The sequence below is a fragment of the Spirillospora sp. NPDC127506 genome (genome assembly GCF_040302145.1).
In the GTDB taxonomy this organism is placed as follows: domain Bacteria; phylum Actinomycetota; class Actinomycetes; order Streptosporangiales; family Streptosporangiaceae; genus Spirillospora.
Genome location: NZ_JBEORG010000052.1, coordinates 1 through 42,385 on the forward strand (window position 1 = coordinate 1; position 42,385 = coordinate 42,385).

Annotated in this window: 38 protein-coding genes and 1 rRNA gene; 20 read left to right on the forward strand and 19 right to left on the reverse strand. The window is 73.8% G+C overall.

The window, feature by feature from the left end:
• A 5S ribosomal RNA gene (gene rrf, locus ABTW95_RS31640) occupies window positions 1-83 on the forward strand; the annotation flags it as partial.
• A 47-nt stretch (window positions 84-130) separates the two neighbouring features.
• Here rrf and ABTW95_RS31645 read toward each other — a convergent pair.
• Window positions 131-991, reverse strand: coding sequence for a hypothetical protein (locus tag ABTW95_RS31645; protein WP_500228238.1), 861 nt, complete (start codon window positions 989-991; stop codon window positions 131-133).
• A 72-nt stretch (window positions 992-1,063) separates the two neighbouring features.
• On the reverse strand, window positions 1,064-1,414 hold the full coding sequence (locus tag ABTW95_RS31650; RefSeq protein ID WP_396452101.1) for a peptidase inhibitor family I36 protein: 351 nt from the start codon (window positions 1,412-1,414) through the stop codon (window positions 1,064-1,066).
• 175 nt (window positions 1,415-1,589) lie between these two features.
• On the opposite strand from ABTW95_RS31650, the gene ABTW95_RS31655 reads away from it, so the two are divergent.
• Window positions 1,590-1,937: a DinB family protein gene (locus tag ABTW95_RS31655; protein WP_396454959.1), complete on the forward strand. Its 348-nt coding sequence runs from the start codon at window positions 1,590-1,592 to the stop codon at window positions 1,935-1,937.
• 106 nt (window positions 1,938-2,043) lie between these two features.
• On the forward strand, window positions 2,044-2,484 hold the full coding sequence (locus tag ABTW95_RS31660; RefSeq protein WP_396452105.1) for an SAM-dependent methyltransferase: 441 nt from the start codon (window positions 2,044-2,046) through the stop codon (window positions 2,482-2,484).
• Between the two features lie 22 nt (window positions 2,485-2,506).
• On the opposite strand, the gene ABTW95_RS31665 is transcribed toward ABTW95_RS31660, so the two are convergent.
• Window positions 2,507-3,115 carry a TetR/AcrR family transcriptional regulator gene (locus ABTW95_RS31665; RefSeq protein WP_396452107.1) on the reverse strand — a complete coding sequence of 203 codons (609 nt, stop codon included), beginning with the start codon at window positions 3,113-3,115 and terminating at the stop codon, window positions 2,507-2,509.
• 101 nt (window positions 3,116-3,216) lie between these two features.
• Between ABTW95_RS31665 and ABTW95_RS31670 the strand changes: the two genes are divergently transcribed.
• From ABTW95_RS31670 to ABTW95_RS31685, 4 genes are read left to right on the forward strand one after another with little or no spacing between them, the layout of a single operon-like run.
• A complete protein-coding gene (locus tag ABTW95_RS31670; RefSeq protein WP_396452108.1) occupies window positions 3,217-4,947 on the forward strand; it encodes an acyclic terpene utilization AtuA family protein in 1,731 nt (576 codons plus the stop codon).
• Window positions 4,944-6,536 carry an acyl-CoA carboxylase subunit beta gene (locus ABTW95_RS31675; protein WP_396452110.1) on the forward strand — a complete coding sequence of 531 codons (1,593 nt, stop codon included), beginning with the start codon at window positions 4,944-4,946 and terminating at the stop codon, window positions 6,534-6,536. Before ABTW95_RS31670 ends, ABTW95_RS31675 begins: the two co-directional genes overlap by 4 nt.
• Window positions 6,537-6,543: 7 nt before the next feature.
• Window positions 6,544-8,514 (forward strand): acetyl/propionyl/methylcrotonyl-CoA carboxylase subunit alpha, encoded by a 1,971-nt coding sequence (locus tag ABTW95_RS31680; protein WP_500228239.1) that lies wholly within the window; start codon window positions 6,544-6,546, stop codon window positions 8,512-8,514.
• Entirely contained in the window at window positions 8,511-9,665 is a 1,155-nt protein-coding gene (locus tag ABTW95_RS31685; RefSeq protein WP_396452113.1) for an acyl-CoA dehydrogenase family protein, read from the forward strand. Before ABTW95_RS31680 ends, ABTW95_RS31685 begins: the two co-directional genes overlap by 4 nt.
• A 15-nt stretch (window positions 9,666-9,680) precedes the next feature.
• Here ABTW95_RS31685 and ABTW95_RS31690 read toward each other — a convergent pair whose 3' ends face one another.
• From ABTW95_RS31690 to ABTW95_RS31705, 4 genes are all read right to left on the reverse strand, one after another.
• Complete coding sequence (locus tag ABTW95_RS31690; protein ID WP_396452115.1) at window positions 9,681-10,298, reverse strand: P-loop nucleotide/nucleoside kinase family protein; 618 nt, start codon at window positions 10,296-10,298, stop codon at window positions 9,681-9,683.
• On the reverse strand, window positions 10,295-11,359 hold the full coding sequence (locus ABTW95_RS31695; protein WP_396452117.1) for an enolase C-terminal domain-like protein: 1,065 nt from the start codon (window positions 11,357-11,359) through the stop codon (window positions 10,295-10,297). The genes ABTW95_RS31690 and ABTW95_RS31695 overlap by 4 nt, the downstream gene beginning before the upstream one ends.
• Window positions 11,360-11,411: 52 nt before the next feature.
• Window positions 11,412-12,821 carry an LCP family protein gene (locus ABTW95_RS31700; protein WP_500228240.1) on the reverse strand — a complete coding sequence of 470 codons (1,410 nt, stop codon included), beginning with the start codon at window positions 12,819-12,821 and terminating at the stop codon, window positions 11,412-11,414.
• A 290-nt stretch (window positions 12,822-13,111) separates the two neighbouring features.
• The gene (locus ABTW95_RS31705; RefSeq protein ID WP_396452120.1) at window positions 13,112-14,548 is read right to left on the reverse strand and encodes a GuaB1 family IMP dehydrogenase-related protein; all 1,437 of its coding nucleotides are present in this window, start codon (window positions 14,546-14,548) and stop codon (window positions 13,112-13,114) included.
• A gap of 816 nt (window positions 14,549-15,364) precedes the next feature.
• Between ABTW95_RS31705 and ABTW95_RS31710 the strand changes: the two genes are divergently transcribed.
• Complete coding sequence (locus ABTW95_RS31710; RefSeq protein ID WP_396450632.1) at window positions 15,365-16,279, forward strand: Lrp/AsnC family transcriptional regulator; 915 nt, start codon at window positions 15,365-15,367, stop codon at window positions 16,277-16,279.
• A gap of 66 nt (window positions 16,280-16,345) precedes the next feature.
• Here the strand turns inward: ABTW95_RS31710 and ABTW95_RS31715 are convergent, their stop codons facing one another.
• The 5 genes from ABTW95_RS31715 to gmd all read right to left on the reverse strand — a co-directional run bounded on the left by ABTW95_RS31715 (window position 16,346) and on the right by gmd (window position 21,830).
• Entirely contained in the window at window positions 16,346-17,938 is a 1,593-nt protein-coding gene (locus ABTW95_RS31715; protein WP_500228241.1) for a Na+/H+ antiporter, read from the reverse strand.
• Window positions 17,939-17,980: 42 nt separating this feature from the next.
• On the reverse strand, window positions 17,981-18,853 hold the full coding sequence (locus ABTW95_RS31720) for a LysR family transcriptional regulator (protein WP_396450636.1): 873 nt from the start codon (window positions 18,851-18,853) through the stop codon (window positions 17,981-17,983).
• A gap of 78 nt (window positions 18,854-18,931) precedes the next feature.
• Complete coding sequence (locus ABTW95_RS31725; protein ID WP_396450638.1) at window positions 18,932-20,503, reverse strand: MFS transporter; 1,572 nt, start codon at window positions 20,501-20,503, stop codon at window positions 18,932-18,934.
• Complete coding sequence (locus ABTW95_RS31730) at window positions 20,503-20,763, reverse strand: ubiquitin carboxyl-terminal hydrolase 14 (protein WP_396450640.1); 261 nt, start codon at window positions 20,761-20,763, stop codon at window positions 20,503-20,505. Before ABTW95_RS31730 ends, ABTW95_RS31725 begins: the two co-directional genes overlap by 1 nt.
• A 32-nt stretch (window positions 20,764-20,795) precedes the next feature.
• On the reverse strand, window positions 20,796-21,830 hold the full coding sequence (gene gmd, locus ABTW95_RS31735) for a GDP-mannose 4,6-dehydratase (protein WP_396450675.1): 1,035 nt from the start codon (window positions 21,828-21,830) through the stop codon (window positions 20,796-20,798).
• A 178-nt stretch (window positions 21,831-22,008) separates the two neighbouring features.
• Here gmd and folP point away from each other — a divergent pair, with 178 nt between their 5' ends.
• On the forward strand, window positions 22,009-22,848 hold the full coding sequence (gene folP / locus ABTW95_RS31740) for a dihydropteroate synthase (protein WP_396450641.1): 840 nt from the start codon (window positions 22,009-22,011) through the stop codon (window positions 22,846-22,848).
• Here the strand turns inward: folP and ABTW95_RS31745 are convergent.
• From ABTW95_RS31745 to ABTW95_RS31755, 3 genes are all read right to left on the reverse strand, one after another.
• Window positions 22,845-23,402 carry a CGNR zinc finger domain-containing protein gene (locus tag ABTW95_RS31745; protein WP_396450643.1) on the reverse strand — a complete coding sequence of 186 codons (558 nt, stop codon included), beginning with the start codon at window positions 23,400-23,402 and terminating at the stop codon, window positions 22,845-22,847. The genes folP and ABTW95_RS31745 overlap by 4 nt on opposite strands.
• 227 nt (window positions 23,403-23,629) lie before the next feature.
• Window positions 23,630-24,202 (reverse strand): hypothetical protein, encoded by a 573-nt coding sequence (locus ABTW95_RS31750; protein ID WP_396450645.1) that lies wholly within the window; start codon window positions 24,200-24,202, stop codon window positions 23,630-23,632.
• 423 nt (window positions 24,203-24,625) lie between these two features.
• A complete protein-coding gene (locus ABTW95_RS31755; protein ID WP_500228242.1) occupies window positions 24,626-25,963 on the reverse strand; it encodes a pyridoxal phosphate-dependent aminotransferase in 1,338 nt (445 codons plus the stop codon).
• Between the two features lie 142 nt (window positions 25,964-26,105).
• Here ABTW95_RS31755 and ABTW95_RS31760 point away from each other — a divergent pair, with 142 nt between their 5' ends.
• The 6 genes from ABTW95_RS31760 to ABTW95_RS31785 all read left to right on the forward strand — a co-directional run bounded on the left by ABTW95_RS31760 (window position 26,106) and on the right by ABTW95_RS31785 (window position 33,932).
• Window positions 26,106-27,035 carry a LysR family transcriptional regulator gene (locus tag ABTW95_RS31760; protein ID WP_396450648.1) on the forward strand — a complete coding sequence of 310 codons (930 nt, stop codon included), beginning with the start codon at window positions 26,106-26,108 and terminating at the stop codon, window positions 27,033-27,035.
• Between the two features lie 260 nt (window positions 27,036-27,295).
• The gene (locus ABTW95_RS31765; protein WP_396454688.1) at window positions 27,296-28,087 is read left to right on the forward strand and encodes a VC0807 family protein; all 792 of its coding nucleotides are present in this window, start codon (window positions 27,296-27,298) and stop codon (window positions 28,085-28,087) included.
• Between the two features lie 108 nt (window positions 28,088-28,195).
• The gene (locus tag ABTW95_RS31770; RefSeq protein ID WP_500228243.1) at window positions 28,196-29,365 is read left to right on the forward strand and encodes a L,D-transpeptidase; all 1,170 of its coding nucleotides are present in this window, start codon (window positions 28,196-28,198) and stop codon (window positions 29,363-29,365) included.
• A 175-nt stretch (window positions 29,366-29,540) separates the two neighbouring features.
• A complete protein-coding gene (locus tag ABTW95_RS31775; protein WP_396450654.1) occupies window positions 29,541-30,725 on the forward strand; it encodes a L,D-transpeptidase in 1,185 nt (394 codons plus the stop codon).
• 120 nt (window positions 30,726-30,845) lie between these two features.
• On the forward strand, window positions 30,846-32,168 hold the full coding sequence (locus tag ABTW95_RS31780) for a glycosyltransferase family 4 protein (RefSeq protein ID WP_396450655.1): 1,323 nt from the start codon (window positions 30,846-30,848) through the stop codon (window positions 32,166-32,168).
• 45 nt (window positions 32,169-32,213) lie between these two features.
• The gene (locus ABTW95_RS31785) at window positions 32,214-33,932 is read left to right on the forward strand and encodes a sensor histidine kinase (RefSeq protein ID WP_500228244.1); all 1,719 of its coding nucleotides are present in this window, start codon (window positions 32,214-32,216) and stop codon (window positions 33,930-33,932) included.
• Window positions 33,933-33,944: 12 nt separating this feature from the next.
• On the opposite strand, the gene ABTW95_RS31790 is transcribed toward ABTW95_RS31785, so the two are convergent.
• From ABTW95_RS31790 to ABTW95_RS31800, 3 genes are read right to left on the reverse strand one after another with little or no spacing between them, the layout of a single operon-like run.
• Entirely contained in the window at window positions 33,945-34,454 is a 510-nt protein-coding gene (locus ABTW95_RS31790; protein ID WP_500228245.1) for a mycothiol transferase, read from the reverse strand.
• Window positions 34,455-34,464: 10 nt separating this feature from the next.
• The gene (locus tag ABTW95_RS31795) at window positions 34,465-35,709 is read right to left on the reverse strand and encodes a sensor histidine kinase (RefSeq protein ID WP_500228246.1); all 1,245 of its coding nucleotides are present in this window, start codon (window positions 35,707-35,709) and stop codon (window positions 34,465-34,467) included.
• Window positions 35,706-36,362, reverse strand: a complete 657-nt coding sequence (locus ABTW95_RS31800; protein WP_396450662.1) for a response regulator transcription factor — start codon at window positions 36,360-36,362, stop codon at window positions 35,706-35,708. Before ABTW95_RS31800 ends, ABTW95_RS31795 begins: the two co-directional genes overlap by 4 nt.
• A 166-nt stretch (window positions 36,363-36,528) precedes the next feature.
• Between ABTW95_RS31800 and ABTW95_RS31805 the strand changes: the two genes are divergently transcribed.
• From ABTW95_RS31805 to ABTW95_RS31820, 4 genes are read left to right on the forward strand one after another with little or no spacing between them, the layout of a single operon-like run.
• Window positions 36,529-37,065: a hypothetical protein gene (locus ABTW95_RS31805; protein WP_500228247.1), complete on the forward strand. Its 537-nt coding sequence runs from the start codon at window positions 36,529-36,531 to the stop codon at window positions 37,063-37,065.
• Window positions 37,065-38,108 carry a peptidoglycan-binding protein gene (locus ABTW95_RS31810; RefSeq protein ID WP_500228248.1) on the forward strand — a complete coding sequence of 348 codons (1,044 nt, stop codon included), beginning with the start codon at window positions 37,065-37,067 and terminating at the stop codon, window positions 38,106-38,108. Before ABTW95_RS31805 ends, ABTW95_RS31810 begins: the two co-directional genes overlap by 1 nt.
• Window positions 38,105-38,794 carry an ABC transporter ATP-binding protein gene (locus ABTW95_RS31815; protein WP_396450668.1) on the forward strand — a complete coding sequence of 230 codons (690 nt, stop codon included), beginning with the start codon at window positions 38,105-38,107 and terminating at the stop codon, window positions 38,792-38,794. The genes ABTW95_RS31810 and ABTW95_RS31815 overlap by 4 nt, the downstream gene beginning before the upstream one ends.
• Entirely contained in the window at window positions 38,791-39,984 is a 1,194-nt protein-coding gene (locus tag ABTW95_RS31820) for an ABC transporter permease (RefSeq protein WP_500228249.1), read from the forward strand. The genes ABTW95_RS31815 and ABTW95_RS31820 overlap by 4 nt, the downstream gene beginning before the upstream one ends.
• On the opposite strand, the gene ABTW95_RS31825 is transcribed toward ABTW95_RS31820, so the two are convergent.
• Complete coding sequence (locus tag ABTW95_RS31825) at window positions 39,985-41,103, reverse strand: FAD-dependent oxidoreductase (protein ID WP_500228250.1); 1,119 nt, start codon at window positions 41,101-41,103, stop codon at window positions 39,985-39,987. It abuts the gene before it with no gap.
• A 64-nt stretch (window positions 41,104-41,167) separates the two neighbouring features.
• On the opposite strand from ABTW95_RS31825, the gene ABTW95_RS31830 reads away from it, so the two are divergent.
• Window positions 41,168-41,749, forward strand: a complete 582-nt coding sequence (locus tag ABTW95_RS31830) for a TetR/AcrR family transcriptional regulator (RefSeq protein WP_500228251.1) — start codon at window positions 41,168-41,170, stop codon at window positions 41,747-41,749.
• Window positions 41,750-42,385 lie beyond the last annotated feature (636 nt).

The following is a 42,385-nucleotide window of genomic DNA, read 5'->3' on the forward strand; positions in this document are numbered from 1 at the left end:
CCATTCCGAACCCGGAAGTTAAGCCCTTCAGCGCCGATGGTACTGCATGGGAGACTGTGTGGGAGAGTAGGACGCCGCCGGACTCATATTACGGGAAGGGCCTCGCCGATTGGCGGGGCCCTTTCTCATTTCATTTCAGGGGTCGGTGCAGTACCGAGTTCGCGGTGTCGATCCGGGTCTGGAGAGCTGCTCGGTCGCGCTCGAGTTCGGTCTTGTGACGGGCGATGAGACGTTTCTGATAAGCGGCCTCCACACTCGCCCAGATGTCGATGAGACGGACCTGCTGCTTGCAGCGCACATCGGCCACGGCGACAGCGGTCTCGGCCGGCCCGATGCGGTGCCCGGGACCGTCGATGAACCGCCGGTCGCGGTTGGCGTCCCTCGGCGTCGCATACGCATGGCCCGCCCGCCTCATGCAGACGCTCCACCGCGCGAACGCGGCGCGTACGCGGCGGTCCTTCTCCGACGCCTCCAGGGCGGTGAAGGCCAGCCGGTCCGCGAGCGTTCCGGCCGGCTCAGCACCCGCGTTCAGCGTCCGGCCGGCCTCCCCGACGCAGCCGCCTTCCGGCAGGTCCCGGCCGCGGATTTTCGCCGGCCCGTCGCCCCAGGCGGCCTTTCTCGCCTTCGTCGGCAGATCCGGCCGCGATGGGCGCTTGGTGATCTCGGGGGTGCTGTAGCCGAGCCTGCTCGCCCGCGCCTCGTCGGTGAGCCCGTAGCGGCGGGCGTTCTGCGAGAACGGCGGCGGTGCCGGATCGCCGAGGTCGACCGTTATGCCGAAACGGCGCAGGCATGCGGTCACGAGCTTCTTCTCCGCACGCTGGACCGTCCTTCGCTGGGCGGGACTCGTCCGGTAGGCGTCGAGGGGGAGGACGAGCGCGTCGACGTCGGCAACGTGCTGGATGCGGGCGGGAGGGACGTCCGGGCGCTGGGCCGTGCACCCCGCGAGGATGAGCGGGACGAGCATTGCGGCGGCCGCCCGCGCGGTGTTCACCGTGCGCCTCCTTCCGATGGCTTCGGTGGGTCCGGGCGGCGCGGGGTTCCACGCCCGGACCCTCTCGTCAGGTCAGGCCGCGTCGAAGGAACCGAGGTGGTCGTTGATGCCGGGGTTCAGGTTCCCGTCGGTCTCGTCTTCGAGTTCCTGCGACTGGCCGGTGAAGTTGGGCTCGCTGTAGACGACCTCGTTCCAGACGGTGTTGAGGTTCCGCCAGGAACTGGCCGTGTGCTGGACGCTGTGGCCGTTGGGGAAGCGCTGGCCGCCGAAGTCCTGGACGTTGTTCTCGTAGCAGCGGCTCGAACCCTGCTGGCCGGGGTCCTCCCAGAAGCAGCTCGTCGCCTGGGCGGGCGGGGCCGCCGCAAAGCAGGCCGCAGTGCTGACCGAGACGGCGGCCAGGACCCGCCATGTCCGTCTTGCCATGCGTAGGTCTCCTCTCATATGAGGCGCCACGGTGACGCCTCTCCGTGGTCAGACGAGCACACATTGTCATGACGGGAGATCGTGAGGAAGTCGGGCAGAGGTTGGACTGTCCTCTGCGTCAGGCGTTCCTGTCGGTGCAGATGTGGCTGTGCGGGCCGCATGCGGGAGGTGGCTCGTGACGCCTCTCGGGCACATCATCGCCGGAGTGCTCGGCGCGCGGGTCGCCGGGCAGTTCGGCGGGCCGCCCACCGACTACCGCAGCTTCCGGTACGCGGGCTCCGCCGACGAGGCGCTCGCCCAGCTCGACGCCGGTTACGCGGCGTGGACGGCAGGGGTCCGGAGCCTCGGCCCGGACGACTTCGCGCGCCCCTCCGGCCCCGCGGAGGCGCCCTACGAGGACATCTCCCTCGCCACGCTCGTCCTCCACATCAACCGCGAAGTCGTCCACCACGGGGCCGAGATCGCGCTGCTTCGCGACTTGTACCCGCACCGGAGCCCAGCGGCCCGGGCCAAAACCGAGTGAACGAGCCGGCGCAGGCCCATGGAGGCCATCATGCTCGCGCAATGCGGCGGCAGGCGACGTCCGCAACGGTGATCGGGGGAGAGGCGGTACTCACCGGGTAGGAGCGATGGATATCGTCGTGTCCATGCCGCCGCTCTCACCGCGCCTCGCGGAGATCGTGGACGCTCTGCCGCTCACTCCCGGCATGCGCGTCCTGGAGATCGGGTGCGGGCCGGGCGCCGCCGCGCGCGCCGTCGCGGCGCGGCTCGACGGCGGGCGCATTCTCGCGATCGACCGGTCCGCCAAGGCGATCGCGCAGGCGGCGTCGGCCGCGGCCGACGAGATCGCGTCCGGGCGGATGAGCGTCCGGTGCGCCGCCATCGAGGATTTCACGCCGGAACCCGGTGAAGCCCGCTTCGACCTGGTGTTCGCCGTCCGGGTCGGGGCGCTCGACGGCCGCCACCCGGAGGCCGGCCGCCGGGCCATGCCGCGCATCGCCGCGGTGCTGGCGCCCGGCGGGCGCCTCTTCGTCGACGGGGGCGACCCGTTGCGCGAGGTCCCCCTCTGACCGGGGCCCGGAGCGGGCCGCGTCAGCGGCCGAGGGCCCTGTCGAGGGTCACGGCCCACTGGTTCAGGAGGCGGGTGCGGCGGGCCGAGTCGTCGGTGAGCAGGTCGGCCAGGCCCAGGCCGCGGACCAGGTCGAGGGTCGCCTGGACGGTCTCGCGCACGCCGGGGACGCTCTCGTCCGCGCCGAGGGCCTCGACGGTGAGGCGGTGCGCCTCGCGTCCGACGCGGGCTTCCAGCGGGACGACCTGCGCGCGGAGCTGCTCGTCGGAACTGGCCGCGACCCAGAGCTGCAGCGCGGCGCGGAACAGCGGGCTCGTGTACATCTCGCCGAGCAGCGTCACGACGTCGAGGGTGGACGGGCGGTTGTCGGCGAGTGCGTCCAGGCGTTCGCGCATCTGCGTCATCCGCACCTCGGACCCGTAGTCGACCGCGGCCGTCACCAGCTCCTCGCGCGTCCGGAAGTGGTGCTGGGCCGCGCCCCGCGACACGCCCGCGCGCTCGGCGACGACGGCCACGGTCGTCCCCGCCCAGCCGACGGAGGCGAGGCAGTCGATGGCGGCCTCCAGGAGGCGCCGCCGGGTGGCGCGGCTGCGGTCCTGCTGCGGTTCGCGGGGAAGTGCCTGGGCGGTCATGGGTTCCTTGGCTCGGTGGGGTTCCCAGTCAACCAAATGGCCTCGGCAGAAAACAATCATGCACGATTGATTTTTTCGGGCGGGGCTGGCAGGGTTCAGCCATGAGCCAACCGCTGCGGATCGGGAACGCCTCGGGCTTCTACGGCGACCGCTTCTCCGCGGTGCGGGAGATGCTGGAGGGCGGGCCGCTGGACGTCCTCACCGGCGACTACCTCGCCGAGCTGACGATGCTGATCCTGGGCCGCGGCAGGATGAAGGACCCGGACGCCGGGTACGCCGCCACGTTCCTGCGGCAGATGGAGGAATCGCTCGGGCCGGCGGTGGAGCGCGGCACCGCGATCGTCACGAACGCCGGCGGGCTCAACCCGCGCGGGCTGGCGGAGCGGCTGCGCGAACTGGCCGCACGGCTCGGGATCGAGGTGCGGGTCGCCCATGTCGAGGGCGATGATCTGCTGGCGCGGGCCGAGGAGTTCGGCTTCGCCGATCCCCGCTACGGGCCGCCGCTCACCGCCAACGCCTATCTGGGCGCGTGGGGGATCGCCGAGTGCCTGCGGTCCGGCGCCGATGTGGTGGTGACCGGCCGCGTCACCGACGCCTCGCTGGTGGTCGGCCCGGCCGCCGCGCATTTCGGGTGGGCGCGGGACGACTGGGACGCGCTGGCGGGCGCGACCGTCGCCGGCCACGTCCTGGAGTGCGGGGCGCAGGCCACGGGCGGCAACTACGCGTTCTTTGAAGAAATCTACAACGTAAAGGCGCTGGGCTTTCCGATCGCCGAGATCCGCGCCGACGGCTCCAGCACCATCACCAAGCACGAGGGGACGGGCGGGGCCGTCACGACCGAGACGGTCACGGCGCAGCTGCTCTACGAGATCGGCGGGCCGTCCTATGCCGGACCGGACGTGACGACGCGCTTCGACACGATCGAGCTGGCGCAGGAGGGGCCCGACCGCGTGCGGATCAGCGGCGTCCGCGGGACGCCGCCCCCGCCGTCCGCGAAGGTGTGCCTGAACCATCTCGGCGGGCACCGGAACGAGATGACGTTCGTGCTGACCGGGCTCGGCATCGAGGCGAAGGCGGAGTCGGTGAAGGCCCACATGGCGGCGGTGTTCGGCGACGCGCCGCCGGCCCGCGTGGAGTGGACGCTCATCGGCGCGCCCGCCGCCGATCCCGCCACGCAGGGGGAGGCGACGGCGCTGCTCCGCTGCGCCGTCCTCGACCCCGACGCGAACAAGGTCGGCCGCGCCTTCAGCAACGCGGCGGTCGAGCTGGCCCTGGCCGGCTACCCGGGTTTCACGATGACGTCCCCGCCGGGCAAGGGCAGCCCGTACGGGGTGTACAAGCCCGCGTACGTCCCCAACGAGGCGGTCGAACACGTCGCCGTCACGCCCGGGGGTTCCCGCATCCCCATCCCACCTCCACCCGCCACGGCCACGCTTCCCACCGCCGACGCGAGCGCGGACGCACCCGGGAACGCGGATGACCGCCCCGGCGCCCAGGGCCCCGTCGTGCGGGCTCCGCTGGGACGCGTCGCCGGGGCGCGCAGCGGGGACAAGGGCGGGGACGCCAACATCGGGGTCTGGGCCCGCACGGACGCCCAATGGCGCTGGCTGGAGCCCTTCCTCACCGTCGAGCGGCTGAACGACCTGCTGCCCGAGACCCGGAACCACCGCGTCCATCGGCATCTCCTGCCCAACCTCCGCGCGGTCAACTTCGTCGTCGAAGGGCTGCTGCAGGAGGGCGTATCCGCCTCGACCCGGTTCGACCCCCAGGGCAAGGCCCTCGGGGAGTGGCTGCGGTCCCGCCTCGTCGACATCCCGGAGGCAGTCCTTTGACCCTCAAGAGCACGCTGGACACGCGGAGCCCCGAGTACCGGGAGCGCCGCGCGGCCATGCTGGAGAAGCTGGCGGCGCTGGACGCCGAGCACGCGAAGGCCCTCGAAGGCGGCGGCGAGAAGTACGTCGCCCGGCACCGCAAGCGCGGCAAGATGCTCGCGCGGGAGCGCATCGAACTGCTCCTCGACCCCGACTCGCCGTTCCTGGAGCTGAGCCCGCTCGCCGCGTGGGGGAGCGACTTCCCCGTCGGCGCGAGCGTCGTCACCGGGATCGGGGTCGTCGAGGGCGTCGAATGCGTGATCGTGGCGAACGATCCGACGGTGCGGGGCGGGTCCAGCAACCCGTGGACGGTGAAGAAGAGCTTCCGCGCGTCCGACATCGCGCTGGAGAACCGGCTGCCGCTCATCAACCTGGTCGAGTCGGGCGGCGCGGACCTGCCGACGCAGAAGGAGATCTTCATCCCGGGCGGGCGGATGTTCCGGGACCTCACCCGGCTGTCCGCGGCGGGCATCCCGACGATCGCGCTGGTGTTCGGCAACTCCACCGCCGGCGGCGCGTACGTCCCGGGCATGTGCGACTACGTCGTCATGGTGAAGGAGCGCGCGAAGGTGTTCCTCGGCGGGCCGCCGCTGGTGAAGATGGCGACCGGCGAGGAGGCCGGCGACGAGGAGCTCGGCGGCGCGGAGATGCACGCGCGCACGTCCGGCCTCGCCGACTACATGGCCGCGGACGAGGCGGACGCGCTGCGCCTCGGCCGGCAGATCGTCAAGAACCTCAACCACCGCAAGCTCGGCCCGCCGCCCGGCCCCGCGGAGGAGCCGCTGTACGACGCGGAGGAGCTGGCCGGCATCGTCCCCGAGGACCTGAAGGTCCCGTTCGACCCGCGCGAGGTCATCGCCCGGATCGCGGACGGCTCGCGGTTCGACGAGTTCAAGCCGCTCTACGGCACGAGCCTCGTCACCGGCTGGACGCGCGTGCACGGCTACCGGATCGGCGTCCTCGCCAACGCGCAGGGCGTCCTGTTCAGCGAGGAGTCGCAGAAGGCGGCGCAGTTCATCCAGCTCGCCAACCAGAGCGACACCCCGCTGCTGTTCCTGCACAACACGACCGGCTACATGGTCGGCAAGGACTACGAGCAGGGCGGGATCATCAAGCACGGCGCCCTGATGATCAACGCGGTGGCGAACAGCCGGGTCCCGCACATCTCGATCGTGATGGGCGCGTCCTACGGGGCGGGCAACTACGGCATGTGCGGCCGGGCCTACGACCCCCGGTTCCTGTTCACGTGGCCGTCGGCGAAGTCGGCGGTGATGGGGCCGCAGCAGCTCGCCGGCGTCCTGTCGATCGTGGCGCGGCAGGCGGCCGAGGCGCGCGGGCAGGTCTACGACGAAGAGCAGGACCGGGCCATGCGGGAGATGGTCGAGGCCCAGATCGAGGCCGAGTCGCTGCCGTTCTTCCTGTCCGGGCGGCTCTACGACGACGGGGTGATCGATCCGCGCGACACCCGCACCGTCCTCGGCCTGTGCCTGTCCGCCGTCCACAACGCGCCCGTGCGCGGAGCCGACGGCTTCGGCGTCTTCCGGATGTGAGTCGAACATGATCAACAGAGTGCTGGTCGCCAACCGCGGCGAGATCGCCCGCCGCGTCCTGCGGGCCTGCCGGAGCCTCGGCGTCGGGACCGTCGCCGTCTTCTCCGACCCCGACGCGGACGCCCCGCACGTCCGGGAGGCGGACACGGCCGGGCGGCTGCCCGGCGCGGCCCCGGCGGAGACGTACCTGTCGGCGGAGCGCCTCCTCGCGGTCGCGCGGAGCGCCGGCGCCGACGCGGTCCACCCCGGCTACGGGTTCCTGTCGGAGAACGCCGGCTTCGCCCGCGCCGTCCTCGACGCGGGCCTGACCTGGATCGGGCCGCCGCCGGACGCGATCGCCGCCATGGGCTCCAAGATCGAGGCCAAGAAGCTGATGGCCGCCGCGGACGTCCCCGTGCTGCCCGATCTCGACCCGGCCGGGCTCACCGACGAGGACTTCCCGCTGCTGGTCAAGGCGTCCGCGGGCGGCGGCGGGCGCGGCATGCGGATCGTGCGGTCGCCCGGCGCGCTCCGGGACGCCGTGGCGGGGGCGCGGCGCGAGGCCGAGTCGGCGTTCGGCGATCCCGCCGTGTTCTGCGAGCCGCTGCTGGAGAACGCCCGGCACATCGAGGTGCAGGTCCTCGCCGACGCGCACGGCGCCGTCTGGACGCTCGGCGAGCGCGAATGCTCGATCCAGCGCCGCCACCAGAAGATCGTCGAGGAGGCGCCGTCGCCCGCCGTCACCCCAGCGCTGCGCAAGGAGCTGTGCGAGGCGGCGGCGAACGCGGCCCGCGCCATCGGCTACACCGGCGCCGGGACGGTCGAGTTCATGCTCGCCCCGGACGGCCGCTTCTACTTCCTGGAGGTCAACACCCGCCTCCAGGTCGAGCATCCCGTCACCGAATGCGTGTACGGGGTGGACCTCGTCCGGCTGCAGATCGAGATCGCCGAAGGCGCGCGCCTGCCCGAGGACCCGCCGCGGCCGCGCGGCCACGCCATCGAGGTCCGGCTGTACGCGGAGGACCCCGCGCACGACTGGCGCCCCGCCGGCGGCACCCTGCACACCTTCGAGGTGCCGGACGTGGACGCCGAGTTCGCCGTCCCCGCGGCGTACGGTCTGCGGCTCGACAGCGGAGTGGAGAGCGGCGCCGAGGTCGGCGTCCACTACGACCCGATGCTCGCCAAGGTGATCGCGTGGGCGCCGTCCCGCGCCGCCGCCGCCCGCAGGCTCGCCGCCGCGCTGCGCGGCGCCCGTGTGCACGGCCTCACCACGAACCGCGACCTGCTCGTCCGGATCCTGGAGGAGCCGGGCTTCCTGGACGGCGACACCGACACCGGCTACCTCGACCGCGCCGGCCTCGGCGCCCTGTCCGCGCCGCTCGCCGGGGAGAGCGCCGTCCGCGTGTCCGCGCTGGCCGCCGCGCTCGCGCTGGCCGCCGCGAACCGGTCGGCCGCGCCGGTGCTCGGCGGGCTGCCGTCCGGGTGGCGCAACGTCCGGTCGCAGCCGCAGCGCAGGACGTTCGAGGGCCCCCACGGGACCGTCGAGGTCGACTACGAGCTGCGGAGGGACGGCCTGGTGTCCGAGCTGTGCCCCGGCACGTCCCTGGTGACCGCCGCGCCCGACCGGGTCGTCCTCGACCACGGCGGCCTCCGGGAGACCTTCGCCGTGGCCGCGGCCGGGGACGCGGTGCACGTCGACTCCCGCCTCGGCCCGGTGACGCTCACCGTCGTCCCGCGCTTCGCCGACCCGAGCGCCCAGATCGCCCCCGGCTCCCTCCTCGCGCCGATGCCCGGGACCGTCGTCCGCGTCGAGACGCGGGAGGGCGCGGAGGTCGCCGAGGGGGAGACCCTCGTCGTCCTGGAGGCGATGAAGATGGAGCACCGCATCGCCGCCCCGTCCGCCGGGACGGTCGCCGAGCTGAACGTCGCCGCGGGCCGGCAGGTCGAGTCGGGCGCGGTCCTGGCCGTCATCGAGCAGAGGAGACGAGACCCCGAATGAGCTTCGTCGAGAGCGAGGAGCGGCGGGCGCTGCGCGCGGCCGTCGCGGAGCTGGGCGCCGCGTACGGCGCGGCGTACTACGTGGAGAAGGCCAAGGCCGGGCAGAAGACCGACGAGCTGTGGGCCGAGGCCGGGCGGCTCGGCTACCTCGGCGTGAACGTCCCGGAGGAGTACGGCGGCGGGGGCGGCGGCATCGGCGACCTCGCCGCCGTGTGCGAGGAGCTGGCCGCCGCGGGCTGCCCGCTGCTGCTGATGGTCGTGTCCCCGGCGATCTGCGCGACGATCATCGCCCGGTCCGGCACCGCGGACCAGAAGAAGCACTGGCTGCCGCGGTTCGCCGACGGCTCGGTCAAGATGGCCTTCGCGATCACCGAGCCGGACGCGGGCTCCAACTCGCACCGGATCACGACCACCGCGCGCCGCGACGGCGACGGCTGGGTCCTCAACGGGCAGAAGACGTTCATCTCCGGCGTGGACGAGTCGGACGCCGTGCTGTTCGTGTCCCGCACCCAGGACCAGAAAGGCAACCTGCGGCCGTCGCTGTTCATCGTCCCGAGGGACGCCGAGGGCTTCACCTACACCCCCATCGACATGGAGATCGTGTCGCCGGAGAAGCAGTTCATCTGCCACCTCGACGACGTGCGCCTCCCGTACGACGCGCTCGTCGGGGACGAGGACGGCGGCCTGCTGCAGCTGTTCGCGGGCCTCAACCCCGAGCGGATCATGGCGTCCGCGATGGGCGCCGGGATCGGCCGGCTCGCCCTCGGCAAGGCCGCCGCCTACGCCAGGGAGCGGCAGGTGTTCAGGACGCCGATCGGGGCCCACCAGGGCCTCGCGCACCCGCTGGCCGCCGCCAAGATCGAGCTGGAGCTGGCGCGGCTGATGGCCCAGAAGGCCGCGTGGCTGTACGACGAGGGCGACGACATGGGCGCGGGCGAGGCCGCGAACATGGCGAAGTACGCGACGGCCGAGGCCGCGATCCACTGCGTCGACCAGGCCATCCAGACGCACGGCGGCAACGGCCTCACCACCGAGTACGGGGTCGGGATGCTCGCCGGCGTCGTCCGGCTGATGCGCATCGCCCCGGTCAGCCGCGAGATGATCCTCAACTTCGTCGCGCAGCACTCGCTGGGGCTGCCCAAGTCGTACTGACCCGCCCGCCGGCGGTCACGCGGACGGGCCGAGCAGGCGGTCCAGCCGGGTCTCCAGCGGCTCCGGCGCGGTCAGCCGGTTGTCCACGGCCGTGTGGGGGACCGGCGGCGGCTCGTCCGGGCGCATCCGGGCCGTGAACGCCTCGAACGCGGCCAGCTTCGCGGTGTCGCGGGGCGACCCGCGCTCCTCCAGGCGGTGCCGCAGCGTCACCGCGTCCGACCGGATCCAGACGAGCCGGACGGGCGGGCCGCCCAGCTCCTCCACCCATGCCGCCCAGCGGGACGCGTCCCGGATCTGCCCGGTGAACGGCCCGCTCAGCAGCACCGGGCACCCGTGCGACCGGATCTCCCGGGCCGTGGCCGTCATCCCCGCGTACTCGTGCCGCTTGACGTGCTCGTCGTACCAGGGGCCCTCGCGCTCGCCCGGGTCGCGGGAGGACGCCGCGAGCGTCGCCGCGACGAACGGCCCGTACATCGTGTCCTTGTCCAGCAGCGCGGGCACCGGCCGCAGCCGCCGCAGCAGCAGACCGGCCACGGTCGTCTTGCCGGAGCCGGGCGGGCCCGCCACCACCCAGACCGTCGCGGGCGCCGGCTCCCCGCCGGCCGCCGCGTCCTCCGCCGGGTCGTCCGTCACGTCGTCAGGCGCATGCGGCGGGTCGCCAGCCGCTCGATGCGCGCCTCGTCGACCTCGTGGCCGAGGCCGGGCTGGGTGAGCGGGACGCCGACGACCCCGCCGGACGACCGCACCGGCGGCGTCACGAACACCGGCCCGCCCGCCGGGTCCGACACGTCGCTCGGCAGCGTGCAGCCCGGCAGCGCGGCGAGCGCCACCGCCGCGGCCTGCCCCAGCCCGAACGCGCCGGTGCCGCTGCACCACACGTCCCAGCCCGCCGCGTACGCCAGGTCGTGCGCGCTGCGCGCCGCGGTCAGCCCGCCGAGCCGGTCCAGCCGCAGGTGCAGGGCGCGGCCCGCGTCCAGCGACAGCGCCGCGTCGAGGGCCTCCAGGTCGGCGACCGCCGGGGCGACCGCGGTGCCGATCCGCAGCTGCAGCCGGGCGTGCGCGGCGAGGTCCCCGGCCGGGAAGGGCCGCTCCAGCGCCGCGAGCCCGTAGGCGTCCAGCGCCTCCAGGACCGCCAGGTGCTCGGGCGACTCGGTGTAGTGGTGCCCCGCGTCGGCGACGAGCGCCAGCGCCGGGTACGCCTGCCGGATCGCCCGGACGGGCTCGACGTCCCAGCCGGGCCGGACGTCCAGGGTGACGCGGGTGTGGCCCGCTCCAACGGCCTTGTTCACGCGGGCCGTGATCGTGTCCAGCGCCGGCTCCGGGCTGATCCGCGCGCCCGTCACGATGGACGTGCGGGTGCCGCCGAGCGCGTGCGCGAGCGGCAGCCCCCGCGCCCGGCACCACAGGTCCCAGCAGGCGGTGTCGACGGCCGCGGCGGCCTCGCTGGCGCCGAGGTCGGCGGCGGCGGACACGTCCTCGGGCCGGTCCCAGTCGAGCCCGATCAGGGCCGGGGCCATCCGCCGCTCGATGTCCGCCCAGGCCGCGCCCGCGCCCGCCGCGCCGCCCGGCACGGCCATCTCGCCCCACCCGACCGCGTCGCCGCCGTCGAGCCTGACCAGCACGCTCTCCGGCCGCCGTCCGCGCGGCATCGCCACGTGGAAGGCGTCGCAGCCCTGGATCAGAGGCACCCTCACCCGCCCTTTCGCAGAGGTCGTCTCCCTCTATGATCCACCCGGAGCGGGACGGTCACGGGCAGGTGGCCTCCAGCGACACCGGCTTGGTGTCGGGCTTCGGCGACGCCGTCCCGTCCGGCGGGCCGGGGGACGGGCTCCGCGACGCGCCCGGCGACCCGCTCGCGCCGCCGCTGGGCGCGGCGCTCACCGCGTGCGGGTCGCTGTTGACGGCCTCCGACGCCAGCTTGCGGATCAGCTTGAAATCGGGGTTGCCCGTGTAGATCACCGGCGGCACGAACTGCAGACTGCGGATCTCCGCGCCGTTCTTGACCTTGTTCGACAGCTTCACCAGCGCGGGCAGCAGCTCCTGCGGGATGTCGGTGGACAGTGTCCGCTTGGCGGCCGCGGCGAGCTTGTCGAAGCTGGTCAGGACGGTCTGCGGGTCGGCCTGCTCGGCGATCGCGCGCATCAGGCACTTCTGCCGGCCCATCCGCACGTAGTCGCTGCTGTTGGTGCGGGAGCGCCCGTACCAGAGCGCCTCCTTGCCGTCCAGCGTCCGGTAGCCGGGCTGCAGGACGGCGCCCTCCAGCCCGTACGGGATCGGCTCGGTGACGTTGATCTTGACGCCGCCCATGGCGTCCACGATGTCGGCGAAGCCGAACATGTCGACGAGGATGTAGTAGTCGACGCGCAGCCCCAGGATCCCGGCGATGGTGGCCTTCAGCAGCTCCGGGCCGCGGCGGTTCTTCGGGACGCCGGGCACCACGTCCGGGTGCTGCTCGGCGTACTCGTACACCTCGTTCAGCAGGCCCGGGTTCAGCGGGCCGTCGCCGGTGAACCCGTAGGGGAACCGGTCGCGGGCCGGGCCGGGCGGCATCGGGAACCGCTCCAGGTTGCGCGGCAGGCTCAGCAGCACCGTGTCGCCGGTCTCGGTGTCCACGCTGGCGAGCGTCATGCTGTCGGTGCGCACCCCGGTGCGGTCGGCGGCGGAGTCGCCGCCGAGCAGCAGGATGTTGACGCGGGCCTGCCCGTTGAACGGGTCCTCGGTGTCGACCTTCTTGCCGTTCTCGGTACCGGTGCGGAAGATGCTGGTCAGCGCGTCGCGGTAGACGTAGGTGCTGTGCGCCGACCACGCCACCGGGACCCCGACGGCGAAGCACATCACCGCGACGGCGGCGGCGCCGAGCGTCTTCGCGCTGATCGACATCCGCAGCGGCCGCAGGATCTGGTACGAGCGGATCACGACCAGGACCCACACCAGCCCCAGCGCGACCAGCGCGGCGGACAGGCGCTGCAGCACGTCCGGCTGGACGGCGAGGTGCAGCAGATCCGAGCGGTACACCGTGGCGGCCGCCGCCACGGCGGCGGCGATCGCGACGTACAGGGCGAGCAGCAGCGAGCCGGCGATCCGGCGGCCGGTGACGAAGTGGGCGACGCCCCAGACGAGGGCGGACGCGAGGGTCAGCGCCAGGGCGCGGGGCAACCCCCGTGCTCCGCCGGGGGAACCGTCGCCGTCCCTCTCCCGGGCATGCCGCCTCGACCGACCCATGTACGCTCCGATTCCCACCCACGGTGATTTAAGCCCCGGCTCACATTATGGACGCGCCGAACCGGGCAAAGGTTGCGTGGGAGTCGCCGCATGCGAGCGGGTGTTGCCTCTGGGACTGCTGATGATCAGGATAGGGAATCCGGCCCGGTTCGGGGAACCCGTCCGGGATACCGCGGGCCGCCGGACCGGCCCCCGGGCCCGCCTCCGGGGCGGCCCGCCGGCCGCTACCAGCTGGTCGACAGCGGCATGCCCTCGGCGAAGCCGGACGGGTTCTGGATCCCGATCGTCGCCCGCTCGTGGAACTCCTCCAGCGTGCGGGCGCCCGCGTAGGTGCAGGCGCTGCGCAGCCCGGCCACGATCTGGTCGATCAGGTCCTCCACGCCGGGGCGCCGCGGGTCGAGGAACATGCGGGACGTGGAGATGCCCTCCTCGAACAGCGCCTTGCGCGCCCGGTCGAACGGGGAGTCCTCGGCGGTGCGCAGCCGCACGGCCCGCGCCGACGCCATCCCGAAGCTCTCCTTGTAGAGCCGGCCGTCGGCGGCGCGCTGCAGGTCGCCCGGAGACTCGTAGGTGCCGGCGAACCAGGACCCCACCATCACGTTCGCGGCGCCGGCCGCGAGGGCGAGGGCCACGTCGCGCGGGTGCCGGACGCCGCCGTCCGCCCACACGTGCCGGCCGAGCCGGCGCGCCTCGGCGGCGCACTCCAGCACGGCGGAGAACTGCGGGCGGCCCACCCCGGTCATCATCCGGGTGGTGCACATCGCGCCGGGGCCGACGCCGACCTTGACGATGTCGGCGCCCGCCTCGATCAGGTCGCGGGTGCCCTCCGCGGTCACCACGTTGCCCGCCACGACCGGGACCGCCGGGTCCAGGCCGCGGACGGCGGCGAGCGCGCTCAGCATCTTGTCCTGGTGGCCGTGCGCGGTGTCGACGACGAGCAGGTCGGCGCCCGCCTCCAGCAGCGCCTTGGCCTTGCCGGGGACGTCGCCGTTCACACCGACCGCCGCGGCGACCCGCAGCCGCCCCGCGGCGTCCACGGCGGGCTGGTACAGGGTGGCGCGGAGCGCGCCGGTGCGGGTCAGGACGCCCGCGAGCCGGCCGTCGGCGCCGACGACGGGGGCGAGCCGGTGCCCGCGCTCGTGCAGCCGGTCGAACGCCTCGCGCGGATCGACCCCGGCCGGCAGCGTCACCAGGTCGCGGGACATGATGTCGCGCAGCTGCGCGAACCGGTCGACGCCCTGGCAGTCGGCCTCGGTGACCACGCCCACCGGGCGCTCGTCCTCGACGACGATCACGGCGTTGTGCGCCCGCTTGGGCAGCAGCGCGAGCGCCTCCCCGGCGGTGCCGGACGGGCCGAGCGTGATCGGGGTGTCGACGACCAGGTCGCGGCCCTTGACCCACCCGATGACCTCGGCGACGACGTCGGCCGGGATGTCCTGCGGCAGCACCGCGATCGCGCCGCGCCGGGCGACGGTCTCGGCCATCCGGCGGCCGGACACGGCCGTCATGTTGGCGACCACGAGCGGGATCGTCGTCCCGCTGCCGTCCGAGGTGGCCAGGTCGACGTCCAGGCGCGACCCCACGTCGGAGCGGCCGGGGACCATGAACACGTCGTTGTAGGTCAGGTCGTGAGCGGGACGCTCACCGTTGAGCAGGTGCACGGCTGTACTACACACCAATCGCGGATCCGGAGTGGCTGGGCCACCGTACATTGTCGGCCATACCCGGCGGTGGTCCGGCCACGCTCGCTCCGCGAGCGGCCCGCGGCGCCGCACCCGGGGGTGATGTCCGTGTGTCCCCGGGGAGCGACCGGCCGATTCCCGCGAATCCTCCCGCCTTCGTCCAGGCATAACGAAAGTGAACCACCGGAGACGGTTGAAAACGGTGCAACGTGGGGCTTGGCTCTCTGTAAAGTTACCTCTTGACGTAACTGCGCCCAGGATGCACTTTTTTTACATGTGTCTCACGCGGACGGCGGACCCGCCGTAAGGGGCGTGACAGCAGAACACCGGGAGAAGCGCATGCAGGTCACGCACTTGAGCCCGGTCGGCCGTGCCCGCCTCCGCCGTGCGCGATCCGCTTGCGCCCGGTCCGCCTGTATCCGGTCCGCGTGCGCCCGATCGGGCCGCGCCGGCCCCCGCCGCGCGCGCTCGCGCCGCGCCCGCGCGGGCGCGGCGCCGCCCGGCCCGCGCCCCGCGCGCCGGGCCGGCCGCCGGAGTGACCAGTGCCACCCCGCCCGCCCGCCGCCGGCGCGGGCCCCGCCGTGCGCACCGGGCCGCCACCGGCGGCGTTTGCGCTGCCGGAGCGGTTTTCGCGGCGCCGGAAACGTCGCCGCGCCGAACCGGACGCCGACGCTTCGACGGCCGCCGGGCACGGCGAACACGAGCAAGATCAATATTTGACGTCGAACCGTCCTGAAATGGAATGATCTTGCAGTTGCCGACAAACCCATTCATCACATGTCGAGGAGGAGAGCCGTGCTGGATGCGGTCGACGCCGTGCTCGTCCGCGAGCTCCAGCGGGATGGCAGGGCGACGTTCCAGGCGCTCGCCGATCGCGTCGGGCTTTCCCGCACGGCCGTGCGGGCACGGGTGCAGCACCTTCTCGAAACGCAGGTCGTCCGCGTCGTCGGCATCGTGCACGCCGCCGTGGTCGGCGCGGAGGCCATCGGGCACGTGTCGGTCGCCGTGGACGGCGCCGCCCGCGAGGTGGCCGAGGCCGTCGCCGAGCGGCCCGCGGTCAGCTTCACCGCGCTGACCGCCGGCCCGTACGACCTGGTCGCGCAGGTGCGCACCCGCGACGACGCCGCGCTCGCGGCCGAGGTGGACCGGATCCGGTCCATCCCCGGCGTGCGCGCGGCGGAGGTGTTCCGGTCGGTGTCCACCGTGCGCGACAAGCACGCCGTGGTGCGCGAGCTCGGCGAGGTCAGCCTCGACGGCATCGACTGGCGGCTCCTGCACGAGCTGCAGCGGGACGGGCGCGCGCCCTACACCCGGCTCGCGCACGTCATCGGCCTGTCGCAGGCCGCCACCCGGGCCCGGGTGGTGCGGCTCATGCGCACCGGCGTGATCCAGGTCACCGGGCTGGCCGACCCGCTCGCCCTCGGCGCCGCCGAGCTCGGCGGGTTCGGCATCGTGGTGACCGGCGGGCTGCGCAAGGTCGCGGAGGCGGTCGCCGCCCAGGACGGCGTCCGCTACCTGGCCACCGGGTTCGGCCGCTACGACATCGTCGGTCAGGCCGAGGCCACGTCCCGCGCCGAGCTGGTGGCCGTGCTCGACGCCATCAGGTCCGTGCCCGGCGCGACGGTCCGGGAGTCCTGGCACCACCTGGACGTGGTGAAGGAGTCCTACGCCGTGGAGCTGCCCGAGCAACCCCTCAACGGGTCGTCCTGACCGGCCCCGGCGCCTCGGCCACGGTGCCCGCCGTGGCCGGGGCGGCACATCCGCCGGCCGGCCGCGCTAGGCGCGGTTGAGGGCGACCTCCTCCAGGTCCAGCTCGTGCATGACGCGGGCGAGGACCTCGTCGTCGATCCGGCGCTCGTCCCGCATCCGGACGAACACCTGGCGCTCGGCCAGCAGCATCTCCCGCCGCAGCCGCCGGTACGTCGCCGTCGGCACCTCCTCGCCCTCCGGGCCCGCCCCGCCGCCGAGCCGCTCCCAGGCGCGCAGCCGCCGGTCCTCGGCGAGCTGCCGGAGCCGCTCCACCACCGCCTCGTCCAGCCGCTCCGCGGCGTTCAGCTCCTCCAGCCGCTCCAGCGCCGCCTGCGCCGCCGCGTGCTGCGCCCCGGCCTCCGCCACGGTGTCGGCGTAGCGCTCGTGTTCGCCGCCGATGCCCAGGGCGCGGATCAGCGCCGGGAACGTCAGCCCCTGCACCAGCAGCGTCCCGAGGACGGTCGTGAACGTCAGGAAAAGGATCAGGTCGCGACCGGGGAACGGGGCGCCGGACGCGGTGAAGGGGACCGCGAACGCGGCGGCGAGCGACACCACCCCGCGCATCCCCGCCCACGACACCGCGGTCAGGCCGCGCCAGCCGGGGCTCTCCCTCGCCCGCTCCCGCCGCGACGCCAGCCGGTGGATCCGCGCGGCGGGGAACACCCAGGCGAAACGGGCGACGACGGTGACCGCGAAGACCGCGACCGCCCACCACGCGAGCTGCTGCCAGCTGCGCCCCGACAGCCCGTGCACGACCGGCGGCAGCTGCAGCCCGATCAGCAGGAAGACCACCGACTCCAGCAGGAAGACCATGACCTTCCAGAACGAGCCGCCGATCAGCCGGGTCACCGCCGCCGACTCGGTGGACCGGTGGCCGAGGTACAGGCCGCTGACGACCACGGCGATCACCCCGGAGGCGTGCGCGGTCTCGGCGAGCAGGTAGGCGGCGAACGGCGCCACCAGCGCGATGCCGTTCTCCACGAGCGGGTCGTGCATCCGGGTCCGCAGCCAGTGCAGCGGCGGGCCGAGCAGCAGCCCGATCGCCGCGCCGACGGCGGCGGCGAACAGGAACCGCCCGGCGCCCTCCAGGAACGTGAACCCGGCGCCCGCCGCCGCGATCAGCGCCACCCGGAACGCCGTCAGCGCCGTCGCGTCGTTGAACAGGCTCTCCCCGATCAGCACCGTCACCGTCCGGCGCGGCAGCCCGAGGCGCTGCGCGACGCTCACCGCCGCGACCGCGTCCGGCGGCGCCACGATCGCGCCGAGCACGAACGCCGCGGACAGCGGCAGGCCCGGGATGATCAGGTGCGCCGCGTACCCGACCGCGAGCGTGGTGAACAGCACCAGGCCCACCGACAGCATCCCGATCGACCAGGCGTTGTCGCGCAGGTTGCGGAACGAGCTCTGCCAGGCCGCCGCGAACAGCAGCGGCGGCAGGAACACGTAGAGGACGAACTCCGGGTCGAGCTCGAACTCCGGGACCCCGGGGGCGAACGAGAAGCCCAGCCCGGCGAGCACCAGGATCAGCGGCGCCGGCAGCCCGATGCGCCGCGCCCCCGCGGCCACCATCAGCGCTCCCACCGGCACGGCCAGCAGCCAGAGTGCGTGCGTCGTCTCCACCCGCCAGATCATGACATGACCGGCACGCCGGTGCGCGGCCCGTCAGTGTGTGTCGCGCCCCGCCTCCTTGGCGAAGGTCAGGAAGTCGCGGGCGGCCGGCGGCAGCCGGCGGTGCGCGTGGACGAGCCCGGTCATCCGGGTGATCGGCGGCATGAACGAGCGGACCGCCACCCCCTCGGTGTCGTCGATCTGGTTGCGGTACCACAGCAGGGAGCCCATCCCGGCGCGGACGCAGCCGAGCCACGCGCCCCGCTCGTCGGACTCCACCGCGGCGACCGGGGCGGCGCCGACCCGGCGCAGCAGCGCGTCGATCTCGGCGCGCAGCGCGGTGCCGCGGGCGGGCAGCACGAGCCGCATGCCGTCCAGCGCCGCCGGCGGCACCGGCTCGCGGACCTTCAGCGCGGGCGGCGAGACCAGCACCACCTCCCGCTGCTCGAACGGGTGCGCGGACATGTCGCCGGGGACGGGCAGGTCGGTGAGCGCGAGGTCGGCGCGGCCCGCGCGCACCGCCGCCGCGACGCGGTCGCGGTCCTCGCAGCGGACCACCCGGACCCGGACGGCCGGCTGGTGCCGGGCGAAGCGGGGGACGAGCCGCCCGGTCAGCTCCGGCTCCAGCGACGCGGTGACGGCGATGCGCAGCTCCGCGCCGCGCCCGTCGGCGCGGGCCACCGACAGCCCCTCGATCGCCTCGACGGCGTCCAGCGCGACGCGGGCCTGCCGGACGACCTGCTCGCCGACGGGGGTGAGGACGACGCCGCGGCCGGAGCGGGCGAACAGCTCGACGCCGAGCTCGCGTTCCAGCTCGCGCACGGCCCGCGAGAGCGCGGGCTGGGCCACGTAGAGAGCCTGGGCCGCCGACGTCATGGTGCCGTGGTCGGCGGTCGCCACGACATAGCGCAGCTGCCGCAGATTCATGTGCCGACCGTATGCCACCGAACCGCTGCGGTCCTGGACATAGCCGGAATCGGCCCCCGGAATCGGCTCGCCCCCCGGTCAGGGGCTCGTGCCCGGCGCCCTGCCCCCGGCGGTCTCGGCGGACGGGACGCTCTCCGGCTCCGGCTGCAGCTGGGGCGCGCCGACGGCGCAGTGCCTCATGCACTCGGGCGCCACCGTCTCCCCGGACGGGGTGCGCAGCGCGTCGTCGGCGATGGTGAAGAAGGTCAGCGCGGCGCCGGCGGCGAGCAGCACGGCGCACGCCGCCATCGAGACCCCGAACCCGCTGGAGAAGTCCTCCGGGTTCGCGAACGCGTCGCCGGTCAGCCCGGCCAGCGGCGGGATCGCCGCCACCGCCAACAGCCCCGCGGCGCGGGCCACCGCGTTGTTCACCCCGCTGGCCAGGCCCGCGTGGCGGGCGTCCGCGGTGGCGAGCACGGTCGCGGTGAGCGGCGCGACCGTCGCCGACAACCCGAGCCCGAACACCACCACGGCGGGCAGCACGTCCCGCAGGTAGGAGGCGTCCCGCCCGATCCGGGCGACGAGCAGCATCCCGGCGGCCGCCACCACCAGGCCCGCGGTCATCGGCAGCCGCGGCCCGATCTTCTGCGCGAGGGCGCCCGCCCGCGCCGACAGCAGCAGCATCAGCACGGTCACCGGCAGCAGCGCCGCCCCCGCCGCGACCGGCGAGAACCCCCCGACGACCTGCAGGTCGAGGACCAGCAGGAAGAACATCACGCCCATCCCGCCGTACATCAGGAACGTCACCACGTTGACGGCGGAGAACTGCCGGGAGGCGAACACGCCGAGCGGCAGCATCGGCTGCGGCACCTCCGGCCCGCGCCGCGCGCCGGGCAGCCGCCGGCCCTTCCCGCGCACCCGTTCGACCAGCACGAACGCCGCGGACGCCGCCAGGCCCAGCGCGGCGGCGGTCCCGATGACCGGCGGCGCGGCGGTCCCGCCCGGCGCCTCGGTGAGCGCGTACGTCGTCCCGGCCAGCCCCAGCGCCGCCAGCGCGGCGCCGAGCACGTCGAACCGCCCGTGGGCGTCGGGGTCGGCGCTCTCCGGGACGTGCCGCAGCGACACCGCCACCACGACCGCGGCGAACGGCACGTTCAGCAGGAACACCCACCGCCACCCGGCCGCCTCCACCAGCCAGCCGCCCGCGAACGGCCCGATCGCCGCCGCGACGCCGCCGAGGCCCGACCAGGCGCCGACCGCGCGGGGCCGGTCGTCGGGCGCGAACGACGACTGGATGATCGCCAGCGAGCCCGGCGTGAGCAGCGCCCCGCCGATTCCCTGCAGCGCCCGGGACATGATCAGCATCTCGATGTTCGCCGCCAGCCCGCACAGCACCGACGCGGCCGCGAACCACACCACGCCGATGACGAACACCCGGCGCCGGCCGAACCGGTCGCCGAGCGAACCGCCGAGCAGGATGAACCCGGCGAGCGTCAGCGTGTAGGCGTTGATGGTCCATTGCAGCCCGGCCATGTCGGCGTCCAGGTCGCGGGCCAGGCTGGGCAGCGCGACGTTCACGACCGTGGAGTCGAGCAGCGCCATGCCCGACCCGAGCACGGTCGCCAGCAGGATCCAGCGTCCGGGCCCGCTCCGCAGCGGGACGTCCGGCATCAGACGATCTGCTCGTCGACGAAGCACCAGCGCCAGTCTTCGCCCGGTTCGAACGACCGGACGATCGGGTGCCCCTCCTTCTGGAAGTGCGCCGTGGCATGCCGCATCGGGGAGGAGTCGCAGCAGCCCACATGCCCGCAGCCGAGGCACAGCCGCAGGTGCACCCACCGGGTGCCCTCCTCCAGGCACTCCTGGCACCCCTGCGTGTGGGGGGAGGGGTCTACCGCCGGAACCGACGCAACATGCTCACAAGTGGTCATATCTGCATCGTGCCACGCGGCGGGTAAGCGGATCACCAATGATCGGGGCTGAACGGCTCGTCCTCGGGCCGCGCGGACTCCGACAGCAGCCGCAGGTCCGACTCGACCATCATCGTCACCAGGCTCTCGAACGTGACCTCCGGCTCCCAGCCGAGCTGCTCGCGGGCCTTCTTCGGGTCCGCGCACAGCAGGTCGACCTCGGCGGGGCGGGTGTACTTCGCGTCCAGGACGACGTGGTCCTCCCAGTTCAGGCCCGCCGTGCGGAACGCGAACTCCACCAGCTCCCGCACCGACTGGGTCTGACCCGTTCCTATGACGTAGTCCTCGGGGGAGTCCTGGGCGAGCATCAGCCGCATCGCGCGGGCGTAGTCGCCGGCGTAGCCCCAGTCGCGCCGCGCGTCCAGGTTGCCGAGGCGCAGCTCCTGGGCCAGGCCCAGCTTGATGCGCGCCGCGCCCAGCGACACCTTCCGCGTCACGAACTCGGCGCCGCGGCGCGGAGACTCGTGGTTGAACAGGATCCCGCTGACCGCGAACATCCCGTAGGACTCGCGGTAGTTCTGCGTGATGTAGTGCCCGTAGCTCTTCGCGACCCCGTACGGGCTGCGCGGGTGGAACGGCGTCTTCTCGTTCTGCGGCGTCTCCCGCACCATCCCGAACATCTCCGACGAGGACGCCTGGTAGAAGCGGATCTGCTCGCGGCCCGGCGTGCGGGACGGGCTGATGCCCGACACCACGCGGATCGCCTCCAGCATCCGCAGCACGCCCATGCCGGTGACCTCGGCGGTGAGCTCGGCCTGCTGCCACGACATGGGGACGTAGGAGATCGCGCCCAGGTTGTAGACCTCGTCGGGCTGCACCCGCTCCACCGCCGAGATCAGGCTGCCCTGATCCAGCAGGTCGCCGGTGGTGATCTGCACGTCGCCGATGTGCTTGCGCAGCCGCGACACATGGGGGTTCGCCTGCCCCCGCACCAGGCCCCAGACCTCGTATCCCAGCTCAAGCAGATGCTCGGCCAGATACGAGCCGTCCTGTCCGGTGATGCCGGTGATGAGTGCTCGCCTGGACAGCGGATCCTCCATGGCTGAAATAAGTCCGATGCGGGGCTCACCACGGGTGAACCCGCAACGAGCGTGAAATATGAGATTACCGACCACGACGGGGGGATGACGAGGGAGGGCTCCCTTTGAACCGAATTCACTTCTGGTTCGCCCGCCGGGACGCCCCTGTGCCACGGTGATACCCATCATGAGCTCTCCGGACATGCCGCCGCTGCGGCTGAACGGGCGCGACATCGGCCCGCACGCGATCATGGCGGTGGTCAACCGCACGCCCGACTCGTTCTTCGACAGGGGCGCCACCTACGGCTTCGACGCCGCCCTGGACGCCGTCGGCCGGGCCGTCGACGCCGGCGCCGACATCGTGGACATCGGCGGGGTGAAGGCCGGTCCCGGCGCCGACGTCGGCGTCGCCGAGGAGCTGCGCCGGGTGGTGGACCTCGTCGCCGCCGTCCGCGAGCGGCACCCGCGCGTCGTGATCAGCGTCGACACCTGGCGCGCCGAGGTCGGCGAGGCGGTCGCCCGCGCCGGCGCCGACCTGCTCAACGACACCTGGGGCGGGCCGGACCCGCGCCTCGCCGAGGTCGCCGCCGCGCACGGCATCGGGCTGGTCTGCGCGCACGCCGGCCCCCTGGCCCCCCGCACCCGGCCGCACCGGATCGGCTACGCCGACGTCGTCGCGGACGTCGTCGCCCATGTGACCGCGCAGGCCGAGCGCGCCGTCGCGCTCGGGGTGCGGCGCGACGCGATCCTCATCGACCCCGCGCACGACTTCGGCAAGAACACCCGCCAGTCGCTGGAGATCACCCGGCGGCTGGGCGAGCTGACCGCCACCGGGTGGCCGGTGCTGGTCGCGGTGTCCAACAAGGACTTCATCGGCGAGACGCTCGGCCGCCCCGTCGACCGGCGCGGCGTCGGCACCGTGGCCGTCCTCGGCGTGTCGGCGCTGCTCGGCGCCCGCGTCTTCCGCGTCCACGACGTCCCCGCCGCCCGCCGCGCCCTGGCGGCGGTCGCCGCCCTGACCGGCTAGTGCGCCGCCTCCCGCTGCCGGGCGCGGTAGGCCGCGACGTGCATGCGGTTCCCGCAGGTGCGGCTGTCGCAGTAGCGGCGGCAGCGGTTGCGGGACAGGTCGACCAGGACGCGCGCGCAGTCCGGCGCCTCGCAGGTGCGCAGCCGGTCCAGCTCGCCCGCCGCCACCACGTACGCCAGCGCCATCCCGCAGTCGGCGGCCAGGTGCTCGCCGAGCGGCGCGCCGGGCGCGAAGAAGTGCACGTGCCAGTCGTAGCCGTCGTGGTCGGTCAGGTGCGGGGTGGTGCGGACCTCGCCGACGATCGCGTTGATCCGGCGGACGGCGGACGGGACGTCGCCCGCGCGGAACACCTCGTGGAACCGCGCGCGCAGGTCGAGGACCTGGAGCCGGTCGGCCTCGGTGAGCTCGCCCACGTCGCTGAACGCGTTGCGGTCCACGAACGCGCGCAGCCCGGGCAGCCCGCCGAGCCGCTCGGCGCCGGACGCGGCCGGGCCGGTGTTGATCAGGTCGACGACGACGGCGAGCGCGTGCTCGGTGTCATGGGTGAAGATCACGATGACTCCAGTCTCGGGGGACCGGGGCGGTCGTGCTCCCGGCCTCCTCGCCGGTGCCGGAACGCGGCCCGTGGGCCCCACCCTATGACGTGGCCCCCGCGCGCAGGGGGCCGCCCCACCGGACGCGCCGTGGCGTCCGGTGGCCCGATCCGGCCGGAACGTTCCAGGTGGCCGGGCGTCCGGCCAGGTGGCCGGGCGTCCTGCCGCGGAACGCCCGCCGGCCGCCGTCAGCGCTCGTAGTGCGGGTCGGCGACGACCGGGTAGTAGGCGTCGGTGTGCTGCACGCGCATCGTGACCGACGTGCCGTCGAGCGTGTAGTCGGCCTTCACCTGGCGGAACATCGAGTCGCTCGCCCACGGGTTGTAGAGCCGGCCCACGGTCGCGCCGTAGCGCAGGTGGACGACGTCGTAGCCGCCGGACGGCATCGACTCCAGGGCCAGCCCGTCGGCCAGGGACACGGCGAACCGGAACTCCGAGGGGGCGTCGGGCCCGTGGATCACCGTGAGCAGGCGCACCCCGCCGGCCGTGGTCTGCGCGACGATGTCGGTGTCGACGTCCACGCCGACGAAGACCCGCAGGCTCGGGCGCAGCACCTGCGCGACCGTGTCGGCGGCGGTGGCGTCGATGCCGAGGTGGATGCGCTGACCGTCCCGTGTCGGCACCCACACCCCGTCACGGGCCCGCTGGCCCCACGCGACGTCGGGGTTCTCCATCTCCTGCGGCTCGTTCTTGCCCCGCGCGACCAGAATCCTGGAGGCGGCGCTCATCGCCGCGGCAGCCCCGTCCCGTGCATGCCTCATGACGGGCCCCCTCGCCTTCTTTCATCACTCGCGTGGCTTCGCGCTCGTCCCGGGTCACCACGGGCAGGGAGGACCGGCGCCCCTTGCCCTGCCGCTGGTCGATTAGTGACGTTCGCCCCGTGCGTCGTTGGACCTTACACCACGCTTATCCGTGCCGGTCGGACCGGGCGGGGAACCGCCGAGCGGCCGTTCCCGGCCGCCGTCCGCGGGGCGTGACGGTGCGCGCCCGGCCCTTCACACAGCGGCTCGGACAGCGGGTCACGCGGCGGGTCACGCGGCGTCCCGCGGGCCGCCCGGCGACCGGGCGGCCCGCGGCATAGAGCGCACCCCTGTGCGGCCCCTGTGCGGCCCCTGTACGACCCCCTGTACGACCCCCTGTACGACCCCCTGTACGACCCCCTGCGTGAGCCCCTACGCGAGCCCCTACGCGAGGGCGGGCTCGCCGGCGGTGACGCTGACGGTCAGGTCGGCGAGCACCTCGCCGAGCCGGTCCAGCGCGCTCGCGATCCACGGCAGGGACGCCGGCGCCGGGGACGCCAGCGCGGCGAGCCGCTGCTCGTCGTCCTCCCCATAGAGCAGGCTCGGCGCGACCCGCATGCGCAGCGCCGCCGGCGCGTCCCCGAACGAGCTGCCCGGCAGGACGCCGACCCCGTAGCGCTCCAGCAGCAGGCCCGTGAGGTCGGCCGCCGTGCGGACGCCGTGGTTCTCGCGCAGCACGTCCCGCAGCGGCCCGAAGTCGGGGTAGACGTAGAAGGCCGCCTCCGGCCGCCGGAGCCGCGCGCCCGCCGCCGCGAACCGGTCGGCGACCGCGCCGGCGACCGCGGCGTGCAGCCGGCGGCTGCGGTCGATGTGCTCCACGAGCTCGGGCGGCTCGGCGAACGCGTAGGCGGCGGCGTGCTGCATCGGGGCCGGGGCGCTCGACCACAGCTCGCTCGCCACCCCGAGCAGGCTGTCGCGCAGCGCGCGGCCGAACGGCCCGTCCGGCAGCCGCGCGACGCCGATCCGCCAGCCGCCCGCCGCCAGGCTCTTGCTGAGCGCCGTGGTCACGACGGTCCGCTCCGGCGCGTACAGGGCCGGGCTCGGCACCGTCCGGCCCGGCGCGTGCACCAGGTCGCGGTAGATCTCGTCGGACAGGACGACCAGGTCGTGCTCGCGCGCGACCGCGCACAGCCGCCGGACGGTCTCCTCGGACGCCAGCGTCCCCGTCGGGTTGTCGGGCAGCGTCACCACGACCGCGCGCACGTCCCTTCCCCGCGCGCGGGCCCGCACCACCGCGTCGGCGAGCAGCGCCGGGCTCGGCACCCCGCCCTCGCCCGGCGGGGTGGCGACGCGGATCGGCTCCGCGCCGGCCAGCGACGCCTGCGCCGCGTAGCTCACCCAGCTCGGCGCCGCCACGACGACGTCGCCGCCGAGGGAGGTCAGCAGCGCGAACAGCAGCGGCTTGCTGCCCGGCCCGGCGACGACCGCGGACGGGTCGGTGGGCAGCCCGCGCCGCGCCCAGTAGCCGGCCGCGGCGGCGCGCAGCGCCGCGGACCCGGCGACCGGGCCGTAGGAGCCGCGGCCGGCGGCCGACTCCAGCTCGCGGGTCAGCGCGGGATGTATGGGGATCCCGGCCTCCCCGAAGCCGAGGGGGAGCACGCGCTCGCCCTCCCTGCGCTTGCGGGCGATCGCCTCGTTCACGGCGAGCGTCGCCGACAGCGGGACCGGGCGCGGGGCGAACGACAGCGGCCGGACGGACGCGGACTCATTCTGGGCAGGCATCAATGCTCCAAAGGGCATGCTGAAATAACGGTGGGTGACCGTGGAATTCCCCGTTGTGACCCGGCCGGGCTCGCTACAACTCTTGCCCTCTGCAAGCATCATTACAAGCGAGTCTCATCGATGGTTACCGTAAGATGTTGTGATGCTTGAACTGCGTCGCCTGAGATTGCTCGCCGAATTCGCCCGCCGCGGCAGCATCGCGGCGACCGCCGCGGCCCTCGGCTACACGCCCTCGGCCGTCTCCCAGCAGCTCGCCGCGCTGGAGCGGGAGGCCCGCGTCCCGCTGCTGGACCGCACCGCCCGCAGCGCGGAGCTCACCGACGCCGGGCGCCGCCTCGCCGAGCGCGCCGAGGACATCCTGAGCCTGGTCGAGGCCGCCGAGGCGGAGCTGTCGGCGCAGGCCGACGCCCCGTCGGGGCGCATCGTGGTCACCGCCTTCCCGACCGCGGCCGTCGCCTTCGCGCCCGCGCTGGCGCGCAGCCTCGGCGAGCATCCCGATCTGACGTTCGTGCTGCGGCAGACCGTGCCCGGCGCCGGCATCCGCCAGGTGCAGAGCGGCGAGGTCGACATCGCGCTCATCGACGACTGGACGGGCAAGGTCCCCGACCAGGCGCCCGCCGCGCTGGAGTTCTTCCATCTGCGCCGCGACCCGCTCGTCCTGGTGGTGCCGGACACGCATCCGATGTCGGACCCGGCCCGCCCGGTCGACCTGGAGCGGCTGCGCGAGGAGCCGTGGATGGCCGCGCCGCCCGGCGAGCCGTCCCGGCAGGCCGTCGAGCGGCTGCTGGACACCGTGGGCGGCGCCCGCCCCGTGCCGTGGGAGTTCGAGGGGCTGCACACGATCCTCAGCCTGGTGGCCCGGGGGATCGGCATCACCGCGGTGCCCGCGCTGGCGCTCGCCGCCGGCGACCGCGGCGTGGCGGTGCGCCGCATCCCCGAGTGCACGCTGGCCCGCGAGGTGTACGCCGTCACCCGCACCGCGAGCGTGCGCAGGCCGTCGGTGGCGGTGACCCTGCGCGCCATCTACGCCGCCGCCAGGGACGTCCGGTCCGCGAGCGACGTCCCCGCGTGAGGGGCGGCGGGCGACCCCGGATAAGGCGCGAGCCGGTGGGCACCTAGAGTCGGAGTTGGAGCCGGAGGCACTGGTTCGACTCTGGCCGCATTCGGCCGCGACCCGCACTCGGAGGCCGCTCCGCCCGAACTAAGGGTGGAGCAAGCCGCACGGTGCGGATCGTTCGAAAACGGTCGGACACGTGCGGATCATCACGTACGGTGGTGCGAATCGTGAGCACATCCGAGTCCATGCATGTCGATCGGGGAGCACAGCACTCGATGGAACCCACGGCGACCGCGCCCGCGGACCCGCCCCCGGCGGCGGAGGTCCCGGCGCCCGAGGCGCAGGGCGGCCTGACCCGGGCCCCCCAGGAGCAGACCGGCCACGGGCCGGCCGGCGGCCACCACGTGTTCGAGCTGCCGCGGGTGACCGCGATGCTCGCGCACGCGCTGCCGCGCTTCCTGGAGGGCGTGATCGCCCCGGTGGCGGTGTTCTACGCCGCGCTCATGCTGCTCGGGCTGAACGGCGCGCTGGTCGCCGCCGTCGCCTGGGTCTACGGCGGGATCGTCTACCGCTACGTGCGCGGCCACCCGGTGTCGGGGATGCTGCTGCTGGCCGCGGTCGGCGTGACCGTCCGCGCGGGCCTGGCGGCGGCCACGCACAGCGCGGTCATCTACTTCCTGCAGCCGACGCTCGGCACGCTCTGCGTGAGCCTGGCGTTCCTCGCCTCGGTGCCGCTCGGGAAGCCCCTCGCGATGAAGCTCGCCAAGGACATGGCGCCGATCCCCGACGCGTTCTACAAGCACGCGCGAGTCCACCAGTTCTTCCTGCGCATCTCGCTGCTGTGGTCGGCGGTCCTGCTGGCGAACGTCGGCGTCAGCCTCTGGATGCTGTTCAACGAGTCGATCAGCATGTACCTGTGGATCCGCACCGGGATCGTCACCGGCCTCGGCGCGATCGGCATCGCGCTGTCGGTCTGGGGCTTCAAGCGCCTGGTGCGCCGCATGAACCGCGAGCCGGCCCCGTCCGCGCCCGTCCCCTCCGCGCCCGTCCCGTCCACGCCCGCCTGAGCAGCGGTTTCCCGTCGGAAACGCCCCGAACCCGAGCCCGGTTCGGGGCGTCTCTATGTGTAGGTGGATTCACCGACACGGGGTGAATTTGACGGGTTTGGGGGATTTGTGGCGATCAAGGGTCGTACGGGGGTCGTGCTGGCCGGCGGGACGGGCGCGGTGGCGCTGCTCGTGACCGGCTGCTCGATCGGCGGCGAGGGCAGGCTCGCCTCGGGCGGGTCGGACACCGCGGTGACGATCACCCCGGCCAACGGGACCGCGCAGGTCAAGCCGGACGGCACCATCGAGGTGAAGTCCTCGGGCGGCAAGCTGCAGAACGTCACGGTGCGGGGCGGGGGCGCCGCGGTCACCGGGAAGTTCGGAAAGGGCCGCAAGACGTGGCGCTCCACCCGGACGCTGACGCCCGGGACGTCCTACACGGTCACCGCGCAGGCCCGCGACGGCGGAAAGACCCGTACGGTGACGAGCTCGTTCACCACGCTCAAGCCGGCCCAGACGCTGTCCATCGTGGACGTCACCCCGAACGTCGAGGGGGAGAAGGTCGGCGTCGGGATGCCGATCTTCGTCCGCTTCGACCGCCCTGTGACCGACAAGGCGGCCGTGGAGCGGACGCTCCGCGTCACCCCGGACAAGCCGGTCGAGGGCGCCTGGCGGTGGCTGGCGCCCGACCAGGTCGTCTACCGGACCAAGACGTACTGGCAGCCGCACCAGACCGTCCGCTTCCACGCGGCGCTGGCCGGGGTGAACGCGGGCGGCGGCGTGTACGGGGCCAAGGACGCCCAGGCGACGATGACCATCGGCGCCGAGCAGATCACCACCGGGAACATCGCCGGCCACCAGATGACCGTGACGAGGGACGGCAAGAAGCTGCGGACGATCCCGTTCAGCGCCGGCAACGGGCAGACCCGGGAGTTCACCACCACCAGCGGCGTCCACCTGCTGATGGAGAAGGGCAACCCGGTCACGATGACCTCGCCCGGCCGCCAGGAGGGCGACCCCGGCTACTACAAGACGGTCGTCAACTACGCGGTCAGGTTCTCCAGCAGCGGCGAGTACGTCCACTCCGCGCCCTGGTCGGTCGGCTCGCAGGGGTCGGCGAACGTCAGCCACGGCTGCCTCAACGTCAGCCCGTCCAACGCCAAGTGGTACTACGACATCGCGCAGCGCGGTGACATCATCAAGCTCACCGGATCGGACCGCGAGGTCGAGTGGGACAACGGCTGGAGCTTCTGGCAGCTGCCGTTCGACGAGTGGCGCCAGGGCAGCGCCCTCCGCTAGACGGCGGCCGCCTTGCAACGCTTTGATCTCGGACACCCGCCAAAACCCCGGCTCATGGCATGATCAGCGAATTTTGCCGTTAATGTCTCTCAGGTAGACGGCGGGGTCACTGGAGGTTGCAGTGCAGCGGAGGGTTTCCGCAGGAGTTCGGGCTGGCGCGGGGATCGCGGGGGTCATGCTGCTGTTCACGGCGGGCTGCAGCGGGGGCGGTGAGAAGGACTCCGGCGTCACCGTCGGGGAGAAGGCGGACGCGAACGTCCCGCAGGTGACGATCAACCCGGGAGACGGCAACACCAAGGCCGCGCCCGAGGACGGGGTCGTCGTCACGGCCGCGGGCGGCACGCTGGAGCAGGTCACCGTGACCCTCAAGGGCAAGCCGGTGTCCGGCGAGATGGCCGCCGACAAGACCAAGTGGAAGTCGCGCACGCTGCGGCCCGGCGCCAAGTACCAGGTCACCGCGGTCGCCAAGAGCCCGCAGGGCAAGTCGGCGACGGTCAACGCCACGTTCGCGACGCGGAAAGCGGCGAACAAGCTGGAGATCATCGACGTCACGCCGAGCAAGAACGAGAAGGTCGGCGTCGGCATGCCGATCCAGGTCGTCTTCAACCGCGCGGTCTCCGACAAGAAGGCCGTGGAGAAGGCCCTGGAGGTCAAGTCCACCAAGCCCGCGACCGGCGCGTGGTTCTGGATGAACGACACCACCGTCGTCTTCCGCACCAAGAACGGCCAGTACTGGCAGCCCAACCAGAAGGTCTCGCTCCGCGCCAAGCTCGCCGGGGTGAAGTCGGGCAAGGGGACGTACGGCTACTCCGACTTCACGCGCAGCTTCCGCATCGGCGACTCCCACATCACCCACATCAGCACCAAGACCAAGAAGGCCGTCGTCAAGAAGAACGGCAAGAAGGTCCGCAGCTGGCCCATCAGCGCCGGCCGGGGCGGCCGCGTGGTCAACGGTGTCGACACCTACCTCACCACCAGCGGCATCCACCTGACGATGGGCAAGGAAAACCCGGCGGTCATGACGTCGGAGTGGATGGGCGTCGACCCCGAGGACAAGAAGAACGGCGGCTACAAGGAGGTCATCCCGTTCGCGGTGCGGATCTCCAGCACCGGCGAGTACGTCCACTCGATGGCCTCGACCGTGTGGGCGCAGGGGCGGCAGAACGTCAGCCACGGCTGCGTCAACTCCCCGCCCAAGGACGCCAAGTGGTTCTACAACTTCTCCTACCGCGGCGACCCGGTGATCATCACCGGCAGCAAGCGCAGCCTGGACTGGAACAACGGCTGGAGCTACTACGAGATGTCGTGGAGCCGGTGGGTGAAGGGCAGCGCCCTCGACCGCACCGTCTCCACCGGCTGACGCCGGAGGCCGCCGACCCGCGCACGATCGGACCTCGCACGACATTGACCCCCGGTTGGCGTTGACCGGCCCGCGATCGGGAAAAGGGCCGGGACACGGCCGTCTACGATCGGGGACCCGGTGAACGAGTCCGCGCGACCGCTGCGACCACGACCGCTGCGACTGCGCCGCCGCGTCCGGCGCGGGGCCCACCGCGCCGTGCGCCGCGCGGCCCTCTGGGCGCTGCGCCCGCTGCGCTGGCGGCGGCGCGTCCCGCCGCCCGGGGGCCGGCCGCGCGTGCGCGTCCTGCTGCAGAACGCGCACGGGACGGGCGGCACGATCCGCACGGTGCTCAACCTGTGCGGCCACCTGGCCCGCGACCACGACGTCGAGATCGTCAGCGTGCTGCGGCGGAGCCGCAGGCCGTTCTTCCCGCTGCCCTCCGGGGTCGCGGTGTCCTACGCGGACGACGGCCTCGCCCGCGGGAACCGCGCGGCCCGCGTCCTGGCCCGGCTGCCCAGCGTCCTCGTGCCGGCCGACGAGGCGTCGTTCCGGCAGGTGAGCCTCTGGACGGACGTGCGCCTCCTGCGCGCCCTCTACGGCGCGCCGGCGGACGTGCTCATCGGGACCCGGCCCTCCCTCGTCCTGCTGGCCGCCGAGCTCGGCCCCCGCGGCGTCGCGACGATCGGGCAGGACCACATGAGCCTCGGCTCCTACCGGCCCGCGCTCCGCCGGCAGGTCGTGCGCGCGTACCGGCGGCTCACCGTGCTCGCCACGCTCACCGAGGCGGCCCGCGCCGACTACGCGCGGGCGCTCGCCGGCTCCGGCGTCCGCGTCGTCCGGCTCCCGAACGCGGCGCCGCCGCTGCCCGGTCCGCCGTCCGGCCGCGAGCACGACGTCGTGCTGGCGGCCGGACGGCTCGTCCACGCGAAGGGCTTCGACCTGCTCCTGCGCGCCTTCGCGCCGATCGCCGCCGAGCATCCCGGCTGGACCCTGCGCGTCTTCGGCTCCGGGGTGCGGCGGGACCGGCTCCGCGCGCTGATCGGCGAGCTCGGCCTCACCGGCCGGGTCGAACTGCGCGGCAGGACCCCCGACCTGCCGGCCGAGATGCGGCGCGCCTCGGTCTTCGCGCTGTCCTCGCGCCGGGAGGGCATGCCGATGGTCGTGATCGAGGCGATGGGCATGGGCCTGCCGGTCGTGGCGTTCGACTGCCCGCACGGCCCCGCCGAGCTGATCACCCCGGGCGAGGACGGGCTGCTCGTCCCCGCCGGGGACGTCGACGCCCTCGCCGCGGCGCTCCGCAAGCTGATCACCGACCCGGGCCTGCGCGACCGCCTCGGCGAGCGGGCGCTGCGGGCCGCGCGCCGGCACGACATCGGCCGCATCGGCCCCCGCTGGTCCCGCCTCATCGCCTCGGCGGTGCGGGAACGCCGGGCCGGAGGGGCCGCCGGCCCGGGTCTGTAGCCGACCCAGATTCAGTGTTCGGCGGAACACGGGAATACTGGCGGTGTGAGTGAGGACTCCCGCTCCGGGGCGGAGCGCGCACGGCTCGTCCTGCCGGAGCTGAAGCTGGACGATCTGCTGGCCGAGCTGCACACCCGGCTGGAGGCGGCCCGGTCGACGCGCGACCGGGTGCACGCGCTGCTGGAGGCCGTGGTCTCGATCGGCAGCGAGCTGGATCTGGCGACGGTGCTGCGGCGGATCGTGGACGCCGCGACCACCCTGGTCGACGCCCGCTACGGCGCCCTCGGCGTCATCGGCGAGGAGGGCGAGCGGCTCGTCCGGTTCGTCACGACCGGGGTGAGCGACGAGGAGATCGAGGCGATCGGGCACTGGCCGCACGGCGACGGCATCCTCGGCCTGCTGATCCGGGAGCCGCGCGTGCTGCGGCTGCCGGACCTGACCGAGCATCCCGCCTCCTCCGGCTTCCCGCCGAACCATCCGCCGATGCGGACGTTCCTCGGCGTGCCGATCCGGGTGCGCGACGAGGTGTTCGGCAACCTGTACCTCACCGAGAAGGCCGGCGGCGGCCCCTTCGAGGAGGAGGACGAGGTCGTGGTGACCGCGCTGGCCACGGCCGCGGGCGTCGCCATCGAGAACGCCCGCCTGTACGAGGAGGCGCGGCGCCGCGAGCGGTGGCTGGAGGCGTCCGCCGAGATCTCCACCACGCTGCTGTCGGGCACCGACCCGCACGACGTCATCGACCTGGTCGCCCGCCGCGCCCGCGAGATCGCCGACGCGCGGGTGAGCAGCGTGACGCTGGTCGACGAGGCGGCCGGGGAGGCCGTGCTGGAGGCGGCCGACGGCGAGGGGGCCCACCACCTGCGCGGCAAGCGGCTCCCGCTGGAGCGGTCGGTGTCGGGCCGGGTGTTCGCCGACGGGGCGCCGCTGCGGCTGGCCGACGGCGCCGCGGCGGTGCGGGAGGCCGGCGCGCCGACCGGACTGCCGGTCGGGCCGCTGCTGGTGGTGCCGCTCGGCACCGGCGCGTCCGCGCGCGGCGCGATCACCGTCATCAACCCGCCGGGCGGCGCGCTGTTCTCCGAGGGGACGCAGCGGCTGCTGGAGGCGTTCGCCGGGCAGGCGGCGGTCGCGCTGGAGCTGGCCGACCGGCGCCGCGACACCGAGCGGCTCGCGCTGCTGGAGGATCGCGACCGCATCGCCAAGGACCTGCACGACACCGTCATCCAGCGGCTGTTCGCGACAGCGATGACGCTGATGGCCGCCATCAAGATCACCCAGAAGGCGGAGGTCGCGACGCGGGTGCAGCGCGCGGTGGACGACCTGGACGACACGATCCGGCAGATCCGCTCCACCATCTTCGCGCTGCAGGCGCCGCCGGACGAGAAGTCGCTGCGCAGCCGGGTCCACAAGCTGATCGACGACGCCGCCGAGCGGCTCGGGTTCGCGCCGTCCGTGCGGCTCGCCGGGCTGCTGGACACCGCCGTCGACGAGGCGATCGGCGAGCAGCTGCTCGCGGTCCTCCAGGAGGCGCTGTCGAACGTCGCCCGGCACGCCCGCGCCTCCGAGGCGGCGGTGGTCATCGACGTCGGCGAGGACCTCACGCTGCGGGTCGAGGACGACGGCGTCGGCATCCCCGAGGGCGGCCGCCGCAGCGGCCTGCGCAACATGCGCGAGCGGGCCGAGGACCACGGCGGCTCGTTCGGCACGCGTCCCCGGCCCGGCGGCGGCACGATCCTGGTGTGGCGCGTCCCGCTGAAGGACGCGTAGCGGTCGCGGCGGTCAGCCCCGTTCGAGCAGGCCGCGGATGTAGGCGGCCTGGCCCGCGTGCTGCAGGTCGTCGGAGAGCACGCTGATCAGGCGGACGCCGAGGGTGACCGGCGGGTCCCACGAGCGGTCGACGATGCGCTCCAGGTCGGGGTCGGTCACCGTGGACACGTACTTCACGGTCCGGTCGTGGACGGCGTCGTAGTAGCCCGTCAGCAGGCCGGACGACTCGACCCGGACCGAGGCGACCTCATCGGAGGTGTGCCCGTACCCGGTGTCGGCCGGGTCGAGCGGGAGCCCGAACCGGTCGGCCCACCCGTCCTCGGTCCACGCCTGCGCGGTGCCGGCGACATCGGCGACGTGGTCGTCCTGGATGCGGGTGAGGTGCCAGATGAGCCACGCGATGGAGTTGGCGCCCTCGGCGGGCCGGTAGGCGAGTTGCCGTGCGGTGAGCCCGCCGGCCGCCGCGTGGACGACCCCCTGGACCCTGCCGAACCCGTCGGTGAGCAGTTGCGCACTGGTCATTGCAATGACGCTACCCGGATCGGGCCGAGTCTTTCAGCCCCGGCGCCGCATCGCCGGCGGCGGGCGTCCGGGACGGCAGGCGGACGGTCACGGTGAGGCCGCCGCCCGGCCGCGGGGACGCCGTCACCGTGCCGCCGTGCGCCGTCGCGGTCGCCCGCACGATCGACAGCCCGAGCCCGGCGCCGCGGTCGGACCGCACCCGGTCGTTGCCGAGCCGCCGGAACGGCTCGAAGATCGTCTCGACCTCGTAGCCGGGGACGACCGGTCCGGTGTTGGCGACGGCGATCTCGGCCCACCCGTCCCGGCCGCGCGTGGTGACCGACAGGTCGCCGCCGTCGTGGTTGTGCCGGATCGCGTTCTCCACGAGGTTCTGCACCAGCCGCTCCACCAGCACCGGATCGCCGGACGTTGGCGCCGGGCCGAGCCGCCGGTCGGTGGTCACGCCCCGCGCCCGCGCCTCGGGCCCGGCCTGCTCCAGGACGTGCCCGGCGACGTCCGCGAGGTCGAGCGGCGCCGCGTCCGCCACCGCGTTCTCGGTGCCGGCGAGGGTGAGCAGCCCGTCGATCAGCCGCTCGTGCCGGCCGTTCACCACCAGCAGCGACTCGCCGAGCCGCTTGACGTCGTCGGTGGCGTCCGGGCGGCGCACCGCCACGTCGATGAGCGTCCGGTTGATGGCGAGCGGGGTGCGCAGCTCGTGCGAGGCGTTCGCGACGAACCGCTGCTGCCCGTCGAACGCCCGGGCGAGCCGGCCGAGCATGGTGTCGAAGGTGTCGGCCAGCTCCTTGACGTCGTCGCGCGGCCCCTCGTAGGAGATCCGCTCGGTGAGGTCGTGGCTGCGCGCCACCCGCCGCGCCGTGTCGGTGATCGCGTGGACCGGGCGCAGCGCCCGGTCGGCGAGCAGCCAGCCGAACCCGAGCCCGGCCGCGCCGACCAGCCCGAGCGCGATGCCGCCCTGCGTCAGCAGCGCGTTCAGCGTCTCCCGCTGGTAGTCCTCGCGCCCGGCGACCAGCACCCGCTGGACGTCGGCCCGCGACGGCTCGCCGGGGACCGCGACGACCCGCGACGAGCCCGCGGGGGCTTCGGTCCCGGCGGTGAACAGCCGGTCGGGGGGCTCCGCCTGCCGCTGGAGGTTGTTCTGCACCAGCAGGTACGTCAGGCCCAGCAGGACGATCCCCGTGCCCACGAACAGGCCGGTGTACAGCAGGGTCAGCCGCATCCGGATCGTCGGCCGCAGCCGCTCGGCGAGCCTCGTCATGGGATCCGGTACCCCGCTCCCGGGACGGTCTCGATGACCGGGGGATCGCCGAGCTTGCGGCGCAGCTTCATCAGCGTCACCCGGACGGTGTTGGTGAACGGGTCGGTGTGCTCGTCCCACACCTTCTCAAGCAGCCGCTCGGCGGACACGACCGCCCCGTCCGCGCGCAGCAGCTCGGCGAGCAGCCCGAACTCCTTGCGCGCCAGGTGGACGTACCGGCCGTCCCGGTACACCTCCCGGCGGGACGGGTCGAGCCGGATCCCGGCGCGCTCCAGCGCCGGGGGCGCCGCCGGGCGGGAGCGCCGCCCGAGCGCCTGGACCCGCGCCACCAGCTCCTCGAACGCGAACGGCTTGGTGAGGTAGTCGTCGGCGCCGAGCCGCAGCCCGTCGACCCGCGCCGGGACGGTGACGGCGGCGGTGAGCATCAGCACCCGGACGAGCGCCCCGGACTCCACGACCGCGCGGCACACGTCGTCGCCGTGCACCACCGGGAGGTCGCGGTCCAGGACCAGCACGTCGTAGTCGTTCACGCCGAGGCGCTCGAGCGCGGCGTCCCCGTCGTAGACCACGTCCACGGCGAGGGCCTCGCCCCGCAGCCCCTCGGCGATCGAATCGGCGAGCATCCGCTCGTCCTCGGCGATCAGTACCCGCACGTCCGCCGTCCCCTGTCCAGCTCCGTCTGCCTGCCGGCCCAGCTTGGGGGACGGGGCGTAACGCGGGCATAACGCGATCCGGTTACGCCGGGGTTACCGGTGCGGCGCTGGACTTGCGGTCGCCGCCGGCGGACCGGCCGGCGGAACCGACCAGGGAGACCGACCCATGCGACGACAGACGCTCGCGGCGCTGGCCCTCGTCCCCGCCCTCGCCTTCGGGCTGCAGGCGTGCGGCGGCGACGGCGGCGCCGGGGCGGGCGGCACCGCCAAGGCCGCCGGTGACGACGAGAAGCTGCGCGAGTTCGCCCGGTGCATGCGCCGGAACGGGGTGGACATGCCCGACCCGAAGGGCGGGCGGGTGGAGATCCGCGCGTCGGCCCGGCCCGGCGCGTCCGGCGGCCCGAAGGAGAGCAGGGAGGTCGAGGCGGCGCAGAAGAAGTGCGCGCACCTGATGCCGAACGGCGGCAAGCCGAGGAAGCCCAAGCCGGAGGAGGTCGCCAAGCTGCGCACGTTCTCCAAGTGCATGCGCGACCACGGCATCGGCGAGTTCCCCGACCCCAAGCCCGACGGCGGGCTGGTGCTCAAGGCCGGTCCCGGGACCGGCATCGACCCGGACAGTGCGGCCTACAAGGCCGCGCAGAAGGCGTGCGGCCGGTTCCAGCCGGGCGGGATGGGCCTGACCAGCAGGAAGGACGAGGACTAGTGGCCAGGGCGCGCACCGTCGTCCTCGGCGCCGCCGGGGCGGTCGTGGTCGGCGGCGCCGGCCTCGCGACCGCCGGCCTCGGCGGGGGCGGCGAGCCGGCCGCCGCGCGCAGCGCGCTGCCGCCGGCGACCGCGACGGTCGAGCGGACGACCCTCGTCGAGACCAAGGACGTGGACGGGACGCTCGGCTACGGCAGCACGCGCACCGTCACCGGCGCCGGGCACGGCACCCTCACCTGGCTGCCCGCACCCGGGAGCGTGATCTCCCGCGGCCGCCCGGTGTACCGGGTCGACGACGAGCCCGTGCCGCTGCTGTACGGGAGGCTGCCGCTGTACCGGACCCTCACCCCGGGAAAGGAGGGCGCCGACGTCGAGCAGCTCGAACGGAACCTGCGCGCCCTGGGCTACGCCGGGTTCACCGTGGACGACGCCTACAGCGCGGCCACCGCCGCGGCGGTGAAGCGCTGGCAGAGCGACCTCGGCGTCGCGCAGACCGGCCGGATCGCGCCGGGCGCGGCCGTCGTCGCGCCCGGCCGGATCAGGGTGGCCGAGCGCAAGGCCGGTGTCGGCGACCGGGTCGGCGGACCCGTCCTCACCTGCACCGGCACGAGCCGCGTGGTGAGCGTCGACCTCGACGTGCAGTACCGGCGGCTGGTCAGGAAGGGCGCCGGGGTGAAGGTCGAGCTGCCGTCCGGCGACACGGTGAAGGGCGAGGTCGCCTCGGTCGGGAAGGTCGCCGAGGAGGGCAAGGAGGGCGAGCCGGCGACCGTCGAGGTGGAGATCTCCGTCGGGTCGCAGAAGTCGCTCGGCTCCTACGACAAGGCGCCCGTCACGGTGAGCCTCACCGCGAACCGGCACCGCGGCGTCCTCTCCGTGCCGATCGGCGCGCTGCTCGCCCGGAGCGACGGCGGCTACGCCGTCCAGGTGGTCGAGAACGGGCGGGTCCGCACGGTGCCCGTGGAGACCGGCGTCTTCACCGGCGGCCGCGTCGAGATCTCCGGATCCGGCGTGAAGGAGGGCATGAGGGTGGGGGTGCCCTCATGAGCCCGGTGGTGGAGCTCCGCGAGGTCACCAAGACCTACCCCGGCGGGGTGACCGCGCTGGACGGCGTGTCGCTGGCGGTGGAGGAGGGGGAGCTCGTCGCGATCGTCGGGCCGTCCGGGTCCGGGAAGTCGACGATGCTGCACCTGCTCGGCACGCTGGACCGGCCGAGCGCCGGCACCGTCCTCGTCGAGGGCACGGACGTGTCGGGGCTGCCGGACCGGCGCCTGTCGGCGCTGCGCGCCCGCCGGATCGGGTTCGTCTTCCAGCAGTTCCACCTCGCCTCCGGCGTCAGCGCGCTCGACAACGTCGCGGACGGGCTGCTCTACGCGGGCGTGCCGCTCGCGCAGCGGCGCCGCCGCGCCCGCCGCGCGCTGGAACGGGTCGGGCTCGGGCACCGCCTCGGCCACCGGCCGCACCAGCTGTCCGGCGGCGAGCGGCAGCGGGTGGCGATCGCCCGCGCGGCCGTCGGCGAGCCCGCGCTGCTGCTGGCGGACGAGCCGACCGGCGCGCTGGACTCGGCGTCGGGCGCGGGGGTCCTGGACCTGCTGCGCGAGCTGTCCGGCGGCGGCACGACCGTGGTGCTGATCACGCACGACCGGGACATCGCCACGCTGCTGCCCCGCCAGGTGCTGATGCGCGACGGCCGCGTCGTCCGCGACGGCGCACGAGCGGAGGCCGCGCCGTGAACCCCGAGACCCCGCCCCGGCTCGGCCCCGGGGACGTGCTCCGCGTCGGCGCCGCCGGCCTTCGGTCCCGCCCCATGCGGGTGTTCCTGTCCGCGCTCGGCATCGCGATCGGGATCGCCGCGATGATCGGCGTGGTCGGCATCTCCACGTCCAGCCGCGCCCAGCTCCAGGCCACCCTCGACCGGCTCGGCACCAACCTCCTCACGGTCGGGCCCGGCCGTGACTTCTTCGGCGCGGACGCGAAACTGCCCGAGGCGTCGGTGGGCATGGTGGCACGGATGCCGGACGTCGAGTCGGCGTCGGCGACCGGGAAGCTGGACGACGTCAGCGTCTACCGCAACGACCACATCCCGAAGGGGGAGACCGGCGGCATCGCCGTGCTCGCGGCCCGCCTCGACCTGCCGCGGACGGTGGGCCTCAAGACGGCCGCGGGCACGTGGCTCAACGCGGGCACGGCGAAGTACCCGGCCGTGGTGCTCGGCGCGGAGACGGCCGACCGCCTCGGCGTGGCGGCGCCGAACGTCCAGGTGTGGCTCGGGTCGCAGTGGTTCACCGTCGTCGGCATCCTCGAACCGAACGAGCTGGTGCCGGAGGCGGACTCCGCCGCCTTCGTCGGCTGGGACGCCGCCGTCGCCCGCCTCGGCTTCGACGGCCACCCCACGACCGTCTACACCCGCGCCCGCGAGGACGCGGTGGAGAAGGTGCGGAACCTGCTCGCCGCGACCGCCGACCCGCAGGCCCCGACCGAGGTCGAGGTGAGCCGCCCGTCCGACGCGCTCGCCGCCAGGAACGCCACCGACCGGGCGTTCACCGGCCTGCTCCTCGGCCTCGGCGGCGTCGCGCTGCTGGTCGGCGGCGTCGGGGTCGCCAACACGATGGTGATCTCCGTGCTGGAGCGCCGCGCGGAGATCGGCCTGCGCCGCTCCCTCGGCGCGACCCGCGGGCAGATCCGCCTGCAGTTCCTCACCGAGTCGCAGCTGCTGGCGGGGCTCGGCGGCGTCGGCGGCGTGGCGCTCGGCATCGTCGTCACCGCGGTCTTCGCGGTGACGCAGGGCTGGCCGACCGTCGTCCCGGTCTGGGCGATGGCGGGCGGCGTCCTCGCCACCCTGGTCATCGGCGCCGTCGCGGGCCTCTACCCGGCCGTCCGCGCCGCGCGCCTCGCCCCGACCGAGGCCCTGGCCGCGCCGTAGTCACAGGAAGTCGCTGATCTGCGCGAGCCAGCGCGTGTAGTAGACGCCGGCCAGGCCGTCGGGGAGGAGGCGGGTGACGAACGAGGGCAGCCGGTTGATGTCCTCCCGGCCGGCGTGCCGGGCGACGATGCCCGCCCCGCGCGAGCGCTTCCGCTCGTACTCGCGCAGGGCGGCGGGCACGTCGCCCGGCACCTCCCTCAGCACGGCCGCGAGCATCCACGCGTCCTCCAGGGCCTGGTTGGCGCCCTGCGCCCGGGTCGGCGGCATCGAGTGCGCCGAGTCGCCGGCGAGGGTGACGCGCCCGCTTCCCCACGTCTTCGGGACGCGGTGGCGGTAGTGCGGGAAGAGCTCCACGTCGCTCTCCCGCAGGGCCGCCAGGACCTCCGGCACGGGTGCGCACCAGTGCCCGAACCGCCGCCGGATCTCACCGAGCGGCTCGGTGAGCGGCGGATCGTCCGGCGACCAGGGCATGTCGAACCACCACTGCAGCAGCCCCTCCCCGGCGGGCATCAGCCCGCAGCTCCCGGCCCTGCCGGTGATCATCAGCCCGGTGCGCGAAGAGACCACGTCGATCGGGATGGGGCCGAGCCCCTGCCACGTGCCCCAGCCGCTCGGCTCGGCCGGATCCCCGCTCCACAGGTGGTCGCGGACGACCGACCGCCGCCCGTCGGCCCCGACCAGCAGGTCCGCCTCGGCGGTCGACCCGTCCGCGAACTTGGCCCGCACCGTCTCACCGCCCTGGAAGACGCCGGTGCACGCGCGGCCGAACTCGATGACGCCGTCCGGCAGGGCGTCCGCGAGCCGTTCCAGCAGGCGCCTGCGCGGCAGGCAGACGTGCGGATGCCCGTGGACCCGCGCGGCCCGCCCGACGTCGATGGCGACCAGCCGCCGCCCGCCCTCGTCCCACTGCTCCAGGACGTCGATCGGGGCGCCGGCGCCCTCCAGCGACACCCCGAGATCGCGCAGGATCCCGGTCCCGTTGCTCCACAGCGTCACGGCCGCGCCGCCGGTGCGCAGCCCGTCCGCCGCCTCGGCGACGGCCACCTCGTGCCCGTCCGCGCGCAGGGCCACGGCCGCGGCCAGACCCCCGATCCCCGCACCGATGACCAGTGCCCGCACAGCGCCTCCTCAGCTCGTTATCACTACGATGTTAGTACTAATCTCCTAGTGGTAACGTTGCGGGGTGCCCCCACCGCAGAACCTGGAGCGCCGCCGCGCCCTCGCCGACGCCGCGATCGAGGTGCTGGGCCGCTCGGGGATCCACGGCCTGAGCCACCGCTCGGTGGACGAACGAGCGGGCCTTCCACCGGGGACCGCGTCCAATTACTTCCGCAGCCGGGACGCTCTACTCCAGGCCGCCGCCGACCGCGTGATCGAACTGCACAAGCAGGACATGGCGGCCGCGGCGAACGGAACCCCGCCCCCGATCGACCGCGACATGCTCGTCGAGCTGATCGCCCTGTCCCTCCACCACGCGGCCACGGAGCAACGCGTCCGCTACCTGGCGATCTACGAACTGACCCTGGAGGCGACCCGCCGCCCCCACCTGCACGATGCGCTGGCGCAGCTAGCGGAACCCACCCTCGACTTCACCGTCCAGATGCACCGCGACCTGGGCCTCGAAACTTCCCGGGAAAAGGTCCGGACGCTGATCACCCTCTACGGCGCGGCCCTTTTCGCCCTGGTGACACGCCCGCCCGACACACTCACCCTAGAAGAAGCCAGAACCCTGACCAGGGCCATGGTGGACGGCACCCTGACCTGACCATCAGAGCCCCAAAAGCCGAAACCAACCACAAAAGCGGCGTGAGAATCGCCCACCTCGCACCGCAACACAAAAGACGCCCAAACAACCGCGGACGTCTCTCTCAGACGAGGACGAACAAACCCCTCGAACCAGCCCGAGCAGCAACATTGACTGAAGCGCCCACACCGGACAGGCACGCGGAAGCCGCTCCAGCGCCCGCACGACCGCAGACGCCTTTTGGATGAGCGCAGTTCACACTCTCTCGGATCAGCCCCGAGCCGTGGTGCAGAGCCCGAAGCGACGCCCACGAGGTTCCGGGGGCGCCCTCTGGACGAGCACGGCCACGGACAGGCACACGCAGGGGGCACTCCAGCGCCCACACGAACGCGGACGCCTTTTGGACGAGCGCAATTCACACGCTCTTGGACCAGACCCGAGCCGGGGCGCAGACCGAAGCGGCGGCCACGGGCAGGCACGCGGAGGGCGCTCTGCGCCCGGAGCGGGCATGCCCGGCGACGCAGGCGACCGCAGCGACGCCGCGCACGCCCGTCACAGGCAAGACAGACCGCAACAGCGGCGCGAGGATCGCCTGCGTCGCTGACGGGATGCTTCTATGGTTGTCAAGCGGTGGCGGGTGGAGCGTTGTGTGTTGTG

Bases quoted from the DNA above. Each gene is read 5' to 3' on its own strand.
- ABTW95_RS31650 (WP_396452101.1), bottom strand. From the start codon at position 1,414: ATGGCAAGACGGACATGGCGGGTCCTGGCCGCCGTCTCGGTCAGCACT.
- ABTW95_RS31660 (WP_396452105.1), top strand. From the start codon at position 2,044: ATGGATATCGTCGTGTCCATGCCGCCGCTCTCACCGCGCCTCGCGGAG.
- ABTW95_RS31665 (WP_396452107.1), bottom strand. From the start codon at position 3,115: ATGACCGCCCAGGCACTTCCCCGCGAACCGCAGCAGGACCGCAGCCGC.
- ABTW95_RS31670 (WP_396452108.1), top strand. From the start codon at position 3,217: ATGAGCCAACCGCTGCGGATCGGGAACGCCTCGGGCTTCTACGGCGAC.
- ABTW95_RS31680 (WP_500228239.1), top strand. From the start codon at position 6,544: ATGATCAACAGAGTGCTGGTCGCCAACCGCGGCGAGATCGCCCGCCGC.
- ABTW95_RS31685 (WP_396452113.1), top strand. From the start codon at position 8,511: ATGAGCTTCGTCGAGAGCGAGGAGCGGCGGGCGCTGCGCGCGGCCGTC.
- ABTW95_RS31720 (WP_396450636.1), bottom strand. From the start codon at position 18,853: ATGAATCTGCGGCAGCTGCGCTATGTCGTGGCGACCGCCGACCACGGC.
- ABTW95_RS31725 (WP_396450638.1), bottom strand. From the start codon at position 20,503: ATGCCGGACGTCCCGCTGCGGAGCGGGCCCGGACGCTGGATCCTGCTG.
- ABTW95_RS31730 (WP_396450640.1), bottom strand. From the start codon at position 20,763: ATGACCACTTGTGAGCATGTTGCGTCGGTTCCGGCGGTAGACCCCTCC.
- folP (WP_396450641.1), top strand. From the start codon at position 22,009: ATGAGCTCTCCGGACATGCCGCCGCTGCGGCTGAACGGGCGCGACATC.
- ABTW95_RS31750 (WP_396450645.1), bottom strand. From the start codon at position 24,202: ATGAGGCATGCACGGGACGGGGCTGCCGCGGCGATGAGCGCCGCCTCC.
- ABTW95_RS31755 (WP_500228242.1), bottom strand. From the start codon at position 25,963: ATGCCTGCCCAGAATGAGTCCGCGTCCGTCCGGCCGCTGTCGTTCGCC.
- ABTW95_RS31760 (WP_396450648.1), top strand. From the start codon at position 26,106: ATGCTTGAACTGCGTCGCCTGAGATTGCTCGCCGAATTCGCCCGCCGC.
- ABTW95_RS31765 (WP_396454688.1), top strand. From the start codon at position 27,296: ATGGAACCCACGGCGACCGCGCCCGCGGACCCGCCCCCGGCGGCGGAG.
- ABTW95_RS31775 (WP_396450654.1), top strand. From the start codon at position 29,541: ATGCTGCTGTTCACGGCGGGCTGCAGCGGGGGCGGTGAGAAGGACTCC.
- ABTW95_RS31790 (WP_500228245.1), bottom strand. From the start codon at position 34,454: ATGACCAGTGCGCAACTGCTCACCGACGGGTTCGGCAGGGTCCAGGGG.
- ABTW95_RS31795 (WP_500228246.1), bottom strand. From the start codon at position 35,709: ATGACGAGGCTCGCCGAGCGGCTGCGGCCGACGATCCGGATGCGGCTG.
- ABTW95_RS31805 (WP_500228247.1), top strand. From the start codon at position 36,529: ATGCGACGACAGACGCTCGCGGCGCTGGCCCTCGTCCCCGCCCTCGCC.
- ABTW95_RS31815 (WP_396450668.1), top strand. From the start codon at position 38,105: ATGAGCCCGGTGGTGGAGCTCCGCGAGGTCACCAAGACCTACCCCGGC.